Annotated in this window: 52 protein-coding genes and 1 pseudogene (1 of these 53 running past the window's edge); 21 read left to right on the top strand and 32 right to left on the bottom strand. The window is 58.2% G+C overall.

Annotated elements, in window-relative coordinates:
* The 10 genes from LOY67_RS13615 to choX form a co-directional block, all read left to right on the top strand.
* Nucleotides 1-376, top strand: the final stretch of a protein-coding gene (locus tag LOY67_RS13615) for a GlxA family transcriptional regulator (protein ID WP_265067664.1). The gene continues 809 nt to the left of window position 1, outside the view; 376 of the gene's 1185 nt are visible here — the last part of the coding sequence; its start codon lies beyond the left edge, outside the window; it ends in the stop codon at nt 374-376.
* A 160-nt stretch (nt 377-536) separates the two neighbouring features.
* The gene (locus LOY67_RS13610) at nt 537-1679 is read left to right on the top strand and encodes an aromatic ring-hydroxylating oxygenase subunit alpha (protein WP_265067663.1); all 1143 of its coding nucleotides are present in this window, start codon (nt 537-539) and stop codon (nt 1677-1679) included.
* Nucleotides 1676-2425: an SDR family NAD(P)-dependent oxidoreductase gene (locus tag LOY67_RS13605; RefSeq protein ID WP_265067662.1), complete on the top strand. Its 750-nt coding sequence runs from the start codon at nt 1676-1678 to the stop codon at nt 2423-2425. Before LOY67_RS13610 ends, LOY67_RS13605 begins: the two co-directional genes overlap by 4 nt.
* Nucleotides 2426-2434: 9 nt before the next feature.
* On the top strand, nt 2435-3364 hold the full coding sequence (locus LOY67_RS13600) for a 3-keto-5-aminohexanoate cleavage protein (RefSeq protein WP_265067661.1): 930 nt from the start codon (nt 2435-2437) through the stop codon (nt 3362-3364).
* A gap of 20 nt (nt 3365-3384) precedes the next feature.
* Nucleotides 3385-4806: an aminobutyraldehyde dehydrogenase gene (locus LOY67_RS13595; protein WP_265067660.1), complete on the top strand. Its 1422-nt coding sequence runs from the start codon at nt 3385-3387 to the stop codon at nt 4804-4806.
* Nucleotides 4807-4812: 6 nt separating this feature from the next.
* A complete protein-coding gene (locus tag LOY67_RS13590; RefSeq protein ID WP_265067659.1) occupies nt 4813-5562 on the top strand; it encodes an SDR family NAD(P)-dependent oxidoreductase in 750 nt (249 codons plus the stop codon).
* Nucleotides 5562-6494, top strand: a complete 933-nt coding sequence (locus LOY67_RS13585; protein WP_265067658.1) for a 3-hydroxyacyl-CoA dehydrogenase NAD-binding domain-containing protein — start codon at nt 5562-5564, stop codon at nt 6492-6494. The genes LOY67_RS13590 and LOY67_RS13585 overlap by 1 nt, the downstream gene beginning before the upstream one ends.
* 63 nt (nt 6495-6557) lie before the next feature.
* Nucleotides 6558-7511: a PDR/VanB family oxidoreductase gene (locus LOY67_RS13580; protein ID WP_265067657.1), complete on the top strand. Its 954-nt coding sequence runs from the start codon at nt 6558-6560 to the stop codon at nt 7509-7511.
* A gap of 32 nt (nt 7512-7543) precedes the next feature.
* Entirely contained in the window at nt 7544-8017 is a 474-nt protein-coding gene (locus tag LOY67_RS13575; protein ID WP_265067656.1) for a thioesterase family protein, read from the top strand.
* 97 nt (nt 8018-8114) lie between these two features.
* Complete coding sequence (gene choX / locus LOY67_RS13570) at nt 8115-9110, top strand: choline ABC transporter substrate-binding protein (RefSeq protein ID WP_265067655.1); 996 nt, start codon at nt 8115-8117, stop codon at nt 9108-9110.
* Here the strand turns inward: choX and LOY67_RS13565 are convergent.
* Nucleotides 9068-9393 (bottom strand): annotated as a pseudogene (locus LOY67_RS13565) (hypothetical protein); the annotation flags it as partial. The gene choX and the pseudogene LOY67_RS13565 sit on opposite strands and share 43 nt — an antisense overlap.
* A 118-nt stretch (nt 9394-9511) precedes the next feature.
* On the opposite strand from LOY67_RS13565, the gene LOY67_RS13560 reads away from it, so the two are divergent.
* Nucleotides 9512-10180: an FMN-dependent NADH-azoreductase gene (locus tag LOY67_RS13560; protein ID WP_265067654.1), complete on the top strand. Its 669-nt coding sequence runs from the start codon at nt 9512-9514 to the stop codon at nt 10178-10180.
* 41 nt (nt 10181-10221) lie between these two features.
* On the opposite strand, the gene LOY67_RS13555 is transcribed toward LOY67_RS13560, so the two are convergent.
* Together LOY67_RS13555 and LOY67_RS13550 are read right to left on the bottom strand one after the other, a co-directional pair.
* The gene (locus LOY67_RS13555; RefSeq protein WP_265067653.1) at nt 10222-11163 is read right to left on the bottom strand and encodes a LysR substrate-binding domain-containing protein; all 942 of its coding nucleotides are present in this window, start codon (nt 11161-11163) and stop codon (nt 10222-10224) included.
* A 161-nt stretch (nt 11164-11324) separates the two neighbouring features.
* On the bottom strand, nt 11325-12194 hold the full coding sequence (locus LOY67_RS13550) for an SDR family oxidoreductase (protein WP_265067652.1): 870 nt from the start codon (nt 12192-12194) through the stop codon (nt 11325-11327).
* A 167-nt stretch (nt 12195-12361) separates the two neighbouring features.
* Between LOY67_RS13550 and LOY67_RS13545 the strand changes: the two genes are divergently transcribed.
* Entirely contained in the window at nt 12362-13255 is an 894-nt protein-coding gene (locus LOY67_RS13545; protein ID WP_265067651.1) for a LysR family transcriptional regulator, read from the top strand.
* A gap of 507 nt (nt 13256-13762) precedes the next feature.
* Here LOY67_RS13545 and LOY67_RS13540 read toward each other — a convergent pair.
* The 12 genes from LOY67_RS13540 to LOY67_RS13485 all read right to left on the bottom strand — a co-directional run bounded on the left by LOY67_RS13540 (nt 13763) and on the right by LOY67_RS13485 (nt 26447).
* Entirely contained in the window at nt 13763-14800 is a 1038-nt protein-coding gene (locus LOY67_RS13540) for an ABC transporter substrate-binding protein (RefSeq protein ID WP_265067650.1), read from the bottom strand.
* 209 nt (nt 14801-15009) lie between these two features.
* Nucleotides 15010-15354 (bottom strand): cupin domain-containing protein, encoded by a 345-nt coding sequence (locus LOY67_RS13535; protein ID WP_053157960.1) that lies wholly within the window; start codon nt 15352-15354, stop codon nt 15010-15012.
* 15 nt (nt 15355-15369) lie between these two features.
* Complete coding sequence (locus LOY67_RS13530; protein ID WP_265067649.1) at nt 15370-16755, bottom strand: NAD(P)/FAD-dependent oxidoreductase; 1386 nt, start codon at nt 16753-16755, stop codon at nt 15370-15372.
* Nucleotides 16756-17051: 296 nt separating this feature from the next.
* Nucleotides 17052-17789: an SDR family NAD(P)-dependent oxidoreductase gene (locus LOY67_RS13525; protein ID WP_265067648.1), complete on the bottom strand. Its 738-nt coding sequence runs from the start codon at nt 17787-17789 to the stop codon at nt 17052-17054.
* The gene (locus tag LOY67_RS13520; protein WP_265067647.1) at nt 17789-18232 is read right to left on the bottom strand and encodes a MaoC family dehydratase; all 444 of its coding nucleotides are present in this window, start codon (nt 18230-18232) and stop codon (nt 17789-17791) included. Before LOY67_RS13520 ends, LOY67_RS13525 begins: the two co-directional genes overlap by 1 nt.
* A complete protein-coding gene (locus tag LOY67_RS13515; protein ID WP_265067646.1) occupies nt 18233-18637 on the bottom strand; it encodes a Zn-ribbon domain-containing OB-fold protein in 405 nt (134 codons plus the stop codon). It abuts the gene before it with no gap.
* Complete coding sequence (locus LOY67_RS13510) at nt 18637-19812, bottom strand: thiolase C-terminal domain-containing protein (protein WP_265067645.1); 1176 nt, start codon at nt 19810-19812, stop codon at nt 18637-18639. The genes LOY67_RS13515 and LOY67_RS13510 overlap by 1 nt, the downstream gene beginning before the upstream one ends.
* 17 nt (nt 19813-19829) lie before the next feature.
* Nucleotides 19830-21521, bottom strand: a complete 1692-nt coding sequence (locus tag LOY67_RS13505; protein WP_265067644.1) for an ABC transporter permease subunit — start codon at nt 21519-21521, stop codon at nt 19830-19832.
* Nucleotides 21522-21532: 11 nt separating this feature from the next.
* A complete protein-coding gene (locus LOY67_RS13500; RefSeq protein WP_265067643.1) occupies nt 21533-23080 on the bottom strand; it encodes an acyl-CoA carboxylase subunit beta in 1548 nt (515 codons plus the stop codon).
* A 6-nt stretch (nt 23081-23086) separates the two neighbouring features.
* Nucleotides 23087-24658, bottom strand: coding sequence for a class I adenylate-forming enzyme family protein (locus LOY67_RS13495; RefSeq protein WP_265067642.1), 1572 nt, complete (start codon nt 24656-24658; stop codon nt 23087-23089).
* Nucleotides 24659-24685: 27 nt separating this feature from the next.
* Nucleotides 24686-25336 carry a TetR/AcrR family transcriptional regulator gene (locus LOY67_RS13490; protein ID WP_265067641.1) on the bottom strand — a complete coding sequence of 217 codons (651 nt, stop codon included), beginning with the start codon at nt 25334-25336 and terminating at the stop codon, nt 24686-24688.
* A 13-nt stretch (nt 25337-25349) separates the two neighbouring features.
* Nucleotides 25350-26447: an extracellular solute-binding protein gene (locus tag LOY67_RS13485; RefSeq protein WP_265067640.1), complete on the bottom strand. Its 1098-nt coding sequence runs from the start codon at nt 26445-26447 to the stop codon at nt 25350-25352.
* A 228-nt stretch (nt 26448-26675) separates the two neighbouring features.
* Here LOY67_RS13485 and LOY67_RS13480 point away from each other — a divergent pair, with 228 nt between their 5' ends.
* The 3 genes from LOY67_RS13480 to LOY67_RS13470 are packed head-to-tail and all read left to right on the top strand — an operon-like array spanning nt 26676 to nt 30062.
* Nucleotides 26676-27836 carry an ABC transporter ATP-binding protein gene (locus tag LOY67_RS13480; RefSeq protein WP_265067639.1) on the top strand — a complete coding sequence of 387 codons (1161 nt, stop codon included), beginning with the start codon at nt 26676-26678 and terminating at the stop codon, nt 27834-27836.
* 19 nt (nt 27837-27855) lie between these two features.
* Nucleotides 27856-29532: an acetyl/propionyl/methylcrotonyl-CoA carboxylase subunit alpha gene (locus LOY67_RS13475; RefSeq protein ID WP_265067638.1), complete on the top strand. Its 1677-nt coding sequence runs from the start codon at nt 27856-27858 to the stop codon at nt 29530-29532.
* Nucleotides 29532-30062 (top strand): thioesterase family protein, encoded by a 531-nt coding sequence (locus LOY67_RS13470; protein WP_265067637.1) that lies wholly within the window; start codon nt 29532-29534, stop codon nt 30060-30062. Before LOY67_RS13475 ends, LOY67_RS13470 begins: the two co-directional genes overlap by 1 nt.
* A 131-nt stretch (nt 30063-30193) precedes the next feature.
* On the opposite strand, the gene LOY67_RS13465 is transcribed toward LOY67_RS13470, so the two are convergent.
* The 7 genes from LOY67_RS13465 to LOY67_RS13435 form a co-directional block, all read right to left on the bottom strand.
* On the bottom strand, nt 30194-30958 hold the full coding sequence (locus tag LOY67_RS13465) for an SDR family NAD(P)-dependent oxidoreductase (protein WP_265067636.1): 765 nt from the start codon (nt 30956-30958) through the stop codon (nt 30194-30196).
* A 77-nt stretch (nt 30959-31035) separates the two neighbouring features.
* Nucleotides 31036-32436 carry an APC family permease gene (locus LOY67_RS13460; protein ID WP_265067635.1) on the bottom strand — a complete coding sequence of 467 codons (1401 nt, stop codon included), beginning with the start codon at nt 32434-32436 and terminating at the stop codon, nt 31036-31038.
* A 48-nt stretch (nt 32437-32484) separates the two neighbouring features.
* Nucleotides 32485-33954: a purine-cytosine permease family protein gene (locus tag LOY67_RS13455; RefSeq protein ID WP_265067634.1), complete on the bottom strand. Its 1470-nt coding sequence runs from the start codon at nt 33952-33954 to the stop codon at nt 32485-32487.
* A 169-nt stretch (nt 33955-34123) separates the two neighbouring features.
* Complete coding sequence (locus LOY67_RS13450) at nt 34124-35578, bottom strand: aldehyde dehydrogenase family protein (protein ID WP_265067633.1); 1455 nt, start codon at nt 35576-35578, stop codon at nt 34124-34126.
* A 48-nt stretch (nt 35579-35626) separates the two neighbouring features.
* Nucleotides 35627-36874: an MFS transporter gene (locus LOY67_RS13445; RefSeq protein ID WP_265067632.1), complete on the bottom strand. Its 1248-nt coding sequence runs from the start codon at nt 36872-36874 to the stop codon at nt 35627-35629.
* 135 nt (nt 36875-37009) lie between these two features.
* Nucleotides 37010-37795 (bottom strand): acetoacetate decarboxylase family protein, encoded by a 786-nt coding sequence (locus LOY67_RS13440; protein WP_265067631.1) that lies wholly within the window; start codon nt 37793-37795, stop codon nt 37010-37012.
* A gap of 308 nt (nt 37796-38103) precedes the next feature.
* Nucleotides 38104-39657 (bottom strand): PucR family transcriptional regulator, encoded by a 1554-nt coding sequence (locus tag LOY67_RS13435; RefSeq protein WP_265067630.1) that lies wholly within the window; start codon nt 39655-39657, stop codon nt 38104-38106.
* Between the two features lie 313 nt (nt 39658-39970).
* On the opposite strand from LOY67_RS13435, the gene LOY67_RS13430 reads away from it, so the two are divergent.
* Nucleotides 39971-40645, top strand: coding sequence for a TetR/AcrR family transcriptional regulator (locus LOY67_RS13430; protein ID WP_265067629.1), 675 nt, complete (start codon nt 39971-39973; stop codon nt 40643-40645).
* A 22-nt stretch (nt 40646-40667) separates the two neighbouring features.
* Here the strand turns inward: LOY67_RS13430 and LOY67_RS13425 are convergent, their stop codons facing one another.
* On the bottom strand, nt 40668-41462 hold the full coding sequence (locus LOY67_RS13425; protein WP_265067628.1) for an acetoacetate decarboxylase family protein: 795 nt from the start codon (nt 41460-41462) through the stop codon (nt 40668-40670).
* 292 nt (nt 41463-41754) lie between these two features.
* Here LOY67_RS13425 and LOY67_RS13420 point away from each other — a divergent pair, with 292 nt between their 5' ends.
* Complete coding sequence (locus LOY67_RS13420) at nt 41755-43143, top strand: aldehyde dehydrogenase family protein (RefSeq protein ID WP_265067627.1); 1389 nt, start codon at nt 41755-41757, stop codon at nt 43141-43143.
* 36 nt (nt 43144-43179) lie between these two features.
* Here LOY67_RS13420 and LOY67_RS13415 read toward each other — a convergent pair whose 3' ends face one another.
* The 6 genes from LOY67_RS13415 to LOY67_RS13390 all read right to left on the bottom strand — a co-directional run bounded on the left by LOY67_RS13415 (nt 43180) and on the right by LOY67_RS13390 (nt 49945).
* On the bottom strand, nt 43180-44790 hold the full coding sequence (locus LOY67_RS13415) for a gamma-glutamyltransferase family protein (RefSeq protein WP_265067626.1): 1611 nt from the start codon (nt 44788-44790) through the stop codon (nt 43180-43182).
* Nucleotides 44791-44818: 28 nt separating this feature from the next.
* The gene (locus LOY67_RS13410) at nt 44819-45598 is read right to left on the bottom strand and encodes an amino acid ABC transporter ATP-binding protein (protein ID WP_265067625.1); all 780 of its coding nucleotides are present in this window, start codon (nt 45596-45598) and stop codon (nt 44819-44821) included.
* Nucleotides 45599-45600: 2 nt separating this feature from the next.
* The gene (locus LOY67_RS13405) at nt 45601-46377 is read right to left on the bottom strand and encodes an amino acid ABC transporter permease (RefSeq protein ID WP_265067624.1); all 777 of its coding nucleotides are present in this window, start codon (nt 46375-46377) and stop codon (nt 45601-45603) included.
* An 11-nt stretch (nt 46378-46388) separates the two neighbouring features.
* Nucleotides 46389-47195, bottom strand: a complete 807-nt coding sequence (locus tag LOY67_RS13400; protein WP_265067623.1) for an ABC transporter substrate-binding protein — start codon at nt 47193-47195, stop codon at nt 46389-46391.
* 74 nt (nt 47196-47269) lie between these two features.
* Entirely contained in the window at nt 47270-47938 is a 669-nt protein-coding gene (locus tag LOY67_RS13395) for a GntR family transcriptional regulator (protein WP_265067622.1), read from the bottom strand.
* Nucleotides 47939-48619: 681 nt separating this feature from the next.
* Nucleotides 48620-49945 carry a sigma-54 dependent transcriptional regulator gene (locus tag LOY67_RS13390; protein ID WP_265067621.1) on the bottom strand — a complete coding sequence of 442 codons (1326 nt, stop codon included), beginning with the start codon at nt 49943-49945 and terminating at the stop codon, nt 48620-48622.
* 341 nt (nt 49946-50286) lie between these two features.
* Between LOY67_RS13390 and LOY67_RS13385 the strand changes: the two genes are divergently transcribed.
* From LOY67_RS13385 to nhaB, 3 genes are all read left to right on the top strand, one after another.
* The gene (locus LOY67_RS13385) at nt 50287-50553 is read left to right on the top strand and encodes a hypothetical protein (protein ID WP_072391050.1); all 267 of its coding nucleotides are present in this window, start codon (nt 50287-50289) and stop codon (nt 50551-50553) included.
* A 198-nt stretch (nt 50554-50751) separates the two neighbouring features.
* A complete protein-coding gene (locus tag LOY67_RS13380; protein WP_265067620.1) occupies nt 50752-52041 on the top strand; it encodes a hypothetical protein in 1290 nt (429 codons plus the stop codon).
* Between the two features lie 102 nt (nt 52042-52143).
* Nucleotides 52144-53646, top strand: a complete 1503-nt coding sequence (gene nhaB / locus LOY67_RS13375) for a sodium/proton antiporter NhaB (protein WP_265067619.1) — start codon at nt 52144-52146, stop codon at nt 53644-53646.
* A 133-nt stretch (nt 53647-53779) separates the two neighbouring features.
* Here the strand turns inward: nhaB and LOY67_RS13370 are convergent, their stop codons facing one another.
* From LOY67_RS13370 to gnd, 3 genes are read right to left on the bottom strand one after another with little or no spacing between them, the layout of a single operon-like run.
* Nucleotides 53780-54601, bottom strand: a complete 822-nt coding sequence (locus tag LOY67_RS13370; protein ID WP_265067618.1) for an HAD family hydrolase — start codon at nt 54599-54601, stop codon at nt 53780-53782.
* On the bottom strand, nt 54598-56118 hold the full coding sequence (gene zwf, locus LOY67_RS13365; RefSeq protein WP_265067617.1) for a glucose-6-phosphate dehydrogenase: 1521 nt from the start codon (nt 56116-56118) through the stop codon (nt 54598-54600). Before zwf ends, LOY67_RS13370 begins: the two co-directional genes overlap by 4 nt.
* Complete coding sequence (gene gnd / locus LOY67_RS13360; protein WP_265067760.1) at nt 56115-57119, bottom strand: phosphogluconate dehydrogenase (NAD(+)-dependent, decarboxylating); 1005 nt, start codon at nt 57117-57119, stop codon at nt 56115-56117. The genes zwf and gnd overlap by 4 nt, the downstream gene beginning before the upstream one ends.
* A 266-nt stretch (nt 57120-57385) precedes the next feature.
* Between gnd and LOY67_RS13355 the strand changes: the two genes are divergently transcribed.
* A complete protein-coding gene (locus LOY67_RS13355) occupies nt 57386-57559 on the top strand; it encodes a DUF6026 family protein (protein WP_265067616.1) in 174 nt (57 codons plus the stop codon).
* Nucleotides 57560-57671 lie beyond the last annotated feature (112 nt).

The raw sequence follows: 57671 nt of genomic DNA, 5'->3' as shown, positions 1-57671 counted from the left end.
CACCATTCCGGTGGTGATCAAGCAAGCAATCAAGCTGATGGAGGCGCACTTGGAAGAGGTCATCAGCATTACGCAGCTCTGCGAGCAGGTAGGCATATCACAGCGGCAACTCGATCGCCTGTTCCACCAGGTGGTTCACAAGAGCCCGGCATTGTATTACCGAGATATCCGCTTGGACCGCGCACGTGGGCTTGTGACGCAGACTACCCTCGCACTGACCAAGGTCGGTGTGGCTTCCGGTTTCCCAAATCAATCGCACTTTTGTCGGATCTACCGTGAGCGCTTCGGGCTGACACCGCGCCAGGATCGTAAGGAAGGCCGCGTACCCTTTGATTATCGTGCGTGGCCCATGCACCAGATTGGCAAAAATCATTAAGCGTCGTCGTTTTGCTGCTATCGCATACCTAAAAACGACAATGGCCGATAAAGAATAAAACACGGCGTATCCTGCACATTTAAGAGATCCTTCTCAGACCACTATCAACCCCAGAGAACGGGCAGAAACCCATGCCTGTCACAATAAAAGGGCCGTTGATATGTCTGAGTCACTGCATCCTCAACAATTCGAATTCATCAAGCAGGGCTACCATCCAGACCCGCTTGTCTCCCAGTCTCTGCGTGCCGACGCGTACGTCGATCCTCAGTGGTTTCGCCTCGACCAGCAGGAAATTCTCGCCAAGAGCTGGCAGTGGGTCTGCCACGTCGAGAAGGTTCGTGAGCCCGGCACTTACACCACCGCAGATATCGCCGGCCACCCCGTCGCCGTGGTGCGGGATCACGACGGTACCCTTCGGGCTTTCTACAATGTCTGCAAACATCGCGCCCATCCGGTGCTCACCGGCGAAGGCAAGGTCAAGCGGATTGTTTGCCCCTATCACTCGTGGTGCTATGGGTTGAATGGCGACCTCGCAAGCGCCCCGCACGTGGGTGGACTGAAGGAGTTCGACAAAAGCGAGATCCACCTCAGCCCAGTTCAAGTAGAAGAGTTTTGCGGCTTTATCTACGTCAACCTTGATCCCAACGCTTCGCCGTTGCGCGAACAATCGGGTGATCTGGAACAGGAAATCCTCAAGTGGGCGCCGGATGTGGCCAACCTCACGTTCGGTCACCGGCTGACCTATGAGATCAAGTCCAACTGGAAGAACGTGGTAGACAATTTCCTCGAGTGCTACCACTGCCCAACGGCCCATAAGGACTTCTGCACGCTGGTGGACATGGACACCTACAAGGTCGATACCCACGGTATCTACTCCAGTCACATGGCAGAGGCAGGACAAGGTCAGAACACCGCCTACGACACGTCCAAAGCCAAAGTACGCACCCACGCAGTCTGGTGGCTCTGGCCCAATACCTGCCTGATGCGCTACCCAGGCCGCAGCTCGATGATTGTGCTGCACATCATTCCAGTCGGCCCTGACCGGACCCTTGAGACCTATGACTTTTTCCTTGAGACGTCCGAGCCTGACGACATGGAAAAGGAAGCGATTCGCTACCTCGATGAGGTACTCCAGGTCGAGGACATTTCGCTGGTTGAGAACGTTCAGCGTGGCATGAACACGCCTGCATTCGATCAAGGTCGCATCGTCACGGATCCGAACGGCTCCGGCAAATCCGAGCATGCACTTCACCACTTTCATGGCCTCGTCCTGGATGCCTATGCAAAAGGCGTGAAAGCGTGAACCTCGCGGGTAAAACGGCGTTTGTCACAGGTGGCCTTGGGGGAATCGGGCGAGCCATCTGTACACGGTTCCTCAAAGAGGGAGCAACCGTATTTGCCGCGGATCTGAGTGACGAGAATACGCTGGAGGGCGCGCACTTCCTGCAGTTGGACGTCACCCTCGAAGTGGGTGTGCAGCAGGCCATGGAAATTGTCCAGGCCCGCTGCGCAAAACTCGACATTCTGGTGAACGCTGCCGGAATAGAGATCGAAAAGACGATCGAGGACACGACGTTATCAGAGTGGAATCGAGTGTTTGCGGTGAACGCTACGGGAACGTTCCTTACGTCGAAATACGCCCTTCCCCTGCTCCGTAAAAGTGGCTCGGCCAGTGTCATCAATTTCGGTTCCTACGATGGCTTCATTGCGGACCCTGGGCTGGCCGCCTATTGCGCGAGCAAGGGCGCCGTTCACGCGCTGACTCGCGCCATGGCGTGCGATCACGGGCCCGAGGGGATTCGCGTAAACGCAGTCTGTCCGGGCTATATCGACACGCCCATGCTCCGCAGCTTTTTTCGTGACCAAGGCGATATCGAAAGCCTTGAAGCGGCCGTTCGTGATGTACACCCAATACGCCGGTATGGCACTCCGGATGACGTCGCCAACTTGGTGAACTGGCTCGCCTCGGACGAGGCGAGATACGCGTCCGGCCAACTCTGGATTCTAGACGGCGGGCTGACAGCCCAAGTCCAACAAATGAAATTGTGAGATATCGTCATGCCAAAATCAGTAATCATTACCTGCGCAACGACCGGTGGCGTACACACCCCGACCATGTCGGAATACCTGCCCATCACCCCGCAGGAAATTGCCGACTCATCCATTGAGGCCGCCCATGCAGGTGCCTCGATCATTCACCTGCATGCACGCAATCCGGAGACCGGCAAGCCGGACCCAAGGCCGGAATTGTTCCAGGACTTCATGGGGCAGATCCATCGCCAAAGCGATGCGGTATTGAACGTTTCCACCGGTGGTGGCCTGGGCATGAACCGTGAAGAACGCCTGCGCGCCGCCTTGGCGGTCAGCCCGGAAATGGCTTCGCTGAATGTCGGTTCGATGAATTTCGGCATCTTCCCCATGAAGGCGAAGTACTCCAACTGGAAGCATGACTGGGAACCGGCATTCCTCGACAGTACTCGCGACTTCATCTTCCGTAACACCTTTGCCGACATCGAATACATCGTCAAGGAACTGGGCGAAGGCCACGGTACCCGTTTCGAATTCGAATGTTACGACCTTGGTCATCTCTACAACCTGGCGTGGATCATTGATCAGGGTTGGGTCAAGCCGCCGTTTCTCATCCAGATTGTGTTCGGCGTGCTCGGCGGCGTCGGTGCCGACCTGGACAACCTCATGCACATGCACACCGTGGCACAGAAGCTGTTCGGCAAAGACTACGAATGGTCGGTGCTGGCAGCCGGCAAGAACCAGATGTCGTTCGCGACACAGGCGGCCATGCTCGGTGGCAACGTGCGTGTCGGCCTTGAGGACAGTCTGTTCATCGGCGCGGGTGAAAAAGCCAAAAGCAACGCCGAGCAAGTTCTGAAAATCCGCTCGATCGTTGAAAGCCTCGGGTTAACGGTTGCCACGCCCGCAGAGGCACGTGTGCGCCTGGGCCTGAAGGGACGCGACAAAATCACCTTGTGATTCTCGATCGAGGATACGCCATGCATACAAAACAATTGATCAACGGCGAGCTCGTTGACGGTGCATCTGTCTCGCTGCCGGTCATCAACCCGGCTACCGGGGAAGAGATCATCAGCATCGGCCAAGCAGATGACGCGCAGCTGGACCTGGCTGTGCGCGGCGCCCATGAGGCTTTCGAGTCTTACTCCAGAACCACACCGGCACAGCGTGCCGGGTTGTTGTTGGACATCGCCAGCGTCATCGAGACCCATGCCGAGGAACTGGCCGCGCTCGAAAGCGATAACGTCGGCAAGCCGTGGCCTTCGGCTCTCGAAGATGAAATGCCGCTGACCCTGGATACCTTTCGCTTCTTTGCAGGTGCAGCGCGGACTATGGCAGGCGTCGCGGCAGGTGAATATGTGCCGGGGCATACCAGCCTGATCCGTCGCGATCCGATTGGTCCGGTGGCCGCCATCGCTCCATGGAACTATCCGCTGATGATGGCGGCCTGGAAAATCGCGGCGCCCCTGGCGGCCGGCTGCAGCGTGGTGCTCAAACCTTCTGAGGTGACGCCACTCTCCACCTTGCGTTTGGCGCATCTGCTGGCGGACGTGGCGCCCAAGGGGGTCATCAACATCATCCACGGTGTGGGTAGCTCGACAGGCGACCGACTGATCAATGCGCCGGGCATCGAAGCGGTGAGTATTACCGGTTCACCGGCTACGGGGAGCGCAGCGATGCGTGCCGCGGCCCGTGAAATGCGCCAGGTCCACGTGGAACTCGGCGGCAAGGCACCGGTGATCGTGTATGAAGATGCCGACATCGACAAACTGGTGGCAACGTTACGCGCAACGGCATTCTTCAATGCCGGACAGGACTGCGCACAACCCTGTCGGCTGATCGTGGCCAGCAGGATTTACGACCGTGTGGTCAGCGCACTGGCTGAGGCCGCTTCGACAATCAGGCTTGGTGCTCCACGGGCTGCCGGTACAGAAATGGGCCCATTGGTGACAGAGCAGCACCGTCAGCGCGTGGCCGGTTTTGTCGACCGCGCCCGGAGCTACGCCGAAATCGTTACCGGTGGCACGGTCGAGCCCGGGGGCGGTTTCTTCTACAGGCCCACGGTGGTTGCCGATGTCGACCACCATGCGGAAATCGCTACCCAGGAGATGTTCGGCCCGGTGGTCACGGTGTCGCGACTCACCGCTGACCAAGACCCCATTGCCATTGCCAACGCCACCCGCTACGGCCTGGCCTCTTCCTTGTGGACTCGCGACAGTGGCCGCGCCATGGAGGCAAGCAGCCGGCTGCGCTTCGGCTTCACCTGGGTCAACACCCATGGTGTGGCCACTCCCGAGATGCCTTGGGCCGCCATGAAGGGCTCGGGCCATGGATGCGACATGTCGGTGTTCGCGCTGGATGCCTACACCAGCGTTCGTCACGTCATGCTCGCGCACGGGTAACCGACCATGAACAGGCCTGTAGTGATCGTGACTGGCGGCGGCCGTGGTATCGGTCGCGCAATCGTCGAGATGTTCGTTGCCCAAGGCAGCCAGGTCGTCAGCTGCGGGCGTGGCGCACGGCCCGGCGATCTGGCCACGGAAGTGGAATGGGTCCAGGCGGACGTCTCCAGGTCTGCCGATGCACGGCACATTCTGGAGCGTGCCGAACAGCGCTTCGGCACGGTCAGCGTTTTGGTCAACAACGCGGGTGTGCAGCTTGAAAAGTCGGTGCTCGATACCGATGACGCCGATTGGGATGAGGTCATGGGCATCAACGCTCGCGGCACGTTCAACATGTGCCGCGCGGTGTTGCCCGGCATGCTCCGCAACGCAGGCTCGATCATCAATCTGGGCTCTATATCAGGCCTTGCTGCCGACCCGAACATGGCCATCTACAACGCGTCGAAGGCCTTCGTGCATGGACTGACCCGCTCTATCGCCGTCGACCACGGCCCACAGGTTCGCTGCAACGCTGTATGCCCGGGTTGGATCATGACCGCCATGGCTGAAGACGCCTTCGCCATGGCACATGACCCGGTAAAAGCCAAGGCCGACGCCTTGGCTCGCCACCCCGCCGGCCGCTTTGGACAACCCGAGGACATTGCCCAAACAGTGCTCTGGTTGGCGTCGGATGCGGCGCGCTTCGTCACTGGCCAGTGCTTTGTCGTCGATGGCGGCCTGACCTGTGCTTCCCCCTTACAACCGAGGTTTTTCTGATGAGTGAATTTCAAAATGTCGCGGTGATCGGCGCCGGTGTCATCGGTGCCAGCTGGGCCGCACTGTTCCTGGCATCCGGGCGCAATGTGGCCGTCTATGATCCGTCACCGACCATGGAAGCCGATGTGCGTACCTACATCGACAATGCCTGGCCGACGCTACAGGCGCTGGGACTGACCGATGCCGAACCGGGCCAACTGAGCTTCCATAGCGAGGTTGCGAGCGCGGTTCAACACGCCGACTTCGTCCAGGAAAGCGTACCTGAACGCATTGCGATCAAGCACGAGTTGTTCGCAAAACTCGAAGCAGCCCTCAAGCCGGGTGCAATCGTGGCCTCCTCGGCGTCGGGCCTGCGCCTGGGCGAAATGCAGGCGGGCTGGAAGAATCCTTCGCACTTTATCCTGGGTCACCCGTTCAACCCTCCGCACCTGATTCCACTGGTGGAGGTCATGGGCAACGAAAATACCGCTGCCGGCGTGGTCGAGCAGGCAGAGCGATTCTACGAACTGGTGGGCAAGGTCACGATTCGAGTGAACCGTGAAGTGCGCGGTCATGTGGCCAACCGCTTACAGGCCGCGCTCTGGCGTGAGGCCATTCACTTGGTCAAGTCCGGTGTTGCCAGCGTTGAGGACGTGGACAAGGCCGTCTGGGCAGGCCCGGGGCTGCGCTGGGCGGCCATGGGTCCGACCATGTTGTTCCACCTGGGTGGCGGGTCCGAGGGCCTGACCTCCTTCTGCCAGAAATACACCGAGAGCTTCCACGGCTGGTGGGATGACCTGGGGGATCCGCGCCTTGATACCGACACCGCCGCATTGCTGGTCGAAGGCGTTCAGGAAGAAGCCGGCGACAACAGTTGGGCGTCGCTGGCTTCTCAGCGCGATGAATTGATTACTCAGATGTTGAAGGCCACGGCACCGCTTCGGCGCCGTTGAGTCCTGGCCCAAGGTGCTGCGCGCCTTGGGCCAAGCTGCCAGTGCGATTGCGTGAGGTTTGCCATGCCTGATGAAGCAATGATTCTAAAAATAACCGACCTGACTGCCGAAGCCAAAGGCGTAATGGTTGTCGAGCTGCGCTCTTCTACAGGAGAAGCGCTGCCGCCATTCAAGCCCGGTGCCCACATCGAGCTCCATTTGCCGAGCGATACGGTACGTCAGTATTCCTTGTGCAACGATGCCCGCGAGCAACACCGTTACTGTGTAGGGGTTGGCCTGTCGCCTGTCAGCCGTGGGGGCTCACGCCACGTGCACCAGTCCCTGCGGGTGGGCGACACCCTCAAGATCAGCCCGCCACGCAATAATTTCGCGATGGAAGAAGACGCGCCTGGCTTTGTGTTTTTTGCCGGAGGCATCGGCATCACCCCAATCTGGTCGATGATCCAGTGGTGTGAAGCCAACAAGCGTCCATGGCACCTGTACTACCTGACCCGTAGTCGCCAGCGGGCAGCCTTTCTCGAAGAGCTGCGCGCCTTTGGCGACAAGGTCACCTTGCACGCCGACGATGAAGCGGGCGGCCTTTTCGATATTGCTTCGACAGTCAAAGCGCAATCGCCCGACGTTCATTTCTATACCTGTGGCCCTACCCCGCTGATGCTTGCAGTCGAAGCGGCAGCCAATGGTTTCCCGGATGAGCAGGTGCATTTCGAGTGGTTCACGCCCAAGGAACCCACCTCGCCAGCCTCTGCCAGCACTTTCACCGTTCAGCTTGCCCGCAGTGGCAAAAGCTACGAGGTTCCGCCTGACAAAAGCATTCTTCAGGTGCTCGAAGCGAACGGGCTTCGGTTGGAAAGTTCATGTCGGGAAGGGACCTGCGCATCATGCGAAATCTGCGTTCTGGAAGGCACACCCGACCATCGCGACAGCGTGCTGACGGCAGCCGAGCGCAGGAAGAACGACGTGATGATGATCTGCGTTTCCCGCTCGCTGTCAGAAACACTCGTTCTCGATCTCTGAGATGTACCAATGACTTCTGGAAGGATTTACTCGTGAACAACCTGCTGCTCATCCATCAGACGAAGGTTATCGAGGACTGGATCGACTACAACGGCCATCTGCGCGACGCCTTCTATTTCTTGTTGTTTAGCCACGCCACTGATGCGCTGATGGACCGCATCGGCCTGGACGCCGAAGGTCGTGTCCTGCATGGGCACACGCTGTACACACTCGAAGCGCACATCAATTACTTGAGCGAAGCCAAGCTGCATGACCAGGTGCAGGTCTTCACTCATTTGGTTGACTACGACAGCAAGCGTCTTCACGTCGTGCACCACCTGTATCGCCCCCACGACAGTGTGCTGCTCGCGGTCAGCGAACAGATGCTCATGAACATCAACACCGAGGCAGGCCGCGCGGCAAAGTTCGCCGGCTCCGTCGAAGGGCATCTGAGCCAGATCTTTGAATCCCATCGATCACTACCGCGCCCTGGATATTGTGGTCGCGTGATCGGTATCCGCCGTTAGCAACAACGTTTTTTCAACCGATAAGAACAAGACTGTTTTACCTCTGCAATAACAAAAACTGCCGCTTGCTTAGCTGCTACAGAGAGGAACTTGCGTCATGAAAAATGTACTCCGTTTAGTATTGTGCTCCGCCCTTGCATTGTCCGTGAACAGCTATGCCGCTGAGCCGGCGCAATGTCGCCTGGTGCGTTTGTCCGATCCCGGCTGGACCGATATCCAGACCACGACCGCGATCGCGACCACGCTTATGAAAAGCCTCGGATATCAAACCAAATCAACCCTGGTCGGTGTTCCACTGACCTTCAAGGCCCTGTCCGAGGGCAAGAGCATGGATGTATTTCTCGGCACGTGGCTCCCCACCATGGAGCCGGATCTCAAGCCTTATCGCGACACCAGCAAGATCGACATAGTGCGCATCAACCTGAAGCACGCGAAGTACACCCTTGCCGTCCCGCAGACACTCTGGGACCAAGGGCTGAAGGACTTTGCTGACATCGCGCGGTTCAAGGAAGCGTTGAACGGCAAAATATATGGTCTTGAGCCTGGCGACGGTGGCAATAACGCGGTCCTCAAAGCGATCAGCGAAAACGCGTTCGGTTTGAAGGACGCGGGGTTCTCAGTGGTTGCGTCGAGCGAGTCGGGGATGCTGGCACAGGTTGAGCGGGCTCAGCGGCGCAATGAGGCCATCGTGTTCCTGGGCTGGGAACCACACCCGATGAATACTCGCTTCAAGATGAAGTTCCTCACCGGCGGCGATGCGTATTTTGGTCCGGACTTCGGTGATGCCACGGTCTATACCAGTACGCGCAAAGGTTATGTCGACGAGTGTCCCAATGTCGGTCAACTGCTGAAAAACCTGAGTTTTACCCTGGATATGGAAAACCACATCATGGGCAACATTCTTGATGACAAGATGGATCCTGAATTCGCCGCACGCGCATGGATCAAGGCTCACCCCGAGGTGCTCGACGGTTGGCTGGAAGGGGTGACTACGTGGGATGGGCAACCAGGCCTGGCACAGGTCAAGGCAGAGGTGTCTACATGGGATGGTCAAGCGGGCCTGGCACAGGTCAAGTCAGAGGCGACGCAATGAACTACGCGATGAATGCCCTTCGTTCGGGCCTCGAGCGCATGACCAGAGCATTGTGTGCTGCCACTGCGAGGGTGTCGTAACAACAGCATCACCAGTTGTCGGCCTTTTTCCGCAGACGCTTGCGCCGGGGCCGATCCCATGCGGTCATCCGGGTGACGGGCGCGGAAATCGGCCGCCTCTCGGATGCATGGACACCGTGACCGGCGGGGAACTGCTCCCGCGCCGGGTCATTGCCCCCTTCCAGATCCCACCAGTTGCACAGCTTCAAGGCAAAACCCGCCGGGCTTGAGTTTTATTTGATGTCGGTCAAATAAACATCAATAGTCGAACGGCTGAGCAGCGTGGCCAACTTATGTCCGTCGCTGAGGTAACTCCACCTCAGGCTTAACGGGGTACATGACATGACCACTCTTCTTCACATTGACGCCAGTGCACGAGCGGACCGCTCACTGAGCCGTAAACTGTCCCAGGCGTTCGTCGAGGCCTGGCTGGAGCGCGATGCCGACAGCCAGGTCATCACCCGTGACGTCGGTCGCAACCCGCCGCCCTTCATCACCGAGGCCTGGATCGCTGCGGCTTTTACGCCTGAAGAGCAGATGACGCCGCAGAAACGCGAGGAAATCCGCCTCTCGGATGAGCTGATCAATGAGATCGATCGTGCCGATGTCATCGTGCTCGGCACGCCGATGTACAACTACGGGATGCCGGCCGCGCTCAAGTCCTGGTTTGACAAGGTGATTCGAGTCGGCAAAACCTTCACCTTTGACCTGGCGCGTGGTGACCACCCGTTGGAGCCCATCATGAAGGACAAGAAACTGGTGATCTTGTCGTCCCGGGGCGAATTCGGGTTTGGTCCCGGGGGTGTTCGCGAGTCCATGAACCATCTGGACACACACATCCAGACCTGCGCGCACTATCTGGGTGTGAACGAAACCCACATGATTTCCATCGACTATCAGGAGTTTGGCGACGCTCGCCATGAAGCCGCCATCGCCAATGCATTTGGCGCCGTTCCGGTGCTGGTCCGGCAGATGATCGAGGAACGCCAACGCCAGGTGTCCGTGGCTTGAGTGGAGCACCGCCTATCCAGCCCTTGCTCTCCCAGCACGACTCAGGTGGTGAGTAACCGCTGATCTCCAGCCGGGTCATCGAGGGCATTTCCCCTGAATGACCTGGCCTCGTCCAGGAGCCATTCCCTGAACAACGCCAGGCTGCGCCGTGGGTTGCCACGGCTGTCGTCGACCAGGTAATAGGTGAACCCCGCCAAGACCGGTCCTTCTACTCGTCGGATCCGCCCAGAACGAAGCTCATCGTCAATCAGCACATCGCTGCACAACAAGGGCCCCAGGCCCCGCTCCAGTGCATGCAGCGCCAGGGTCTCCTCGCTGTACCAGGAAATGCGCAAATCCCCGGAGGCATCGTGCTTGACCCCGGCCAGCCAGGCTGACCATGCAGGGGCTTGGAGGGCCTGATTTTTCCATTTGAACGCCAGCAGCGGTCGATTATGGAAATCGTTGATCGTGGCGTTGCGTTCCACCGGACTGATGCGCTCGTCTGCGACGACGATGAACCGGTCTTCGAACAGCACCGGCCCCTGTGCCTCGGCATCGACCGGACCATACCGAATCGCCAGGTCGATGGTTTCAGCACGCAGATCCACGACTTTTTCCGAGGCGTGGATGGACACCACGATGTTCGGATAAATCTCGTTGAACTTCGCCAGGCGCGGCATGAGCCAACGCTCGGCGAATGCCCGTGTGGTGGATACATGAATGGCATCGCCCGCCTTTGCCCCGCCCAACAGGGCGAACGCCTGGGCAATCTGGTCGAAGCTCTCTCGCAGCAGCGGATAGATCGCTTTTCCGGCAGGCGTAAGGGTCACCATCCGCCCTCTTTCCAGGAGCTTTTGCCCCAAGCCTTCTTCCAACTGCCGCACTTGATGGCTGACTGCAGCGACCGTCACGGAAAGCTCGTTCGCTGCGGCGGAAAAACTCTGGTGCCGTGCTACAGCCTCAAATGCTCGCACGGAATTCAGAGGGGGTATTTTGCGCATGGTGTTCTCCGGGCGCCCGAGGGGGGCTTACGACGTGCAACGACCAAAACAACAGTGGCACAGTGGCATATTTCTTTTCAACTACACCCCGCTCAGCGAGCACACGCCTGGATCAGCGCAATCACGCACGCTCGAAGGGACGAGAACGCATGCAGGTCCGATCACACCCCATGCGCAAGCTGGGCAGCGAAGTCTCGATAAGCGTGCAGTTCACGCCCCAGGATCCGGGTCAGACGGGCCACGTCACCGGTTTCTGGAATCATTCCATCCGTGACATAACGCTCGGCCATAAGGCGCATCTCATAGGCCATCCACTTGGGCATGAAGTTCGCCACGTTCTGTTCGAAGCCGGTGGGGTCGTCGCCGCCGTAGATGACCGGACGTTGCAGCACATCCGACCAGATCGCCGCAACGCTCGAACCGGTCAGGGTGTCGGGGCCCACCAGATTGATCTTTTCGATGGGCAGGTCATTCGCAGCCTGGTCCCTGCGCACCAGCTCGATGGCGGCTACTTCAGCGATGTCCTGGGTGTGAACCATGGCGATACCCTTGCTGCCAATCGGCATCGGATACACCCCGTGATTGACGATGGCATCCTTGATCATCACTTCGTTGTCGATGAAATAGGAGGCGCGCAGAATCGTCGCACTGAAGCCCATCTGCTCGATCATCCGCTCGGCGCTTGATTTAACCGCGAAGTGCGGAACATTCACGAAGCGATCGGCGTTGAGCACCGACAGATAGACGACCCGCTCGACGCCCACCTCGCGAGCGATGTTGAGGGTAAGAAGTGCCTGGGTAAATTCGTCCGACGCCACGGCATTGAGCAGGAAGAAAGTGGAAACGCCGGTGAATGCCTGTCGAAGCGAGTCGATGTCAAGCATGTCACCCTGCACGACATCCACCTGTGCCGGGAATTGTGCCTTGGAAGGATCGCGAACGAGGACGCGCACATCGGCGTCACGCTTGAGAAGTTGCTCGACAACTTGGCGGCCGACTCGGCCTGTTGCACCGGTAACGAGGATAGTCATGATAATGCTCCGTAGGGATTTGGGTTGACGGAGACACTATCTATCGTTCCATTATCACCCGATAGTCAGCAGAATTGGACACATCGTCTTATAGATGGAACACTTGGCTTCGTTCGCCCCAATGGCTTTTTGAACCGGCAAAAGGCCCCACGCTTATGGGTAAATGCATGGATTTATTGGCGTTGGCTGATTTCAATCTTGTCGCTCGCCACGGCGGGTTTGGTCGCGCTGCCCGCGCTGCCGGTCGGCCCAAGGCGACGCTATCCCGTCGGGTGGCGGATCTGGAACAGAGCCTTGAACTGCGGTTGTTCGAGCGCGGCACAAGGTCCCTTAAGCTTACGGAGGAAGGCCGCGCGCTTTTCGAACGAACGGGCGCGTTGCTTGCCGAACTCGATGAGACCGTGACCGCCATTGCATCCGGTGGAGAACGGCCCCGGGGCCCACTGCGAATCAGCGCGCCGCTGTATTTCGCCCAGGCGGGGATGGGCAAACTTGCAGCCGGTTTCGCGCTCAAGTATCCGCAAGTCCGCCTTGAAATCACCACGGAAGACCGGGTCGTCGACATGATCGAGGAAGGTTACGACCTGATCATTCGAGTCAACCCGAGCAGCGATGAAAACCTCATCGGACGTATCGTCTTGCGCGACCGTCTGGTGGTCGTCGCAAACCCAAGGCTCGCTCGCCCTACGGACAATGTGCCTGTTGCGGCTGTCATACGCAGGGCCGGCGACCGGGGGCCCGTGTGGAGTGTCCGTTCAGCAGCCGGCCGATCAGGTATCGCGGTGGATCCTGTGCTGAGCTTGTCTTCGCTCTTCATGGTTCGGGATGCAGTCCGCGCCGGGGTCGGGGTCGGACGCCTGCCCATTTCACTGGTAGAGCGTGATATTCGTGATGGAACGCTGGTTCATTGGGGCGATATCGACGGTCCGGAGGTTGAACTCTGGGCGCTCTATCCATCGAGACGGCTATTGAGCGCTCGTGTGTCTGCATTTCTCGACTATCTGAAAGAAGCCTTCCCTACGGGCACGTCCCAGGACCTGTCAGCATTTGTCGCGACATGACATGCAGCAAGGGAGCAAGCGCTCCCTCACTACCTTGCCTGGCGACTACCCAGGCAAATTGTCTAATTCCAGAGTTGGGGCCGCACCCGTTCTCTACTAAAAGAAGGGTGGCAGCTGTACGCAGGTTAGTAGACCGGAGGAATTAGCAAGGCCGGCGCGCCCGAGAGCGCCCTGCGCACAACCGCCATCAAGTGCAGGAATGGATACCCTGACTGAATGGTGCTCATGCACCTCTAAAACCATCCGGGCTACTAAACCCGACCACTGATGGGCAGTGGCAGGGAAACGATAGAGGCCGGGGGCAAGGCGCACAAGCCGGCGGATTCTGACGCATGCGTAAGGAACGACGCAAGGTGTCGTAGCCCTTTGGGCGTAACGCCGGTTGTCTTTAAACGTGCGAGCCAGACGTGTGTTTATGCAAGTAAACATCAGGGCCGCCGCAGCCGCGCGGCCCCCTCCTCCATCGATACACAAAACAGCCCCAGTCCGGGACTGGAGCGGCCCTTGTTACTTGGCAGCCCAGGCGTTGAAACGCTGTTCCAACTGATCGCCATGGTCAGCCCAGAACGCCGCATTCATTGCCACTTGCCTGGCCAGGTTGGTCTCGTCGGTGGGCATGTTGCTACGGCGCGAGGCATCCACCAGCGGCACGGCGGCGCGGTTCACCGGTCCGTAGGCAATCTGTTGGGCGTAGGCTTTCTGAGCGTCGGTTTGCAAGATGAACTGGATAAAGCGCAGGCCCTCCTGGGCGTTGGTCGCGCCTTTGGGAATGGCAAAGGCATCCATGTCGTAGATACCGCCATTCCAGACCACGCGCAGGCTGCTCTCGTTCTGCACCGCGGCGATGCGACCGTTGTAGGCCGAGCTCATCACGACGTCACCGGAAGCCAGGTATTGCGGCGGCTGTGCGCCTGCTTCCCACCACTGGATGTTCGGTTTCAATTGGTCGAGTTTGTGAAAAGCGCGATCCTGCCCTTCGCGGGTGCCGAGCACTTTGTAGACATCCTGGGGTGCGACACCGTCAGCCATCAAGGCGAACTCCAGGGTGTACATGGCGCCCTTGCGCAAGCCACGCTTGCCGGGAAATTTTTCGGTATCCCAGAAATCCACCCAGCCGGCCGGTGCTGTCTTGAGTTTTTCAGCGTTGTAGGCGAGCACTGTCGACCACACGAAGAAGCCCACTCCACACGGCTGCACAGCACCTTCCAGAAGGTCGGGGGCAAGTTTGGCGATCTCCGGCTGAGTGCCGATTTCCTCCAGCATGCCTTGGTCACACGCGCGGGCCAGCTCGGGCATTTCCATCTCGACAACATCCCAGGAGACGCTGCCGGTATCGACCTGCACCTTGATTTTCGCCATTTCACCGTTGAATTCATCGGCAACGATACGACTGCCGGTCTTCTGCATGTAAGGCTCGTAGAAGGCCTTGACCTGCGCGACCTTGTTGGCACCACCGTGGGACACAACGGTCAGGTCGGCATGCGCTTGCATGGCGGCGGCACAGCCCAGGGCCAGTGTGAGTGTGGTACTCAGGATTTTCTGCATTGTTATTGTCTCCGATGAGCCTGGAAAGCCTCCCACGCGGGGAGGCAGCGCCGGGTGCGAGCTTGGTCGCTGACCCGGTACGCCGACGTCCAGTTTTGAAGACCAGGGCAGTGCCCGACAATTAGGCTGAACAATGATTTGAACGCCAGCGCTCATACGTCCGTACAAGAGCCTCCACCAAACGGATGAAGGCATCCCGGTTGCCGGACTCACGGCATGATCACGAAACTCTTGCGCACGGTTTCGCGGATGTCCCAGACGCCGTGACAGTTCGCCGGGAACAACACCGCATCGCCGGCCCGCAGCTCGATGGGCTCGCCTTCGTCCGGAATGAAAACACAGTGACCGGCAACGAAATGACTGAACTCACGCGCCAGCACCTGGCGACGCCAGCGTCCCGGTGAACACTCCCAGACACCGGTCAGCAGGCCGTCCGGTCCCTCCACGGCATGGGTAGCGGTGCTCGCCACGGGACTGTCGATGGGTTCGCGTACCGGGACAGCGGCAGGCAGGGCAAGATCGGCGGTACTCGCCAACACAATCGGTTGCGGCATAACGGTCTCCTTGGTTTATAGGTTCTTGTCTTCCAATCCCGCCGGCGCCAGGCCAGCGAGTGCACGGTCCAGCCAGGCAGGGCTGCGATTGTCCGCTTCGGCCGCTTCCTTACGCTGCACCGCACTGCGCACCATCAACCCGCCGACATATCGAAACGGCTCCGGGGGAAACAGCTTCGGCTTGCGCCCGACCAACCCACAGTGGCTCCATTCGTCATCCAGCCCCAGCGCCAGGCTGGCGAGAATGCGGCCGCCCAGACGGCTCGGCCCCACGCCATTGCCGCTCCAGCCAATGCCGTACACGATGTTCGGAGCGCCCTCCAAATGACCAAACACCGGAAGGCTATCGAACGTCCGGTCGATGGGACCGCACCAAGCATGCGTAACCGGTACGTCACTGAGATGCGGATAAGTGCGTCGGAAATCCTGCTCGGTGTCCTGGCTGAGTTGCGGGTTATCGTCGTAGCTGGCATCCACCCGGCTGCCGTAGCTGATCATCCCGGTGCCCTTGCCGAACGCGATTCGCCCGTCCTGGGTGGTGCGGTAGTAGTCGACCATCAATTGCGAATCGGTAATGGCCTCGCCGCCTGTCCAGCCAATCGACTCCAGGCGATCGGGAATCGGCGCGGTCGCGACAATCGTGCTGGTCACCGGCAGGATCGTGCGGCGCAGCTCCGGGATCGCCGCCGCCCACGCGTTGTTGGCCAGCACGACACTCTGCGCAACAATCCGCCCCTTCGGCACCTGCAACACCGCAGGCTTGCCACGTTCCAGGCCAATCATGGGGGTGTTCTCGAAGATCTTGATGCCCTTCTCTAACGCCACACGCCGCAGGCCGCGCACCAAGCGTGCCGGTTGCACGGTGGCGTTGCTGATCTCCAGCACGCCTTCCAGATGCATCGGCGAGCCGGTTCGACGGGCGACTTCGCGATTGGACAACGGCATGTACACCGCTTCGCCAAGTCGCTGGCAGGTCTGCAGGACATCGTTCCACGCACCCCGCTGAGCATCGCTGGTGGCCGTCCACAGCCAGCCGGCGCGACGAAAATGAGCGTCGATCCCGTGGGCCGCGCAGAACGCCTCGATCTCACCGATGGCCGCCGCCGAGGCGCGCGCCAGGCGCACCGCCTCGTCCTTGCCGCATTGGGCCGACAGCGAACTGATCTTCGGCCACCAGGACATGACGAAGCCCCCATTGCGACCGGAGGCGCCGCCACCACAGATATCCTGGTCGATGATCGCAATCCGGCAAGCCGGATCTTTTTCCAGCAACTGCAAGGCTGTCCAAAGCCCAACGAAGCCACCGCCGACGATGGCGACATCCACGGACAGATTGCCTTCCAAGGCAGGCAGCGGAGTCAGCTCGGAGGCAATTTCCTCCAACCATAAGGAACGTTTCATTTACGAATTCCATTAACAGCGATTGATAGAGCTACATTCAGCCCATGAGCCGGAGTAAACAATTGTCTATTCAATGCAAATGCACGGGGGGCTTCGTACAAAGATATGAATCGCTTTGTTGCTCATCGCCGCCCCTTTGATAACGTTGATTTCGCCCACAGTCGATCGCGGCGAAAAGTATCCGCGTTTCGATTTTTCACTTAATTAAGAACCTGCAAGCCTCGATCAAAGCTCACCCAATAGTCAGCTTAAATCGTTACTAAATACAGCGTATCCGGACTTGCCTCGAACAGGCGTTAAAGCGCCGACCCGCCGTTTACCCCAAGGACTTGTCCGGTAATGTAACTCGCATCATCAGATAGCAAAAACACAATGGACGACGCAATTTCCGAAGGATCAGCCTCTCGGCGAAGCGGAATACCAGGCAACCAGTCCTTTCTCACATTTTCCGGAACGGCTTCGATCATTGGGGTCATCGTGGTGCCGGGGGCAACGGCGTTCGCTCGGATACCATAGCGAGCAAGTTCAAGTGCCAATGTTCTGGTCAGCCCCACCAAACCAGATTTGGCTGCCGAGTAATTAGACTGGCCAAACGCACCCCAGCGCGACTCAGAAGAAAGATTCACTATGGCACCACCTTTCTCCTTGAGATGAGGCACTGCCACCTGGCAACCTAACCAGGCACCCCGCAGGTTGACATCAATGACCAGTTCCCAATCCTCGTCAGTCATCTTCAGCAATGAGCTATCGCGAGTAATACCGGCATTATTCACCAACCCGTCGATATGCCCATAGGTCGCCACGATAGCGCCAACTGCGCTTTCCCAGCTCTGGCGACTTCCCACATCCAAGTCAACCGCGAAAGCCTCCCCACCTTGTCCAGCGATTTCGGATACAACCGAGTCCGCTCCAGCTTTATTGCGATCGGCGACTACGACTTTAGCGCCTTCCTCATGCAACCGTAACGCAGTAGCACGGCCGATACCTTGAGCGGCTCCGGTGACAACGATAATTTTCCCATTAAGTCCGCGCATCACTCACCGCCTCCAATCAAGTACTTGTTGTAACCTTCCTGCACCGGCTCTCCTTTCTGGTTAAGAATGACAACGTCCACCTGAACGACACCTCGAGCCGGGTCTTTGGAGCTTGGCGTTTTTAACTTAACCGTGTAGTGCTGGCAGATACGATCGCCAGGAGTGACTGGCCGAATCATTCGACGTTGAGTTTCCAGAAAGGCAAGAATTTTCCAGGAACCCAGTTCCTGACAAGCCAAGCCTTCGCCCACCGAATGAATGAGCAACCCGTGGGCAATGCGCGAAGGAAAGTTGGTATTCTCTCGCACCCACTCTTCATCCATATGAAGAGGATTGAAATCCCCGCTAAGCCCCGCAAAGTTTACGATATCTGCTTCTGTAATCGTTCGACCCGCTGACTGATAGACGGAACCAACTTCAATAGCGTCAAAAGTGATTTCCATTTAAGCCTCGGTGAAACATGGCAGTTTCAGGTCTTTGTGAATGTCACGAAAGACGACTTTTACATCCATATCACAGCGCAACCGTTCGACCGGAACATCGACGATCCATGTGGTAACACGCACACCCTCTTCCAGATCCACCAAAGCAATGACAAATGGTGTCATACCGGTAAATTGAGGATGTATGGAGCGATGCACGACTGAATACGAATACAGCGTCCCCCTGCCTGAAGCTTCGAACCATTCAGGTGTCCGCTCGGGCGCGCCCATGACGTGTGCACGAGGATAAAATTGGCTCTTACCCGTCAGTGGGTCGCGCTGAAGCAGGAGTTTTTCGTTGCTCGCAGCCTCAAACCAGACTGAAGAGTTTGCATCTTGAACCGGCATGACATCAGTGAGGTTCATTATCGATTACTCCCAAGAATCAGTGTCGCAGCGGCAGATAGCCAGCCGCCCGTACCGTTAACAAGGCAGAACTCCGGGGCGTCAATCTGCACGCCTGGGCTCTCTCCACGAAGTTGGCGAACAGCTTCGATAACTGCGTACATGCCGCGACGGCCGGAGTGGTTGGACGAGAGTCCACCACCATCGGTGTTGATCGGGAGACGTCCGGTTGGGCTGATACCACCTTCTGCGATGAAAGCGCCCGCTTCTCCTCGGCCTACAAAGCCAAGCGCCTCCAGGGTAAGCGCCACCGTGATGGTGAAGGAATCGTAAAGCTGGGCGACTCGAATATCCTCCGGACGCAAACCTGCGCTGGCGAAAGCCCGTCGTCCGGAGTGCTCTGCGCAGGTGGTTGTCAGATCGGCCATTTGATTCATTTGACCGTGACTGATGGCCTCGCCGAATCCCAGGACGGTGGGCCCGCCATTGCGTGTGTCTTGTGCTCTTTGGCGTGAGGTAACGACAATCGCGCCGCCGGAGTCCGACACGACACAGCAATCAAGTTTGCGCAAAGGAGTGGAAATCATGGCCGACGACATCACATCGTCAACGGTGATCGGATCCCGATACATGGCGTGCGGGTTGAGACTCGCATTCGCACGGGCCTGCACCGCAACCTGGGCAAGTTGTTCCGGACGAACGCCATAAGCATGCATATACCGTGTGGCTGCCAATGCGTAGGCCGAAATGGTGGACATGCCGTAGGGCACTTCGAATTGTCCCGGTCCAGTCTGTCCGGTATTGAAGTCCGTCGCAGGAAGCGGCCACGATCTTCCTGACGAGGCATAGCTGATGACTACCACCTCACAAAGTCCTGCCTGGATTGCAGCCACAGCATTGCCTACATGACTCAACGGGGCAGCCCCACCAATATCGGTGCTGCAGACCCAGGAGGGCTTGATGCCCACGTACTCGGCAATCTCCACCGCACTGAGCTGCCAGCCCGCCTCTGCGGGAAAGGTTGCTGCGGTGGCGAAGCCATCGACGTCGTCCAGGGTCAACCCTGCGTCATCCAGGGCGCCCGCAATGACCTCGGCATGAATCTGATAGGGATGTATCCCTGGCGCCTTGCGCCGAGGCGACTCAAAAGCGCCTACGATACTGGAAGTACCGCTGGGAAATTTTTCAATCGGCATCTTCTTTCTCCAACTCATTAAATACGGCGGGCACCTGTAACTGCCTTGATTGCGATGTAGGCCGCGATGAGAAGAACAGGCAATGTCACAATGGTTGCTACCGCAGACACGGCGGGTGTAATGCCGCTCTTCAGGTAGGAATAAATTGTTACAGGCAACGTTTTATCAATATCTGTCTGAAACATTGCCAATACGGCTTCGTCCCAAGACGTCACAAACGAAATAATGAGAGAGCCCAGAATCGCGGTGAATACGCCCGGAATAACGATCGAGAAAAAAGCGCGTGCATTACCGGCCCCCATTGTCCAGGCTGCCTGTTCAAGCGATATATCCACTCTCGAAATTGCATTCCCTAGAACCAGGAAGGTCAGCGGCATGCAAAGAATCGTATGGGCAATCACCAGCCCCATGTCCGTACCGATCAAACCTGTTCTGCTTTGAACGTCATAAATACCGATACCCAATAGTATGACGGGCACAATGAGCGGAGCTATCGCTACCACTTGTATGGTTGTTTGAAGCATGCGAGAAGCCGTTTGCGTTCCCACCCGTGCCAACGCCAAACCGCAGACAGTCGCACAGAGAGCGGTCATGAACGCAACGCGCACACTCTTGAAAAACGACTCCATCCAGATATCGGAAGTAAACACCTCTTCAAACCATTTAAGGCTGAAGCCGACAGGTGGAAAGTGGATCTGCGTAGTTTCCGTTACAGACGTCGGTATCACGACCAGTAATGGCAAAATTAACAGGATGACGTCCATACATAGGACAAACAGGCACATCATGGTTACCGGGGTAAGCTGCAACGGATCCCTTGCAGTAGCGCCTCTGGAACCCTGCTGTACAGGTGAAAGCATACCCTTGCCGCCGATTCGCAATGCAACCATGTAGCCGATAACTGAAGCGATCAGAAGAACAATTCCCATGGAGGCAGCTTTCCCCCACTGATAAACCTGAACCTGCTGCTGGATGAATACCGGAATGGTAATGTCTTGGGGGCCGCCCAAAATGGAAGGCGTCAAGAAAAACCCAAGGGAAAGCACAAATACGATAACGCCGCCGCCTAACAATGCCGGCTTGACTTGCGGAAAGTAAATATCGGCGAACACCCGTCGTTCCGACGCACCCATGGTGCGCGCGGCGGTCAACAGCGAGGTGTCTATAGAACTCATCGCAGAAATCAAGATCAGGATCATATAGGGCAAAAGATAAGCCACCATCCCGGTCACAGTCGCAAATGTATTATAAAGAAGTGGAAATGGCCCTACCCCCATTGCCCCGGCAATGGAGTTGACTATCCCCTCATTACCCAGAATTGTTGTAAAAGCGAACAACCTGACGATGATTGAAACCCAGAAAGGCATCAATATCAGCACCATCATCAAGGAAGACAATCGCTTGGACAATCTTGAAATAATGTACGCCGCTGGAAAGGCCAGCAGAATGGTGATCGTGGTGGACAGAATCGCCAGGTTCAAGCTTTGCATAACCACCTGGCGCAACAGTTCATCCTGAACGAGCGCGAGATAATTCCCCAGATACAACGTTCCTTCAAAGGCCGCCTTGCCCTTCTCGTTGAAACTTCGAAGAAGAACGTTTGCAAGCGGCCATGCCAGCGAGAAGAACATGATCAATAAAGGTGGCGCCAGCAATGCCAACCTCGTCAGTGCCCCGCGGGGCGTCGCTAATGCAGATATCGTCGCCATCACGGACTCCGTCAAACTTGAGACGAGTTGAGCGGGACTCGATAGGCCAGGCTAACCAACCGCGCAAGATAGTTACGGGTGTCCCGGGGATCAATCATCTCCTCGACGCCGAAGTTTTCTACCGTTCGCCAGATGGAGGTCTGCGCTTCGAAACGTTTGGTGAGCGCTTCTTTAAGCTCTGCGCGCTCTTCGGGCTTGACGGCGTCCAGCTCTGCTCGGAACGCCGCCTCGACACCCCCTTCGATCGGCATGTCGCCCCAAGCCGCGCTCGGCCAGGCGAGCCTGACACTCATAGGGTTGCGGCTGCCTGTCGCCACACCGCCCAAACCGAATGAGCGACGAACCTGGATGGTGTAGACAGGGACCTTCGCCTGCTGGATGGCTCGCAGCGCCAAGGCGCCAAATTTGAGCACCCCGGCCTCTTCCGATTTAGGCCCGACCAAGAAGCCGGGGACGTCGACGAAATACGTGATGGGTACATGGAATCGATCACACAATTCGACAAACTTCTGCTGTTTCAATGATGAAGGAACGTCCAGCGAACCGGCCATGAAGCGGCAGTCCGACGCGAGGATTCCCACCGTGTGCCCCTCGATTCGCGCAAAGCCTGTACGCAGTGAACGGCCATAGTTCGGCGCAACTTCAAAAAAGCTGCCTTCATCGACGATACAATTGATCATTGCGTGCGCATCAAAGGCACGCCTGAGACTTGGCGAGACGATGCTCAGGAGGCGCTCCTGATCACCTGCCGCCCAGTCACGCTTGATGGCGGGATAACTCGAAACGTTATCAGGCAAGAATTCCAGCATCCGCTTGATTGCAAGCAACGCCTCATCTTCGTTTGCCACCTCGTTATCGATCAGGCCGGAACTGCGTGTGTGAACATCGGCACCCCCCAGCGCAAATTTGTCGATTTCCAGGCCGATGGCTTGTTTCACCATAGGAGGACCACCCGCAAACAGACAGCCGTTATCCTTGGTCATGACCGAGAAATGGGAGATATGCGCCCGTGCAGCGGAGCTGCCGGCCGTTGGCCCCAGCACGGCGGCAAGGACCGGTACCTTATGAAGCAAATCGAACATGGGAAACGTCGGGTTGGCGGATTGCAGTTCGGGGTAACCGATTGCATCCTGGAGAATCACCGAACCACCCACCCCATTGATAAGCATGATCAGGGGGATCTGGTAGCCAAAGGCAAACTCCTCTATGAATCCCCCCCAACCCCCCTTGTATCGCGCAAGGTGTACCCCTGTCCCTCCACCTTCGACGCTGTAATCCTCCGCGCCGACCGCGACTGGACGGCCATCGATTTCGCAAATCCCACATACGAAGGTTGACGCCAGTGGTGAGCCATCGCTGGTTGGGGTGACAACGAAAGTGCCAAACTCCACGAACGTTTCAGCGTCTGCCAATTTCAGAATGCGCTCTCGGGCAGTAGATCGCCCATAGCGATGTTCCCGAGCGATTCTCTCTGGGCCGCTGCCGGCAAGTGCTATCTCGCGACGGCGATTAAACTCTTCGAGGAGCGATTCCCATTCAGGATGCGGAGTAAGTGACATTTTGTTTTACCTTACTTGAGCAAAAAGTTGATCAGCACAGATTTTCGACAATTCTTTTTTATCAACTTTAGTTGAGTTCTTAATTGGAAAATCGGCCATGAAAACAATGTGTCTTGGCTTCTTGTAAGATGCCAGCCTGGACAAGACAAAGTTCATGATTTCTTCTTTGCCGGCATCAGTATTTTCCCGCAGGACAATCGCGGCACAGACGCTCTCGCCAAACTCTTCATCAGGAAGCCCAACAACGGCAACGTCCAGAACCGCTGGAAACTGGCGGATAACATTTTCAATTTCAGCGGGGTAAATATTCTGGCCTTTGGAAATGATCAGATCCTTGCTGCGACCCACGATGTAAATCCACCCCTCTTCGTCCATGCGCGCGAGGTCGCCAATTTTTAACCAGCCATCCTTGATTGTTTCGGCATCCAGTTCAGGAGCTTTCCAGTAATTGGTCATAACGGCTGGTCCTGAAGTCCAGACGTCACCCACGCCACCGGTTGGTACTTCGTTCCCATCCAGATCCAACAAACGGATCGATTGACCGGGTACGCAACGACCTACTGAACCTGGGTGCAGGTCTATATCGTCCCCCTCAATCAAGGTGGGCATTCCTGACTCGGTAGACCCGTAAATAATGGACATCTGAACATGCGGCCAGCGACGACGAGCCTCCGCGATCAACGCGGGCGGACAGTTCTCGCCACCGGTGTACCACCACTTCATGGATCCCAGTGCAAGTGCACTTTTATCATCAGCTTCGATCATTGTTCGAAACATGGAGGGAAATACCAAAGCGTGCGTCACCTGCCATTTATCAATGCACTCGGCAAATCGTTCCGCCGTCCAGCCTCGACTGGGAAGTATTGCGACTGTTCCGCCAACCAGAAAGGTGGGGATTGAACTTTCATTCATCGCTGCAGTGTTGTACATGGGCGCGTTCAACAGCATGACCGCACGGTCATCCAGGCCTCGTATCTGGGTGACCTGTTGCATTGCAGCCCACATCACGGCTACCGAGCGCATCACCACGCCCTTGGGTTTTCCGGTGGTGCCAGACGTATACAAAATCATCTGGATATCAGTTGCGAATGGCACCTTGATTTGTGCCGCATCGTTTACAAGCCGTTCGTACCGCTCCCCCCCTTCGGTAGCACTCAGCGCGATGACCTTCGGGCGGTAACTCAACTGTTCAATCGCATCACCAAGGACACCACTGAGCTCGGTTTCAGTAAAAATCACCTTCGCCTCACAATCGCCGGCGATGGACGCGATTTCCGTCGCCGTGAGTCGAAAACCAATGGGTACCAAGGTCAAGCCGGCATAGGCGCATGCAAAATACAGTTCGAATATCTCGCCCCGATTGAACATCAATGTGCCCACTCGATCCCCCGTTTCCAAACCGAGTTCGCGCAGCGCATTAGCTAACCGAAGCGCACGGCTTCTCAATTCGCCATATGTCCTGGAGCCATGTTCCCAAACCATGGCCAATTTGTCTGGACGGTGTAATGCCTGTGGGCCGAAATCCCCCAGGATAGACGAAACGGTCCAGCCAGAAATCGAGGTGTTTGCAAGCGTCATCTTACTGCTCTCACGCAAATATTTTAATTACGGGGCCATCGCTAATTTGGAAGTTTGATTATCCTTGCCAACTTCGCTTGCCACGGAATGATCTATTAAACGACGAATCCAGAATCTAACCGGTGATTGCTCGCGTAGACGCAACATGACTCGACTGTCTAACAGGGCATGCATGCTCAACCCATCGGCTAATCCCACTAGATCAGCACAAATTTGTTTTGGATCAAGTTCTGCTGGTAAATCACCTATGTCCTGTGCCTGGTGGATGGCGCGGGCTACGGACTTTCTCCAGCCAAACAAGTAGCTTTCCACTTCCTGACGGAGCACTTCATCATTCATCGCCTCGATGTAGAAGAAGAAAAAAATTCGACTTAACGCCAATCGGCGGCCATCCAGCGGAATACTACCCTCCAGTATTTGTTCCAGTGCCTGGATTCCCTGAAGGGAGGACAGGATACGGGTGTTATGCTCAGCCAGTATTTCGGCCGCACGCCGGAGCCCTCCCAGCAACAAATCATGACGATTTGCAAAATAGTGACCGATTACACCTACAGACCATGCTGAACGCGCCGCCACACCTCGGATAGTTGCATCAGCTATGCCGACCTCGGCAACAACGTCAAGTAACACATCGCAGATTTGGCGGCGTCTTTCTTCGTGATCCACAATTCTAGGCATAATCGGTAACTCTCTATTTTAAAGATATCCAGCGGTTGAAACGCTCAACCAGGCTTGCAATATTTTTTGCGTAAAATTCGGCATTTTCATGGATTGCAGTTTTTTGATTCTCTCCTTCGACAATCCACGATGTCATGTCCTCACCGTAGGCATTCTTATCTAACGCCTTGACGTCGGTTGTGTAGGTGGCTTTCTTGACAAAGGCTTTCTGACCTTCGACATCGAGAATCCAATGGCCAATCATGGCTTGGCCAGCATCAGCATTTGGGGCGCCTTTAGGCACCGCATAAACGGCTTCCGCATAGAGAGAGTCCTGCCATTTGATAGCAAGCGGCGCTTTATCCTGCTTTACAGCACCGTAGACGCGCCCGCTCCAGGCGATGCCCATTGAACATTCTCCACTCGACATCAACCGAATTGCGTCGTCCCCGTTGGACCACCAAACAATATCGGACTTAATGCTATCAAGCTTCTTGAAAGCCCGGTCAGCGTCAATGGGGTACAACTGAGCTGGAGTGACACCATCGGCGATCAGCGCCGACTCGAGGACGCCACCAAACTGGGGATATTTAAAGAGGCAACGCTTGCCAGGGAAACGCTTGGTATCAAACAGATCGCGAACACCCGTCGGAGCTTCTGCGCCCTTGAACTTGTCGGTGTTGTAGGTAAACACGATCCCATAGCGCATCACATCCACGCCATATTCGTCGTACGAACCTTCTCGCAGCTTCGACGTATCGACAAAGCGCGGGTCAAGCTTTTGCAGATACCCGGCATCACGCGCCTTCAGGAAATCGCCCTTGGTCGGGAACTCGATCATGCTCCACGGCACTCGGCCGCCGCCGTCCATTGCTGCGAAAAATTTCGTCATATCGGAGTTGAAGTCACCTCTTACCTTCAATCCTGTCTCCGTCACGAAGTCTTTGATGAGGGTCTCTTCACGAGCACGGGTGGTGCCACCACCTGACCCGTCATGCCAGGTGAGAGTGCCGGAAAGGCTTGAGCGGACGCTCTCTGGCAGCACACCGCTGGAAGCGGCAAACGCCATGACAGGCGACAGTGCAAGCGTCGAAAGCACAAGCGTTTGAATCGACTTGGGAAACCGTTGCATGGAGCGACCCTCTTGGTTTTGTTGGTGAGCGCTTTTCTATTACAGGTGTACCAAATAAAAAACGGACCAGCAAGCAAATCCTTAACTTTTTATGACGACTGTCTTGAATAAAAGGTGAATGCAGGTTAAAAAATGCACTGAGAGGCAACTCAAAAGTGGAAAAATCCTCGTTTTGGCATGACGAGCGTCCAAAAATAAATAGAAATCCAACCTGAGTGGAGATGTTCAATGGCACTCTCGCAGACAGCGCTCCCGCGCACTCTCGCTTCCAGTACGGAGGCCAGGCCTAGACATGAAAACGATGCCACTCGCGCCAACAGCATCACGGTGGAAGGTGTTGGCCTGACCTTTCTCAATGGTCATGTCGGCTTGAAGGCGACGAGCCTCGAAATTCCCGGGGGGGCCTTTTGCACCCTTCTGGGGCCGTCAGGCTCAGGAAAAACCACCTTGCTACGGACAATTGCCGGGCTTATCTCACCCACCTCGGGTCGTATTTTCATTGACGGCAAGGACGTTACGAACCTGCCTGTTCAGGCTCGCAACATTGGATTTGTGTTCCAGAACTACGCGCTTTTCCCGCATATGAGCGTCGCAGAGAACATTGAATACCCACTCAGGGTGCATAAGTGGCAGATCAATGACCGAAGGACTCGCGTCAAGGAAATACTCGATCTCATCGAGTTGTCCCATGCAGCGGATCGCGCTGTCGGCGAACTCAGCGGCGGACAACAGCAACGTGTTGCTATCGGCCGTGCCCTGGCTTATCGCCCATCGTTGTTGCTGCTCGATGAACCGATGGGGGCACTGGACAGACGTCTTCGCCAGCAACTTGGGGAGGATCTTCGTGAAGTCCAGCAGCGCACCGGTATCACTGCGGTCTACGTCACCCATGACCAGGAAGAAGCGTTCATCCTTTCGGACAAGGTCGCCATCATGGATCAGGGCTCGATCCTTCAATACGCGAGCCCAACGGAGCTTTACTTCCGCCCACGATCTCGTTTTGTCGCCAAGTTCCTCGGAGAAGCAAATGTCATCGAAGTCGGCGCGCTGAATCGCCGGGACGACGGTACGGTTTTGGCCAGCACCGAGTTAGGTGCGATCCCCGTGGTTGCCGTCGTCGAACACGGTCCCGAAGGCCGGCTCGCTGTTGTGATCCGCCCCGAGGAAATCCAGCTCTCGACCCGATCCGATACCAGCCCGGAGTTTGCTACGCCTGTCAGCGTGACGATCAAACGCCAGCTGTTCCTTGGGAGCCGTAGCCTCATCACGGTGAGCTGCCCGAACCACCGTGAGCTTCTTGTCGAGTGCGTCCAATCCCAGATCCCACCACCGGGTCAGCCTTGTTGGATCACGTGGAGAAATTCTGCAGCGGTGCTTGTAGACAACTGATTGAGTGACGGAGAACCTTGTGAAGAAAATTCTTATAGCCAACCGCGGTGAGATCGCCCTGCGGATCATCAGGGCTTGTTGCGACGCCGGCTATGTCTCAGTGGCTATTGCCTCAGAAGCAGACGCCGCCGGCCTCCATGCGCGAGCGGCCGATGAAGTACACATCCTCAAGGGCACCTCGCCCCTGGACACTTACCTGAATCAGCAGGCAGTTCTGGATATCGCCATGAAGTCCGGGGCAGATGCCATTCACCCCGGATATGGTTTCCTTTCCGAGAATGAATTGTTCGCCGCTGCGGTAGAGGCAGCAGGTCTTATCTGGATCGGCCCATCGGCCCAAGCCATTTCGATGCTGGGCGATAAAGTCGCAGCTCGCAGGATCGCTAAGAAAGTCGGTGCCCCGCTCCTCCCTTCAATCGACGACGGCTCCCTGACCGTGGAAAATGCCAGGTCCTTTGTCGTGGAACATGGCCTACCAGCCATCATCAAAGCCCAGAACGGCGGCGGCGGACGCGGGATGCGGATTGTTCGCGACGTCCTGGAAGTAGAAACCCAACTGGCAGCGGCCCAGCGCGAGGCGACCCTTGCATTCGGACGTCCCGAATGTTTCATCGAGCGGTATGCCGAACATGCACGGCACGTCGAGACCCAGTGCCTGGCCGATAGCCACGGCAACGTGATTGTACTTTCTACCCGTGACTGCACGCTGCAACGTCGCCAGCAGAAACTGGTAGAGGAAGCCCCCGCCCCGTTCTTGAGTGAAGCGCAAGTTTCCCAACTTACCGTGGCCTCGATCGGCATTCTCAAGGAAGCTGGTTATTGCGGCGCCGCGACCGTGGAGTTTCTGGTCACTCCAGACGGGAACATCTACTTCCTGGAAGTGAACACCCGCGTCCAGGTAGAACATCCGGTTACCGAGGAGATCACCGGCGTCGATATCATTCGCCAAATGTTCAAAATTGCCGAAGGTGAACGGCTGGACCTGAACCCCCCCGCGATTTGCAGACACTCCATTGAGTTTCGCATCAATGCCGAGGATCCATGGTCTGGCTTTTGCCCCGTCCCTGGCAAAATCAGAGCACTGCATCTCCCGGCCGGACCTGGTGTGCGCGTCGACTTTGGATACGCGGAAAACGATACGATCCCGCCCTATTACGACTCCCTGATTGGCAAGTTGATTATTACGGGTAGCGACCGATCCGAGGCAATTGCACGGGCCAGACGGGCATTGGCCGAGTTCCACGCCGAGGGCATCAAGACTATCGTCCCCCTTCATCGTGCAATCCTTGAACGAGGAGAATTCATTGCTGCCACGGCTGAAGAATTCAAGGTCTATACACGATGGATCGATTCCGAACTGGCTGGACTGTCTGAAAGTGCCCGGCAGATACAAGATGCAAACGACTCACCAGGATTGGTGTCCGCAGAGGCAGCAATGAATGTCGACGCCATTGAAGAAGACGCCCTGGAAACGCCGACCTATCGCGCAGGCATCCGGGCGCCCCTTTCAGGAATGATCATGGATCTTTGCGTGAGCGAAGGTGAATGGGTCAAGGCAGGCGATGTAGTCGCAATCATGGAGTCCATGAAGATGGAGCAATCCATTCTCTCTGACGTTTCTGGCGTTATCAGCAAAATAAACGTTGAGAAAGGCGCTTTTATTGAAATGGATGCCGACATCATGGGGGTTGACTGATGCCTCGCCAAAATTTCCTGGCGACTGCCGAGGACGACCTTCCTCAAGGCAGCGCGCTAAAAACCCTGGAGGTCACCGTTCTTGAGAGCTGGATCGACTACAACGGCCATATGACGGAGTGGCAGTACTACAGGTTGTTGGCGGATGCAGGGGAAGTTCTCTTGCGAGCGATTGGTTTCAGCGAAGAATACCGACTCAAAGGCTACAGTTTTTTCAACGTGCAAGGGCAGCAGAGGAACCTGAGGGAATGCCGAAAAGACACTCCGCTCGTGGTGTTCTCGGAAATCATCGGGTTTGATCATACAAGGCTGCATTTGTATCAATACATCATCGACACCAATCGAAATATAACCGTAGCGACCGGTGAACATATGATGCTGCATGTGGACACCACTCGACGGTGCGTAACGCCTATGGAACCGTCCATGTATGATTCCCTTGTGCAAGCCTTTGAACGTTTGCATCCGGCATTGCAACCTAAAGGGCTCGGTGTTCCGTTCATCAACATAGACGCCAACATCATGAACTGAACTGGATGGGGTGGTTCGACGCTTCCGTGCCTAAACGGGGTTGCTACTGCTCTCCTTCATTGGGCCTGCACCCGATACCATTGATGGTACCGGGTGCAAGGCATCTCAGCGTTTCCCTGCTGTAACCTGAATCAACCGAAATGCCCCGCTGTCGCGCCACCATCAATGGAGTAAAGCGCACCATTGGTGTACGACGCCTCGTCCGAAGCCAGGTGGAAAATTGCCTTTGCCACTTCCGACGGCAGCGCAAAGCGGCCCAGCGGCACCTCTTTCGCATAAGCCTGCATCTCGGCCACCGGGTCTTCAGCCTCAGCAAACAAACTGTCCATCATAGGTGTCTGGACGAACCCCGGGCACACCAGGTTCGAGCGAATACCGTATGAGCCGTAGTCCAGGGCCAGACAGCGCACCAGGCCCAGCACGCCATGTTTGGAGGCGCAGTAAGCTGCATACCCGGAAGCCCCCCGCACCGAAGCATCCGAGCCGACCGCAACAAAGGCGCCCTTGCGCTGTTCAAGGAAAATCGGCATCGCGTACTTCGCCGTCAGCCAGACTCCGGTGAGATTGATGCCAAGGGTGAAGTCCCATTCTTCCTGCTCCAGGTCATGCACCAACCCCGTGCGCGCAACACCTGCGCAGGCGGCGACGGCATGCAAAGGAATGCCCTGCTTTGCGACGAGTTCGAACGCGCTGCGTACCTGTGCTTCATCGCGTACATCCACAACCTGACCCTGGAATTTTTCAGCCCCTATCAGCGTTGCCGTGCCAGCCAGACCTGCCTCGGAAACATCACAACCCACCACGTAATAACCCTGGCGCGCGAACTCGGCAGCGGTGGCTTGGCCGATTCCTGAACCAGCGCCGGTGACCAGAACCGCTGCAATAAAATGGCTCATCGTCATCTCCTCGAAACCAACGGCGGCTCCAGGCGTTACGTGAGAGACCTCACCGGCGCTGGAGCCTATGGGCAGACCTACTTTCTGACGGCGTCCACCACGGTGAAGCCGACAAAGGCCATGACGGTCAACAGCACCATGATGTAAGGCAGTGCGCCAAACACTCCGCCGGGATTGGCCGCGAAGTTGTAGATCAGCAATGCGATGAACACCGCGACACCCAGCCCGATGGCGAGGACCGTACCCGGCCTGGATTGACCGTCGATCCTGATTTCCCTGATGGCGCCAAAGCCGAGCAGCACGTAAGGCGCAATCCAGAACAGCGAATAGAGAGTCGACAAATAGGCGGTCGATTGCAGCGGCGGCGTTGCAGCCAGAAGCTGCAAGGCGACAGGAATGCAGGCAGCCGCCAGCGTCATCAGCACCGTTGAACCGGTAGGTGAACCGAACCGGGGATGGATCCTGGAGAAAATCTGCGGGATGAAGCGGTCGACCGATGCCGTCGCAAACACCCGGCTGCCGTAGTTCATGAAGGCTACGAGGCTTGCGAACGTAGCGGCGCCCAACAGGAAGTCGATGGGCAGTTGCAGGAACTCCATGCCGGCGGCCGTGGCCAGGATTTGCGTGGGTGACTCGCCGTTACCCAGCGCTTCAAGGTTTTGCCCCATCAAGGGCGCACTCAAAACCAGGATGGCGACGAATGCCAGCCCGGTGATCAGCAACACGTTGCGCAGCAACAGCGGTACATTCTTTTTCGGGTCGTCCGTTTCGGCCGCGAGCGCTGCCAGGGCATCGCAGCCCACGAAATAGGCCAACGCGACAATAGTTCCCTCGGCCAGGCTCGACAGGGATGTTCCCTGCAAAGTCAGCTGCGCTTGCAGGTCTATTCCGGTTTTCGACGCGGCCATGACGGTCACGATGGCGAGCAACGGCACCGGGAGAAACGACAACCAGGCCGTGATCGAAATCGAAGCGTCCAGCCCCCGCCAGGTCAAGACGCCGGCCAGGATCGAGATGAGGATGGCCGTCGCGGCCTGGAACCAGCCTGACAGCGCAAACGTCACGCCGACGCTGTGCAGGAAGCTGCTGCTGAACGTCACGAAGCAAGCGGACAGCGCCGCGCAGACCACCAGGAACCCCACCAGATAGGAGGCCGCAACCACGCGTTGAGGTACCCGTCCCAGGGAGATCCCCACATAGGACAACAGCGAGCCGGTCACCACGTATTTGCGGGCGAACACGTTTACCGCTGCCGTCATGCAAAGTGCGGCCAGCAACGCGAGCGCCATCGCCAGCCATGAGGCATTGCCTGCATACAGGGGCATCGAGCCTGCCGCGATTGCGGCGCTAGGTCCCAGCTGCTGTCCGGAGAGTCCCAGAAGGGTTACGCGGGTTAACGATACCTTCTGTTCAGTGCCGGGCAGGCTCTCCCCGATCACGGGGTCGCCAGTGCCAAAAGAAGTATTTGCCTGAGTCATTATTATTATCCCGTTAGGTAAACGCCTGGGCTGACGCCCGTTGTGTGGCTAAACGATCGGAGCGGCATCGCGGTCAAGGTTGTCGTCGGCGTTGCTGATCACTTCAAACTCTGTCTTCAGGTCCAGGTTCAAACAGAACAGCCAATAGAGCATCGCGCCAACAGGGATGCCGACGAAAAAGGCGTAGTCGACGCCGCCGAAATAGCGGGCGATGGGGCCTTGGTAGAACGACAGGTACATGAACGGAATCATCGCCAGGAAAGACAGGACATAAGCGGCGATACCCCGCCAGTTCCACTTCCCATAGATGCCCCGCACGTTGAAGATTTCCCTGACCGAGTACCGGCCTTTTCGGACGATGAAATAGTCCACCAGGTTGATCGCCGTCCAAGGCGCCATCAGATAGGCCAACACCGCCAGGACCGTATAGAAGGTGGTATTCAGGAAGTCTGCGGGCAACAGAACGCCGACTACTGTCGCAGTCACCCCGATCAGCGCAATGGCCTTGATTCTCAGCGCTCTGCTGGGAGACGTCGGCAGCACACTGTCCAGCGCAGTGATCAACGTCAGCGCCCCGCCGTAGGCGCACATGCCATTGAAGATCAGCAGTGCAATACCACCGACCGTCAGCACGACGGCACCAAAGCCGGGATAGACCAGATCGCCCGATAGCTGCAAACCCAGGGTAATGGCTTCTTTCGGGTACAGCGCGGCGCTCATGGCGCCGACCGCTTCCATGCCGAACACGCCCAGCCCGGCACCCAGGCCGGTGTAGGCAATAATGGATCGGTGGCTGGTGGTGGGCGGCATGTAGCGCGAATAGTCAGAGACAAAGAACGCCCATGACAGTTGATAGGCCAACGCGGCGGAGGTGACCATCAGAAAGGGGGTGAACTGGAAACTGCCGGCCAGGCTGAACAGGCCATCCGGAAGATGGCCGCCGTACAAAAGGCCCGCAACGTAGATCAGCAACACCACGACCAGGACAAAGGTCGTGTAGCGTTGCCCCACGTGCAACAGGTTGTAGCCGAAGATCGCCACGGCAATCGATATCAAACCCAATACCACGCCGCCGGTTGTCGCTGAACTCAGTTGCAATTGTTCAGCCGTGGCGCCCATCAGGTTCACGTTCAAGACGATGTAGCCCCAATAGACCAACACCGCCACGAGCCAGATGAATAGTGCGCCATAGCGACCGAATTGAGGTCGGGTCTGCACCATCTGCGGCAGTCCCAGGTGCGGGCCCTGGCTCGCGTGCGCAGCGACAGGCAGCGTGCCAAGAAAGGTACCCAGGGCCAGGCCGATCAAGGTCCAGGCCAGGTTGAGTCCAAGGGCAATCCCGATGGCACCGGTTGCCAGGCTGAGCAGTTGGGCACTGCCGGCGAACCAGATGGTGGCTTGGTCGCCGAGACGACCATGCCGCTCACTCAGGGGCACATAATCGATGGATCTTGACTCCACCAGCGGCGCGCGGCTTTCAAGGCCGGTCGCACGCTCAGTCCCGATATTCTTGTTCATGATGCCAACGCTCCGCGATTTGCTTGCGCATAAATTCTTGTTGTCAGTGTCAGTTCACGCGGGAAAGGAGTTACGCCAGACGCCAGGAACAGCGCAGCTCCCGTGCGCAGGAAAGGAAGGCTTTGATGCCCTCCTCCCACCGCACAGCACCTAATGAAACGTGGCTGACTCAGATGTCCGGGCGGGTGTACGGAAACCACCAGCCCTGCACGCTTGGCTTGAACTGCATGTGCACGTGTTTCACGTCCGTGAAGGCATTGATGCCGTCCAGGCCAAGCTCTCGGCCCAGCCCCGACATTTTCTTGCCGCCGAATGGCGCGGCAACGTTGTCCTTCAACGGGTCGTTGATCCATACGTGGCCGCTGTCGATTTCGGTGGCGGCACGCATCGCCGATTCCAGGCTGGACGTGAAGATGCTCGAGCCCAGACCGAAATCACTGTTGTTGGCGTGATCGATGGCCTCATCCAGCGAACGGATCCTGCAGAACGTCGCCTGCGGCCCGAACAGTTCATGGCGCGGCTGCTGCTTGTTCGGGTCGGTGATTTCAACAATCGTTGGCTGGAAGAAATGACCCCGTGGGAAATCAACGCGCTTGCCGCCATGACGGATTCTTGCGCCCAGGCTCTGCAGGTGAGCCAGACCGCCTTCGACGCCAGTGAGCGCGGCCTTGTTGATCAGCGGACCAATGTCCACATCGCCCATCGGATCACCAATGCGCAGCCTGGAAACCGACTGGACGAGCGCCTCCATGAAGTCATCGTAGATTTTTTCATGGATGAAGAAGCGCTCGGAGCCGGTGCACACCTGGCCGCAGTTCAAGAACGCCGCAAACGTGGCGGCCTGCACGGCCATATCGAAATCGGCATCATCCAGGACAATGAACGGATCGGAGCTGCCCAGTTCCAGCAGCAACGGCTTCATCCGCTCGGTCGCGCCCTGCATGATTTTCTGACCGGTAGGCACCGAACCGGTGAATGCGATCATGTGCGTGTCAGGATGTGAAACCAGGTAGGCAGAGCCCTTGGCGCCACAGGTCACGACGTTGAAAATGCCGGGCGGCAAATGGTCGAAAATCTTCGCCAACAGCAGCGCGGTCATCGGCGTGACTTCGGAAGGCTTGATGATGCAGGTGTTGCCTGCCGCCAACGCCGCCGCCACCTGCCACGTCATCAGCAGAACCGGGAAGTTGAATGGCAGGATGCTGACGATGACGCCCAGGGGCTCACGCAACACCAGGTTCATCTGGCCCGCCATGTTTGGCTGGACAACCTGCCCGCCCTGGGTACGCGCGACCTCGGCCAGATGGCGGTAGGCATCGACGCTCCACTCGACCTCATCGAGGCTTTCGCGCAAGGGCTTGCCACTTTCCTGGGTGAGCAGGCGCGCCAGTTCCGGTGCATGTTCCCTGAGACGAACCGCGCAGGTGTGCAACAGTTCGGCGCGCTCGCCCGCTCCTACGCGAGCCCATTTGCGTTGTGCAGACTTGGCAGAAGCAACGACGGCATCCAGTTCGCGGGTGGTTGCCTCGGCGACTTCGGCAAATATCTCCTCCGTCGCCGGGTTCTCTACTTGAATGGCGGCGCCTTGGCTTTGTACAAACTTGCCATCGTAATAAATGTTCATCTTCAACTCCTGCTTCTTTTCTAAGTTTTATTGCACTTGAATATCGATTTACGAATATGCGGGGCGCGCAGTGGCCACATGTTCACGGGCAAACAAAATGGCCACGATGTTCAACACGACCAGCGACACGGATGCGGCGATGAAACCGTCGGTGTATTGCCCAGTTACGTCCTTGATCACACCCAGGACCATCGGGTACACGACGCCACCGAGCAAAAAGCCCAGACTCATGATGATGCCGTTCGCGGTGGCAGCCAGCTTGATGCCCACCGAGTCGGCTGCCAGGCAGTAGGCCAGCGGGATACCGCCATAAGCGAACAGGCCAGAGATGGGCAGCATGGCGGCGAGCAAAGGGTAATTTTTCATCGACAGCGCCGCGGCACAGCCGAAGAACGCTACCGTCATGCCCACGCCGGAAATCAGCATCAGGGGTTTGCGTCGGCCCAGCCGGTCGGACATCAAGCCGAACGTCACCGCGCAAATCATGCCCACCAGTGGGTACAGGGCACCGATCAGGCCGGCATCGCTCTCGCTCCAGCCGTTTTCTTCCATGAGGATGGTCGGGACCCAATAGATGGCCACCGCGTAGGAACCCCAGACGCCCACCAGAAATACCGCGGCAACCAGCACGTTGCGGTGAGTCAGGGCCGCCATGAAGTCCCGGATGACAGATGACTTGCCGACCTCGGCCTGAGTCGCAGGTGTCGCGAAATGCTTGGGTTCCTTCAGGAAGAACAGGCTGATGAGCATCGTCACCACCAACGCGATGGCCCCCAGGGCCGAACCGTCACGCCATCCATAGGCATTCAGCACATGGGAATAGGCATAGAGGGCGAGCAATGTGCCTATCCCGTCCGTTGCCAGCATGGCGCCCATGGCCACGCCGGTTTTGCCGGACTGCTCGAACCAGCGCAGCGCGAGGGTGTAAGGCCCAATGAACAACAGCGGAATGCCGGCACCGAGAAAGATGCGAGACATCAACATCGCTTCGAATGAAGGAACGTAGGCGAAGGCGACCTGCCCGATTGCGGAAATGAGCAGACCCAGGACGGTGATCTTCTTGGCACCCCAGCGGTCCACCAGAATGCCGGCAAATGGAAGGATGATCCCGCCGGCCACTGCAGAAGCCGAAGCCAGCGTACCCACCATCGTATAAGTCATGTTCAGATCGGTCATCATAGTGACGATCTGGGTGGAATAACCGACATAAGGTATGAAAATGGCGACGGTGGCGAGGAAGCACAGGAACAGTGCCAGCCATTTTCCCTGGTCATTGACGGGACTGTAGCGAGACATGGTTTTCTCCTTTATCTGAAGGGGTTGGGAGACACTCAAGGTCGAACGCCAATCCTTTGGGGCACGGCCCCAAAGGATCCACTTGAGCGTCTTGCTGTCCTTCGCTTTTTATTATGAGAAGTGCTGAATAAAGTCTTACTCGGCGAACCGTTTTGGTTTTGCAAAGAAACGGAAATCGTCGTACTTCTGGCCGTAGATGTACGGCACATACGCATCGCGGTTTGGCAATTCATCAAACCAGGGCACGGTCCAGGAAGAGGCGCCTTCGGCATAGAACGCTTCGCCGACGGACACCACCGGGATAGTGTCCAGCGGATCCATGGTGGAGCCGGTCAGCTTGAGGGTGCCTTTGCCCACGCGCGTTACGCGATAGGACTCTTCGGTCTTCATGCAGTTGAGAACGACGTCGTTCTGCAAGCCGATACCGGTAACGTGAGGTTGGGCCTTGATTTCAAAGTCGTAGTTGCTGGTATCGAGTGGCCCCAGGTCCGGGCCGAACTCAGCGTTGATTTCGATCAGGCGTACACCGTTGCGCTCGGTGTAGCCGTAGGCATCGTTACCATCGAAATACAATTGCGACGAGGCCAGCTTTTTACCCTCGCCCCACATCTCGCGCCCGATCGTGACCGGCATGTCACCGCTGACGAAGAGGGTCAGCATGGTCGTGCCGGTGAATTCCTTGTAACGGCAATTCAGGTAGATAACGCCACAATCGAACTCGCCGCACAGGGCGCTCTGCCAGCGAGAGACGTTGGCGATTGCAATCGGTTTTTCAGGGAGTTCGAAGCATGGCGGCAGCACTGAGCGCAAGAATTCAAACGTGGTTTCGAATTCGATGGAAACGGATTCTACTGTAAAGCGCCCCTTGGACAGCAAAGCCTGGATTTCTTTTACTTCTTCAGGAGTTTTAACAAAGCCCATGATTATTATCCTTGTGCGGTGGTCTAGTTATAGCGTCCGGGACTCACGACCCAAGCCCGAACCCTGTAACTAGAGTTGCTCACCGACCCGTGCACCAACAATGGTGCGAACATAATAAAATGCAAAAAGCAGCTGTATGATCGTATAGGCTTCAAAGTTGGCACGGACGCGTCCATGTCATTTATTACGAACAGCGATACATCCGCCGATTAAAGCGCAGGCATTATTATTCAGGGGCTGGAACTACAACAAATACGCGACAGCCTACCCACTGCTGGCATAAAGATATCTGCAAGACAAACACTCACTCATCTTGAGTCAGGCACCTCCGAGGGCAACTTGCGGATATGGGGTTCCTTCTCGGTACTCGCGGCGCATAGATTTGAAATGCCAGCGATATCCGCCGACTTGAGCGCAAACCATAATATGGCGACGTCATCCGTCGAATCCAAAGACCTGGCGGTAATCTCCTCGATCCTGCGCACTCGATAGACCAATGTCTGTTTATGTATATGCAGCTTGTTAGCGGTATTTATCCAGGATCGGTTGTTTTCCAGAAACGTACGCAGGGTGTGCAACAGTTGGGCGCCTTGAGCAGCGTCATAATCCGTCAGCGGTCCCAGGACCCGGCGAAACGCCTCGGTTGCATCATGCAGGCTTTGTGGCAGCCAGGGAGAATTCACCCCAGTGTCCGAGTAGAAACTGAGCGGGCCATTCTCGGTGGCATGGGCCAGCGCCAGGCGTGCTTCGCGCAGCGCATTGGCACAATCGTCCACATGTTCAAGGAAATCGCTCACGCCCACTTTGATCAACAGATTGGACTGAAAGTCGCGGACAGTTTCATCCGCCCAGAACAGCGCAAAGACCTCCTCGCCCTGCACCCTTAATATGAGGTCGATGCCATGCCGCACCAGCGCCTCGTCAATCTCCTCGATCGACAGCGCGCCCAAACGGGCGACTGCGAGCCTCAAGCGTGAAACATCCGCACCACATGCCTCTAGCCGTTCTTCTGCCTGCCGAGGCAGCACACGCTTGTGCAGGAGGTCGTCGATCAGTTCGCTCCCTTGGCGCAACTTGGTTTCCCGGTCGACCCTGAGTCGTTCGAGTTCAATACCGATAACGGCAACGACGTGATGCAGCAGACCGTAGTCCAGTGCTTGCGCACTGTGGGCAGCCAACAGGCAACCGCGGTGAGAGGGCACGGACACCAGCACGGTTTCACCGTCCGCCACCGCACACCGCTGGACAATGGGAGTGCCGTGGGCGGCTCTCGGGCGTTGAAGTATGGCCTCGCGATGGAGCGCAGGAAGCTCAGCCAATCCAGCCATCCACGGGTCCAAGGAGCGTGGGTCGACCAGATGCAGCACCGCTCCTACGTCGACCTCCAGGCGTTTGAGCAGCCCCGGCAGCCCCAAGCCCTGGATGCTGATGCGGGCGGTCTCATACACGTGGGTGATGGCGTTGCGCCGATTGTTCTCCAACTGCTTGTAGGCATTCACCACCGCCTTGGTAACGGCTGAAAACGGAACACCATACTCGGTCATCAACACCGGGAAACCCAACGCCTTGGCCGCCGCGAACAGTTCGTCAATATCCGCAGGGGCCTGCATGTTGTCACCAATCATCAGCCCTGCCAGCCCACCGACGTGCAGGCGCTCGACATACAGCCGCTGCTCGCCTGGATCCGCCGGAATGCCAATGCCCGTGGTCATCAGCAAATCCCCCTTCCCCAGCCATTCGGATGGGTCAGCGAGCTCGCAGACGTGTGCCCAGCTCACTGTTTCGTCGCACCGCTGCGCACCGCATATGACACGGGTGCGCAGTTCAGGCGTCAGGATCAGATCGTTCAAGGTCAGGGGCATGGTCAGTACATCGAGTGAATGATAGGGCTGGCCCGGCGGGCCGGGTCCGGTGAAAGTCTTCCAACGCAATAACCTTGCCATGAATAACGATGGCGCTGATGGGCGCACGGCCAGCGGCAATCGTGAGCCGCAGAGGCTGGCGAGCTCTTCCTTGATGAGTCAGATGTACCCAGATCATAGCCCATTACTGTGTAGAAAAGCACCAACATAGGTCGTATGACCTAATTTTAGATTCATGACATGAATGTGCTTGCCTCACCCCGTGGGCGAGGTAGGCTAGCGGGGATAAATGGATGACTGGATAGGATCAGATATGCCCTCGCCTGCTGCCACCGAAGACCAAGAGATAGAGAGCCAGGTCAAATATGGCCGCACTCAGAAAAGGTCGAGAAAGATCGAAGAGATAAATGATGCGGCGGCGCAAGTGTTCATCCGTGACGGCTACGCGGAGTTTTCCGCCCGCAAGGTGGCGAAGGAAATGGGCATCAGCCTGAGCACCCTGCAGCATTACTGCGGGAATACCGAAAATCTTTGCTTGCAGATGATCAAGGCCAAACTTGAGTCTTTTGTGTTCCGCTTCCAGGAGATCTACACCGACAGCCATACGCCGCCTATGGAAAAGCTGGCCCTGGCGATTCGGGAAAATGTGGCGGCGACCCTGGATCATTACACGGGCAGGTTGTTTTTCCAGATGGGCGCACTGGCGACCCAGGATGAACGCATCAAAGAGGTCATGATCGAGCAGTACGAGTATTTTCTGACCGGCCTGAGGTACCTCGTCCGTGAGATCAATCCCCAACTGAATCCGGACGCTGTCGATACCTACAGCGGGCTCATCGCAACGATGATTGAAGGTAACTTCTTTTACCAATGGCAACCCAGCCTCACCCCTGAGATCCGGGCACAGATGCTCGATACCTCGATAGCGCTCTGGAGCAACACGCTGATGAATCCACCTCGCCCCATGTTACTCACGGACGAGGTGTAGACGCCGGGTGTTATCGCTGCCCTTATCGACGGACATCCGGCCAGTCGTCGTACAGTCGCCCCATCAGATAGGGCGCGTAATCAACGCCATCCTTCGACAGATCCACCACCTGCTCGACAATGTAGGATGTCTCCCCGCCGAGATGGCCACCCTCTATAAAGTCTCCGACCGGCACCGTACCTACGCCGGTGTCGAATGGCGAGCCGGTGAGCTGCAGTTGCGAGTGAGTGATCGGACGGAAGCGCTTGATCAATGTGGAATTCTTGAAAATCACCAGTTCGGGGTTGCGGATTGAGCGTGCATTCACTTCATAACCGCAGCGCAGGTCGAAATAATACTCGGGCATTTCACTCATGCCGCCCTGTTCTTCCCCCAAGCAAGCATTGAGCTGGATCAGGTCATGATTCTTCCTGCCGGCGATGCCATGAAAGTTGTCGCCGTCTTCGAAGTAATCAATCGTCCCCTGCTTTTTTGGCATCCCCCAGAACTCACGCCCGGTGACGATGTTGACTTCCTCCGTTTCGAGAACGGTCAAATAGTAACTGCCTTCAACGCCTTTATATTCGGCATTGACGCCAATAATGGCGGCACGGTCGCGTCCCATACGATTCGGTACGCCATTCACCCACTCCATGAACGACAGGAATCCGACCGAGACTATCGGTTTCTCGCAAACATTCAGGCACGGCGGAAGCACGCTCCGCACGAACTCAGCGGTGGTGGAATAATTGACATAACTGTAACTGTGGTGCGTGCGGATATTATCGTAATAGCTCCGGTATTCGTCCAACTGCTGTCGAGTCCAAACATAACTCATCATATTCCCCTTGTTTTTATCGTACGGTGAGCCGTAATGCATATATCAGGCTGCTCCGAGAATGACCTGCATGCTGTACAGGCAGCAATTGTACGATCGAAAACAATGCCAATAGGCTTTTGTACGATGCGACACGCACCGACGCCATTCATAACTTCGAACAAGCCCTTCTTATAGATCCGTACATGGGTCTGATTGAAAACAACCTGAATCCATCGATACTGGCGACTGCCATAAGCGAGCCTGCTTGTGCCCTGCGCCCTTCTCCACAATTTCTTCCCGAGACCTCACGATGACCTTCGATAGCTCTGACGCTGCCCTCTCCATCAACCCGGCCAACGGCGAACAGATCGGTCGTTATCCCTATGAGTCTGTCAGCGAAATGGAGGCGACCCTGGTTCGCGTACAAGCTGGCTTTGAGCAATGGCGGGACGTTGAGGTAGAAGTCAGGGCCGGAGTCTTGCTCAACCTCGCCTCCCAGCTCCGCGCCCAGGCTGAAGGGATGGCTCAGCTGGCTGCGAACGAAATGGGCAAACCTGTCGTTCAGGGGCGTGCCGAGGTGGAAAAATGCGCCGCGTTATGTGAATGGTACGCCCAGCATGGGCCACGCATGTTGGAACCTGAGCCTACATCGGTTGAGGACAATAAAGCCTATGTCGCTTACCGGCCGCTCGGGGCCGTCCTAGCGGTCATGCCCTGGAATTTCCCGTTCTGGCAGGTGATGAGGGGCGCGGTGCCGATCATCCTGTCCGGCAACCCGTATGTCCTCAAGCATGCGCCCAACGTCATGGGCTGCGCTTATAGGCTTCAACAAGCCTGGCGGGATGCCGGGCTGCCCGACGGCGTTTTTGAGGTCATCAACGTGACGCCGTCGACGGTGTCCAGGGCCATCGAAGACCCACGCATCGCTACGGTGGCTGTCACTGGCAGTGTCCGTGCAGGCTCAGCCATTGCCGCGCAGGCCGGTGCGGCGCTGAAAAAATGTGTTTTGGAACTGGGTGGGTCCGACCCGTTCGTGGTCCTGGCTGATGCGGATATTGATGAGGCCGTGAAAGCCGCCGTTGTCGGACGTTTTCAAAACAGCGGCCAGGTATGCATTGCCGCCAAACGCATCATCGTCGAACAAAGCGTGGCCAGAGAGTTCGAGAGCAAGTTCGTTGATGCAGTCGCTGCGCTCAAGCTGGGAGATCCGCTTGAAAGCGCCACTTACATTGGCCCTATGGCGCGCCCCGATCTGCGGGACGAGCTGGACGGACAAGTCAAGGCAACCGTCGCCCAAGGCGCGAAGCTGCTGTTGGGCGGTCACAAAATAGAAGGGATCGGCAATTACTACGAGCCGACGATTCTGGCAGGCGTCCGCCCCGGGATGACCTCGTTCGTGGAGGAACTGTTCGGACCGGTCGCCTCGCTGATCGTTGCCAGGGACGCGGAACACGCACTTGAACTGGCAAACGACAGCGAGTTCGGCCTAGCGGGCAGCCTCTGGACTGCTGACGTTGAAAAGGCCAGGCATCTGGCCGCGCGCATGATCACGGGCGGTGTGTTTATCAACGGCTATGTCGCCACCGATCCCCGCGTTCCCATCGGCGGTGTCAAGAAAAGCGGCTTTGGGCGGGAGCTCTCTCACTTTGGGCTCAGAGAGTTCTGCAACGCCCAAACGGTCTGGCTGGATCGCCGCTGATACGCTTCCAAAGCCGCTTTCAGGGAATGGAGGCGGTCACCAAACCGCAATATGCGAATCCGCCCGAGGCTCAGTGCCTCCGCACAACACACCACTGACCGGGTCGCGGAGGATAATCTGCCCGCGCCCGTAGTCGGTCAGGTCACTGCTGACCTGCACCTCATGGCCGCGTCGCGCCAGGGCGTTGACCAGATGCGCTGAAGCGCCGTGCTCGATGCCGACCTTCATCCCGCCCAGCCACTGCCAGCGCGGCGCGTCCAGGGCCGCCTGTGGGTTCAAACCGAAGTCCACCAGGTTCATGACCATCTGCACGTGCCCCTGGGGCTGCATGTAGCCGCCCATGACACCGAAGGGGCCAAGGGCCTGGCCGTTCTGGGTGAGGAAGCCGGGGATGATGGTGTGGAAGGTCTTCTTGCCCGGCGCGAGGCAGTTGGCGTGCGTCGGATCGAGGCTGAATTCCTGCCCGCGGTTTTGCAGGGCGATCCCGCTGTGGGGCAACACCACGCCGGAGCCAAAGCCGTGGTAGTTGCTCTGGATGAACGAAACCATATTGCCTTCTTCGTCGGCGGTCGCCAGGTACACCGTGCCGCTGGCGTGGGGATCGCCAGGTTTGGGTGGCTGGGCCTGCTCGCCGATCTGCCCGCGGCGACGGGCGCTGTAATCGTCACTCAGCAAGTCGGCCACCGCCACGCGCATATGCCGTGGATCGGTGATGTAGTGCAGACCGTCGCTGTAGGCCAGCTTCATTGCTTCCAGTTGGCGGTGCCAGGTCTGTTGGCTGTCGCGGTGATCGAAGCTGAAACCTTCGAGTATTTTCAGCGCCATCAACGCCACCAGGCCCTGCCCGCTCGGTGGGATCTCCCAGACGTCGATGCCTCGGTAGTTGACGCGGATAGGCTCCACCCACTGGGCGCGATAATCCCTGAGGTCGGTACTGCGCAGGTAGCCGCCGGTGGCCCGGGAATGGCTATCCAGGCGTTCGGCCAAGGCGCCGCGATAGAGGCTTTCGCAGCGGCTGGTGGCAAGTTCTTCGAGGGTACGGGCCTGGGCCGGGTTGCGGAAAATCTCCCCCGCCCGCGGCACTCGCCCCTCGATCAGGAAGGTGTCGAACCAAGCACTCAGCACTTGGTCACGATGAGGTGTGAACTCGTTCAAGGCGATCTGCCATTGATGGGCAACCACCGGCGACACCGCAAAGCCCTCCCGCGCCAGGCTGATCGCCGGTTGCAGCAGCTCGGCAAAGGGCAGCTTACCGAAGCGTTGCGACAGCTCGGCCCAGGCCGATGGACAACCGGGCACCGTCACCGGTGTCCAGCCGTAGAGCGGCATCCGTTCATGGCCAGCGGCCTTGACCGCTTCGACACTCAGGGACGCCGGTGCGTGCCCGTTGCCGTTGAGGCCGTGCAACTGGCCCTTGCACCAGACCAGGGCGAAGGCGTCACCGCCGATGCCGCACCCGGTGGGCTCGACCACCGTCAGCGCCGCCGCCGTGGCGATGGCGGCGTCGATGGCATTGCCGCCCTTTTGCATGATCTCGATCCCCGCTTGTGCGGCCAGGGGCTGGGAGGCGGCGACCATGCCGCGACGGGCAAAGACACTCTGGCGTTGCGACGGATACGGGTACTCATGAGCAGAAAATTTCAACATGACAAAATCTCTTCACAAACGAAACAGGTCAGAGCACGCGACTGAGGAAAGCCCGGGTACGCGGATGGCTGGGGTGGCTGAAAATCTGCTCCGGCGGTCCTTGCTCGATCAGCTCGCCCTGGTCCAGGACCACCACACGGTCAGCCACTTCGCGGGCAAAACCCATTTCGTGGGTCACCACCACCATGGTCATGCCCTCTTCCGCCAGTTCCTTCATCACTTGCAAAACCTCGCCCACGGTTTCCGGGTCGAGGGCGCTGGTGGGCTCGTCGAACAGCATCGCCTGGGGTTTCATCGCCAATGCCCGGGCTATCGCCACACGCTGCTGCTGTCCGCCGGAGAGCATGGCGGGATAGTGGCTGGCCTTGTCCGCCAGGCCGACCCGTGCGAGCAGGCTGCGGGCCTGTTCCAGCGCGGCGGCGCGCGGCATCCCGAGCACCTGGATCGGCGCCTCGATGATGTTCTCCAGGGCGGTCATGTGGGGGAACAGGTTGAAGCGTTGAAACACCATGCCGATGTCCCGGCGCTGGCGGGCGATGTTGCGCTCTGAATCGCGCACCAGGCTGCCATCGGCCCGTTCCCGGTAACCCATGGCCTGGCCGTTGACACGGATGCGTCCGCCCTGGATGTCCTCCAGCAGATTGATGCAGCGGATGAAGGTGGTCTTGCCGGACCCGGAGGCGCCGATCAGCACCACCACCTCGCCACGGCGTACTTGCAGGGAAATGCCCTTGAGGATCTCCAGGTCGCCGAAGGACTTGTGGACATCCAGCGCCTCAATGATCAGTTCTTCACTTTTGTGCGCCATGGTTAACGTTCCCTCAGCAATTTCAGGGTGCTACGGCCGAACATCCGCGTCGCGGCCGGCGGCGGCGACGAGGGCCGGTCCGATTGACCGAAGCGCGCCTCCAGCCAGCGCTGGAAGAAGCCCCAGAGGGTCGTCAGCAACAGGAAGTAGATCGCCACCACCAGGTACAGCTCGAACACCCGGAACGTCGCCGACGTGACCATCTGGGTACTGAGCAGCAGTTCCTGTACGCCGATCACGCTGACCAGCGTGGTGTTCTTGAGCATCACGTTGAACTCGTTGCCCAGCGGCGGCACGATCACCCGGAACGCCTGGGGCAGAATGATGCGGCGCATCAGCCTGGCGAAAGTCATGCCCAGGGAACGCCCGGCCTCATACTGGCCCTTGTCGACCGCGCCGATGCCGGCGCGGATGATCTCGGCCATGTAGGCGCCTTCGTTTAGACCCAGGGCAATGATCGCCGCCTGGATATTGCCGGGAATCACCAGGCCGAACAGGTCGACGTCCTCGAAGCGGAAGATCCCGCCGGCGGCCAGTGCGGTGTAGAGAAAGACAATCTGCACCAGCAACGGCGTGCCGCGCATCAGCCACACATAAAAGCGCACCGGCATGTGCAGCAACGGGTTCTTCGACAAGCGCAACAGCGCCGCCGCCAGGCCCAGGACACAGCCCAGCAACATCGCCAGCACGCTGATCAGGCAGGTCAGCCAGAGCCCGGTGAGGTAGACCCCACTGGGCTGCAACAGGTACTGCCAGAACACATCCCAATTGAAGTTCATCAACGCTTACCTCAATCGAGAGTGTCGCCGGCGACGTGCCATTTGTTGAGCAACTGGCTGTAGCTGCCATCGCTGCGCATGTCGCTGATCACCTGCTGCACCGCGGCGCTCAGTTGCGGATCGTCCTTGCGAATGCCGATGCCGGTGAGAATCCGGCTGAAGGCCGGAACCCCTTCTTCAAACAGGTCGGGGGCCATGGCAGCGTAATAGCCGGCGGTTTCCACGGTGGTGCCATAGGCATCGACCTGGTTGATCCGCAGTGCCTGGAACGCATCGGTGTCGGTGTTGTAGACCACCAGCTTCATCGCAGGCTTGCCGGCCTTGGTCAGTTTTTCATTCTCGGCGTCGAGCAGGGTCTTGATGGTGGAGCCGTTGAGCACTGCAATCTTGCGCGTGGAAAGGTCTGTAAGCGTCTTGATTGCCTTCGGGTTGCCTTTGGGCACTACCACCGCCTGGCTGGAGTACATGTAGTTGACGATGTCGATCACTTCCCGGCGTTCGGGCTTGTCGAACAGCTGGTCGACGATCATGTCGCACTGTTTGGCCAACAACGCGGGGAGCAATCCGGAAAACGGCACGACCCGCCATTCCACCTTCTTGTTGTCCAGGCGCTTGGCGATTTCCAGGCCCAGGTCGACGGTCAGTCCCTTGGGTTTCTGGGCCTCATCGAAGGACACCAGCGGCGGCGAATCCATGCCCGAGCAGTAGACGAGTTTGTCAGCCTTGATCAGGCGCTCCGGCACCACGGGGGCAGCAGACGCCCACTGTGCAAAGAGTCCCAGGGATATTGCGGCAATCAACACGTGAGGCTTATGCATGACCAGACACTCCAGTTCGTGGGTAACGGGCAGTACTCAGAGTCAGAACACCGGCAGGCTTGTGCCTGCTCTGATTATTTTTTCGATTGCAGGAACTCGATCAACTCAGGGATGGTGCCTTCGATGTGCGCCCGGACTACCGCCTCGGCCTTGTCGGCGTCACCGGCGCGTATCGCCTCGAGAATCACCTCATGCTCCTGGCGCGCGCTCATGGGTTTCTCCACGTGCTGCAACCACAGGCGCATGGGCGCCTCGACCAGGGAATAAAGGGCACTGATCTGCTTCAGCAACCTCGGGCGACCGCTGAGGCTGCACAGGTATTCGTGAAACGCCCGATGGCGGCTGACCCACTCGGCGCTTTCGTCGCGGTAGTCGTCCATCTCGTCCAGCAAGCGCTCCAGGGCCGCCAACTGGCGATCGCCAATGCGCCCTACCGCCACCCGGATCGCCAGGCCTTCGAGGGCGCTGCGCATCTCGAACACTTCCTGCAGTTCGTCGATGTCCAGGCCGCTGACAACGGCGCCGCGATTGGGCCGAAGCGTGACCAGGCCCTGGGCATCCAGGCGACGGAACGCCTCGCGCACCGGCATCCGACTCATACCGATCTCACTGGCGATGTCCTCGGCGATCAGCCGATCGCCCTTATGAAAGCGGCCACCACAAATGGCCTCCAGCAGGAAGTTGTAGGCCTCTTCCTCGGCGGTTATCGGGGGACGTTCAGCGTAAGACGGAGCAAATTGCATGGTTTGCACCCTTTGAATTTTTGTATCCAATTATCCATGGATTCAAAATAGCAGGATGCATGCCAATACACGCGATTCATGTGCAAGTGATTGATTTGACGGAATTGGAGATAGCCAGGCAGGCCGGCAGACTACTCCATTGTCACGGTTAAACCGTGCAGGTTTGCTACTTTTTCGCTCAGCTCCGCACATTAATGGGCAAAGCGGTAGCTCGGTAACGTCACATTGGAAATCCGACAAAAAAAGCTCCAGGCGCTCCTGCGGCGCGTCGTGCCGCCGATTCGGATAGCTGGGTGCCGCCGAAAAATAATCGAAACGAGCTACCGCACCAGGGGTCTAGACCATTAAGCCCATCCGATGAGAGTTCTCCCATGTTGAAGTTTCTTGGCAGTACCGTTGGCATCATTTTTCTGATCGGCCTTGTCGTGGTGATCGCGCTACTCAAATTCATCTTCTGACCAATAGCTGCACTCCCACAGGGTTTGGTGGCGTACACAAATGCTGCGTACAACCGGGTCCCATGTGGGAGCGAGCCTGCTCGCGATAGCGGTGGGTCAGTTGCAGACATGTGGCTGGGCTGCCGTCATCGCGAGCAGGCTCGCTCCCACAGGTTTTGCGGACGACCACAGGTTGTCAGTTCAACTCAGAACCCTGTGGGAGCGGGCTTATACCGGGAATGGCTCAGCGGATCTGATGCTTGTGCAGCAAGCGATAGAACGTCGGCCGTGACACGCCCAGCACCCGGGCCGCGACGCTCAGGTTGTCGCTGTGACGGTTGAGCACATCGCTCAGTGCCTGGCGTTCGGCACGGGTCTTGTAGTCTTCGAGGGTGCCCATCGGTGCCACGATCCCCTGATGACTGGCCAGGCCAAGGTCCCGGGCTTCGATCTGCCGCCCCTCGGCCAGCACCAGGCCACGCCGGACCCGGTTGGCCAGTTCCCGGACATTGCCCGGCCAGTCATGCATGCCCATCGCCACCAGGGCGTCCTCGCTGAAGCTGCGCGGCCGGCGACCGGTTTCCTGGCTGTAGAGATGGGAAAAGTGACTGGCGAGCATCGACAAGTCGCCATGGCGCTCACGCAGGGGCGCCATCACCACTTGCAGCACGTTCAGGCGATAGTACAAGTCTTCGCGAAACAGCCGGTGTTCGATGGCCGCTTCCAGATCCACGTGGGTAGCCGCCAATACCCGGACATCGACGGCAATCGGCTGGCTGCCACCGACCCGTTCTATGTGTTTTTCCTGCAGAAATCGCAGCAGATTGGCCTGCAACTCCAGGGGTAGGTCGCCAATCTCATCCAGGAACAGTGTCCCGCCATGGGCCGCTTCGATGCGCCCGATCTTGCGCTGGTGAGCGCCGGTAAACGCCCCTTTCTCGTGGCCGAACAATTCGGACTGGATCAGATGTTCCGGGATGGCGCCACAGTTGATGGCAATGAACGGCTTGTTGCGACGCAGGGACTGCGAATGCAGTGTACGTGCCACCAGCTCCTTGCCGGTCCCGCTCTCGCCACGAATCAATACCGGTGATTCGGTAGGCGCCAGCTTGCTCAACAGTTTGCGCAATTCGCGAATCGGCTTGCTGTCGCCCAGCAACTCGTGCTCGGGCAAATGGATATGAACCGAGCCCTGCCCGCGCAGGCGCGCCATGCCAAACGCCCGGCCCAGCGTCACCTGGACCCGTGATACATCGAAGGGCAGCGTATGGAAATCGAAGAACCATTCGCAGACGAAATCGCCGACATTCTTCAGGCGCAGCACTTCCTGGTTGAGCACGGCGATCCACTCGGTACCACTGCGGCTGATCAACTCCTTGACCGCTTCCGGGCGTTCCAGATGAAAAGGCTGCAATCTCAGGAGCCCCACATCGCACGTTCGATCACCGGCATGGTCAAGGGAACAACTCTCGACCTCCCAGCCGATGGTGCGCAGACCCGGCAACAGGCGATGGCAATCATCGCAGGGATCAACCACGAGCAGACGACGTGACGTACTGGCTTCGACCATGACTGATCCTTGGCGCCAAAATTAAGAAATATGAATAGAAACAGTCGATTGGCGAACCTGCATGTAACAGTAGCAAGAAGTTGACGCATCCTTGTATCAATTGATTATTGAAACTGCCCCAAAGCGGTTATAAGCGAGCGTTTCGTTAGTTACAGTCTTCGCAAATCTTTCATGGAGCTTTCAAACAAAAGGCTATTTTCCGGGTCTGAAAGAAAATCGAAATTTATTCAAGGATTGTGTGACCTGACCCACGGTTCGGAACATCAGTACAAGTAACCCGCCGCACGGTCCGCCCACCCGACGGCACATCATCTGATTGGGCACTTTTATGAGAGAACGCCATGAACGCCCCGCTCCGTATCAACGAAGCTCTTTTGATTGCCGACCGCGCATTTAAACCTTTCCAGTGCGTGGCCTGGGCCCCACAGGATGGCAACGGCGAATTGAGCCTGACCGTCGTCGACCGCACCAATACCCATATTGGCCGCACTCAGATTCCAAGCAGTGCCTATACCGATCCAGCCCAACTGGCCGACCTGTTGAAACAGGCTCGCGCCGAATTGAGCCAGGAAGGTTACAAGTTGCAGTCCTGGTCCATGCCGGAATAAACACCGGCTTTTTTGTATAAAGTCCGAGCCTGTATTGATAGCAGGCTTGGCACTGAGCCAAAAAGTCATTGCTCTGGCACGATTCGCCGCTATATGTGCAAGGTCTGACAGTTGTGCACTGTCACGTTCAGGGATTGAATGTTGCCCTCATGCAGTCATCGCCCCTCCGGGCCGGTCGACGCGCAAGGAGAGGCATGCATGCTCAATCAATTCGCGCCTGAGCTTCCGATGGCGACGGTTCACGTCGGCCAACTGGATGCAGGCTTTGCCAATACCGGCAAGGCATCGGTTCATTTTCCCGGCAGCACGTCCAGCCTGACCACCGGGCTGAGCCTCGACCGCACTGGAAGAATTCTGGTGGCGGCCAGGATCGAGACACCCCACGGCAGCCGGTTCGGGCTCGCCCGGCTCAATCACGACGGCTCGGCCGATCCAGGCTTTGGTACCGGTGGCTGTGTGATCGGCTCTTTTGAGCATGGTTTCGAAGCGACCGCAGGCAAAGTGACCGAGTTGCCCGACGGAAAGATTCTGTTATCCGGCCTGCATTACCAAAGCGCCGATTGCACCCTACCTGGCCTGGCGCTGTTCGATGCGCAAGGCCGCCCCGCCCCCGGTTTCGGCAACACCGGACGACAAGTGATCCGGATCGAAGGCAACCTCTCCCAAGGCCTGCGCGACCCTTGGCTGCCGCCTGGCATACCGGGCCTCGAAGCCTGCGATATGCGCGTGCAGCCTGATGGCCGGATACTCCTGTTGGCCAACCATCATTATCAATTTTCCGACCATGTCGGCGTCCTGATCAGGTTGCTGCCGGACGGTGCGTTGGACACCTCGTTCAACAGGGGTGGTTTTGTAATGGTTCGGCGCCTGCTCAAGAACACCTGGCTGAGCTGTCTCGCGCTCCAGGCCGATGGCAATATCGTGGTGGGTGGCGCCATTGATCTGCCCCAGCAAGGCTTGATGGTTCGTTATGACCCCAGCGGCAAACTCGATGACAGCTTCGGCGAGAACGGCTTCCTGTCCATCACCGCCGAGGAGCGCAGCGTGATGGTCAACCAGATCGTCCAACATCAGAACGGTGACCTGCAGGCGTTCGGCAGCAGTCGCGATCCCATGCATTGCCTGTCCCTGAAGGTGCGCAAGGACGGTAAACCGGATCGTCACTGCAACCAGGGGCACTGCCGGCTCCTGGAGATCGGACACAACGCCAGCCAGTGGACCGCCGCCCAGGTTCAATCCGATGGAAAACTGGTGACCGCCGGAGCCACCATCGGCGGTATCGAGGCCGACTTCATACTGGCCCGACACCTGCCAGACGCCAACCTCGACCCGGTTTTCGGCCACGGCAAAGGCTGGGTTCGCACGCGACTCGGCTACAGCCTGGACACCGCCACCTCACTCGCGGTGCAAACCGACGGAAAAATCCTGGTGGGTGGCCACTCCCTCCACGGTACCTACCGAGCCGTGGTGACCCGGCACTGGGCCTGACCCGGAAAGCACCGACTGCTGATGGGGCGGTGCGAATTCCTACGCTTGATATTCCTTATTGCTTACGGCAAGTTGCGCGCTTCTAAATAAAAGGAGCAGCCGATGTCCGGTTCCATGGCCCAGGCTTTCGCCCACAACTTCCTTGGGCACTCACCCCGCTGGTACAAGGCGTGCATCGTCACCTTCCTGATCGTCAATGCCCTGGTGTTATGGAACCTCGGTCCGGTGGTGGCAGGCTGGATGCTGGTGGTGGAATTCATCTTCACCCTCGCCATGGCCCTCAAGTGCTATCCTTTGATGCCCGGCGGCCTGTTGTTGATCGAAGCCCTGGCGTTGGGCATGACCACGCCCAAGGCGCTGTACGACGAACTGTTGCACAACTTTCCGGTGATCCTGCTGTTGATGTTCATGGTGGCCGGGATCTACTTCATGAAGGACCTGCTGCTCTTTCTGTTTTCCCGTCTGCTGCTGGGCGTCCGCTCCAAGGCGTTGCTGGCCCTGATGTTCTGCTTCCTCTCGGCGTTCCTGTCGGCCTTTCTCGATGCGTTGACCGTCACGGCGGTGATCATCAGCGCCGCGATAGGTTTCTATTCGGTTTATCACCGCGTGGCCTCGGGCAACGACCCGCGCCAGGACAGCAGCGTCGATGAAGACCACGACCTGCCCTCCTTGCACCATGGCGACCTGGATCAGTTCCGGGCCTTTTTGCGCAGCCTCTTGATGCATGGCGTCGTCGGCACCGCGCTGGGTGGCGTGTGCACCTTGGTGGGCGAGCCACAGAACCTGCTGATCGGCCATGAAATGGGCTGGCATTTCGCGGACTTTTTCGTGAAGGTCGCACCCGTGTCGCTGCCGGTCCTGGTGGCTGGGCTGCTGACCTGCCTGGCCTTGGAAAAGCTGCGCTGGTTCGGTTACGGCACGCTGCTGCCGGATAACGTTCGCGCCGTGTTGGCCGACTACGCGGAACAGGACAACCGCGAGCGCACCTCACGCCAACGCGCGGCCCTGATCGTCCAGGGAATCGCCGCGCTGATCCTGATCGTGGCCCTGGCCCTGCATATTGCCGAAGTTGGCCTGATCGGCCTGACCGTCATCGTGTTGATCACCGCGTTCACCGGCATCACCGATGAACATCGACTGGGCAACGCCTTCAAGGACGCGATGCCGTTCACCTCGCTGCTGGTGGTGTTCTTCGCAGTGGTGGCGGTGATTCACGATCAACAGCTGTTCACGCCGTTGATCCAATGGGTACTGGCCCTGCCCGCCGATCAGCAGCCAGGCATGCTGTTCATCGCCAACGGCCTGCTGTCGGCCATCAGCGACAACGTGTTCGTGGCAACCATCTACATCACTGAGGTGAAGCAGGCCTTCGTCTCCGGGCACATGAGCCGCGAACAGTTCGAGACTCTGGCAGTGGCCATCAATACCGGCACCAACCTGCCCAGCGTTGCCACGCCCAACGGCCAGGCCGCCTTCCTGTTCCTGCTGACGTCGGCCATTGCCCCGCTGATTCGCCTGTCCTATGGGCGGATGGTGTGGATGGCCTTGCCTTATACCGTGGTGATGGGTGGCTTGGGGTGGTTTGCGGTGACGTATTGGTTGTAGGGCTCGGTTGTAGATAGAGATGAAGCCACTGTGGGAGCGAGCCTGCTCGCGATGGCGGCGTATCAGTCGACATCCAGGCTGACTGACTCACCGCCATCGCGAGCAGGCTCGCTCCCACAGGGTTCTATGTAAATTATCGGGAGAGGATGTACCGCTCGATCGCCAGCGCCGCGCCATCCTCGATGACGGATGCGGTAATCACATCGGCCTGGCGCTTGATCGCCTCATCCGCCTGCCCCATGGCAATCGACAGGCCCGCTCGGTGGAACATCGCCGGGTCATTGCCGCCGTCCCCCATGGCCGCCGTCTGCTCCAGTGGCACGCCGAGGAAGGTCGCCAGGGTCGACAGCGCTTCCCCCTTGTTGGCTTGCATCGCCGTAACGTCCAGATAGATCGGCTGCGAACGCGACACCTGGGCCTGGCCCTTGAGCAGCGGATGCAAGCGCGCCTCCAGTTCAACCAGCAGATCCGTGTTGGCGCTGGTGGCGACGATCTTGTCGATGCGCTCCAGGTAGGGCTCGAAACTCTCGACTTCAACGGGCGGATAGCCCAGGCCGCGGGTTTCCACCGGCACCATCGGCCCGTTGGCGTCACGCACCAGCCAATGGTCATCGGCAAACACCCAGACCTCGATGCCGGGCTGATCGGCGTACAACGCCAGGGTCGTCAACGCCGCCTCGGGTGGCAGGTAGTGCACGGCGAGGAAACTGCCGTCCGGATGCACCAGGGTACCGCCGTTGAACGCCGCCGTGGGCAAGTCGACACCCAGGGCTTCGATCTGCTGCAACATTGCCCGGGGCGGCCGTCCGGTGGCGAGGCTGAACAACACGCCGGCCTCGCGCAGGGAGCGAACAGCTTCGATGGTGCGCTGGTTGAGGCTGTGGTCGGGCAGGAGCAGTGTCCCGTCCATGTCGCTGAGCAGAAAACGGATGGAGTGTTTCACCTGATCACTCATCCGAGGTCATGCCAGGCGCGACCGTCGCGTGTCAGCAGATCATCGGCGGCCGCCGGGCCATTCTCTCCAGCCTTGTAAGGCTGGACGGTCACGTCCGGCTGCCAGGCATCGAGAAACGGCTGCACGGCACGCCAGCCGTTCTCGATGTTGTCGGCACGCTGGAACAATGTCTGATCGCCGGTCAGGCAATCGTAGATCAGGGTTTCGTAACCCGTGGATGGTTGCATCTCGAAGAAATCCTTGTAGGCAAAGCCCAATTCGATATTCGCCATGTCGAGGGCCGGCCCCGGCCGCTTGGCCAGTAGATCGAACCACATGCCTTCATTGGGCTGGATCTGTATCTTCAGGTAGGTAGGTTGCAATTCCTCGACTTCAGTGTCGCGAAACTGCGCGTAGGGTGCTGGCTTGAAACAGATGACGATTTCCGTGTCCCGCACACTCATGCGCTTGCCGGTACGCAGGTAAAACGGCACCCCGACCCAACGCCAGTTGTCGATCATGACTTTCAGGGCGACGTAGGTTTCAGTGCCGCTGTCGGCTGCCACGTTGGCTTCCTGGCGGTAACCGTTCACCGCCTGGCCGCCGATTGCGCCGGCGCTGTACTGGCCGCGCACCGAGTTGGCCCGGGCCTGCTCCAGCGACCAGGGGCGAATGGCCCCGATCACCTTGGCCTTCTCCCCTCGTACCGCGTCGGCACCGAAGGCCGCCGGCGGCTCCATGGCCACCATCGCCAGCAACTGGAACAGGTGGTTGGGCACCATGTCCCGCAGGGCTCCGGTGTGTTCATAAAAACTGCCACGGGTTTCCACCCCGACCGTTTCAGCGGCGGTGATTTGCACGTGGTCGATGTAATGATTGTTCCAGAACGCTTCGAAAAAACTGTTGGAGAAACGGCTGACCAGGATGTTCTGTACGGTTTCCTTGCCCAGATAATGGTCGATCCGATAGATCTGCTTCTCGCTCATGACCTTGAGCAGGCAGGCATTGAGCGCTTCGGCGGTGTGCAGATCGGAGCCGAACGGTTTTTCGATCACCACCCGCCGAAAGGCATCCGCCTGTTCCTCGAGCAACCCGGCCGCACCGAGGCGGCGCACCACCTCGCTGAAAAAGCGCGGCGCGGTCGCCAGGTAGAACACCGCATTGCCGGTCCCGCTGGCGGCGATCTTCGCCGCCAGCTCGGCATAGGTGCTGTCGTCGAGGAAGTCACCCTGCACGTAGCTGATGCCTTTGGCCAACCGGGCCCACAGCACCGGGTCGAGCGCCCGGCCGGCATCGCCGCCCTTGCTCGCCGCTTCGTGACGGATGAAATCCTCGAGTTTCCTGGCGAAGTCCAGGTCGCTGATGGCGTTGTGATCAACACCAATGATCTGCAGTCCATCCCCCAGCAACCCGTCACGGTTGAGATGGTACAGTGCCGGCATCAGCAGGCGCTTTACCAGATCACCATGGGCACCGAACAGGAACAACGTGGTCGACGGCGCGGGTTCTGCCTTGGATTTCCTGCCGATCGAGGTCATTTTTTCGGCGTCTCCACGTGGCCGCCGAAGCCGAAGCGCATGGCGGACAGCATCTTGTCGCCGTAGGTGCTCTGCTGGCGGGAACGGAAACGGGCGAACAGCGAACTGGACAGCACCGGCACCGGCACCGCTTGTTCGATGGCCGCCTCGATGGTCCAGCGCCCTTCGCCGCTGTCGGCCACTTCACCGGAAAAGCCGTCCAGCTTTGGATCGCTGGCCAAGGCATCGGCTGTCAGGTCCAGCAACCAGGACGAAACCACGCTGCCGCGGCGCCAGACTTCGGCGATATCGGCCAGGTTCAGGTCGAAACGCTGCTCCGGCGGCAGGCTTTCGCTGGACTTGGTCTTGAGGATGTCGAAGCCTTCGGCGAAGGCCTGCATCATGCCGTACTCGATGCCGTTGTGGATCATCTTCACGAAATGTCCCGACCCGGCCGGGCCAGCGTGGATATAGCCGCGTTCGGCGCGGTCGTCGTCGGACTTGCGGTCACGGGTACGGGGAATGTCGCCCATGCCCGGCGCCAGGCTGTCGAACAGCGGGTCCAGGCGCTTCACCACGTCGGCATCGCCGCCGATCATCATGCAATAACCGCGCTCCAGGCCCCAGACACCGCCGGACGTGCCCACGTCCATGTAGTTCAAGCCTTTTTCCGACAGGGCCGCGGCACGACGGATGTCGTCCTTGTAGTACGTGTTACCGCCATCGATGATCACATCGCCGGGCTCCAGCAGCTCGCTGAGCGCATTGATGGTGTCTTCGGTGGGCGCGCCGGCCGGCAGCATGACCCAGACCGCCCGCGGCTTTTCCAGGCCGGCCACCAGCGCCGGCAGGTCAGCCACGCCCGTGGCACCTTCCTGGGCCAGGTTTTCGACGAACGCGGTGTTGCGGTCATAGACCACTGTGGTGTGCCCATTGAGCATCAGGCGCCGCGCAATATTGCCGCCCATGCGGCCCAGTCCAATAATCCCGAGTTGCATGTGCTGATGCTCCCTACTACAAATAAAGGTATGTCAAAGGTTTAGCTTCGAAACGGTTTGGCTGCGACCAAAGGAGGTTAGTCCAGAGCCTTGCTGCATAGTTTCCGGTTAATTCGTGCGATCACAAGGAGGATAACGCTTCAAATCCGGTCGAAGGCACGGCGACCATGAAAAATAAAAAAGTTCCATTCACGAGCAAAAGAAATCAGAATCGGCGCCGATAGTAGAGGTGTCGACCAAAAAAGCTGGCGGCATCTCTATAGTTGATGTAGCCATTTGCGAGGTGAGCAATGGACCCAGTCGTTACCGCACGTCCTCCCCAAACCCTTTACGTGACCATTCGTCGCGACGAATTGCGCCTTCTCAAGGAAGAACGCGATCTGCTGTTCGATGAAGTGACCCAGTTGCGCATGCAATTGCAGCACGCCCAACTCTCCCATCAGGGCCAGGCCCTGGTTCGATAATTGTCTGTAGGAACTGGCGCAGCTGCGATCATTTGATCTTGATCTCGCTTGAGATTCGAATGCTCGGTGGAAAGATCGCAGCCTCGCTCCGCTCGACAGCTCCTACGACAAT

Origin of the sequence: Pseudomonas sp. B21-056 (assembly GCF_026016325.1) — a bacterium.
Taxonomy (GTDB): Bacteria; Pseudomonadota; Gammaproteobacteria; order Pseudomonadales; family Pseudomonadaceae; genus Aquipseudomonas.
The sequence above is the reverse complement of the archived record's forward strand: the minus strand, read 5'-3'. Positions and strand labels throughout refer to the sequence as shown.

Coding starts and splice junctions, on each gene's coding strand:
- LOY67_RS13520 (WP_265067647.1), bottom strand. CDS start 18,232: ATGGAAATCACTTTTGACGCTATTGAAGTTGGTTCCGTCTATCAGTCA.
- LOY67_RS13495 (WP_265067642.1), bottom strand. CDS start 24,658: ATGACGCTTGCAAACACCTCGATTTCTGGCTGGACCGTTTCGTCTATC.
- LOY67_RS13470 (WP_265067637.1), top strand. CDS start 29,532: ATGCCTCGCCAAAATTTCCTGGCGACTGCCGAGGACGACCTTCCTCAA.
- LOY67_RS13400 (WP_265067623.1), bottom strand. CDS start 47,195: ATGCATAAGCCTCACGTGTTGATTGCCGCAATATCCCTGGGACTCTTT.
- LOY67_RS13535 (WP_053157960.1), bottom strand. CDS start 15,354: ATGCCGCAACCGATTGTGTTGGCGAGTACCGCCGATCTTGCCCTGCCT.
- zwf (WP_265067617.1), bottom strand. CDS start 56,118: ATGACCTCGATCGGCAGGAAATCCAAGGCAGAACCCGCGCCGTCGACC.
- nhaB (WP_265067619.1), top strand. CDS start 52,144: ATGTCCGGTTCCATGGCCCAGGCTTTCGCCCACAACTTCCTTGGGCAC.
- LOY67_RS13590 (WP_265067659.1), top strand. CDS start 4,813: ATGAACAGGCCTGTAGTGATCGTGACTGGCGGCGGCCGTGGTATCGGT.
- LOY67_RS13460 (WP_265067635.1), bottom strand. CDS start 32,436: ATGACTCAGGCAAATACTTCTTTTGGCACTGGCGACCCCGTGATCGGG.
- LOY67_RS13560 (WP_265067654.1), top strand. CDS start 9,512: ATGACCACTCTTCTTCACATTGACGCCAGTGCACGAGCGGACCGCTCA.
- LOY67_RS13425 (WP_265067628.1), bottom strand. CDS start 41,462: ATGAGTTATGTTTGGACTCGACAGCAGTTGGACGAATACCGGAGCTAT.
- LOY67_RS13385 (WP_072391050.1), top strand. CDS start 50,287: ATGAACGCCCCGCTCCGTATCAACGAAGCTCTTTTGATTGCCGACCGC.
- LOY67_RS13500 (WP_265067643.1), bottom strand. CDS start 23,080: ATGTCACTTACTCCGCATCCTGAATGGGAATCGCTCCTCGAAGAGTTT.
- LOY67_RS13380 (WP_265067620.1), top strand. CDS start 50,752: ATGCTCAATCAATTCGCGCCTGAGCTTCCGATGGCGACGGTTCACGTC.
- LOY67_RS13610 (WP_265067663.1), top strand. CDS start 537: ATGTCTGAGTCACTGCATCCTCAACAATTCGAATTCATCAAGCAGGGC.
- LOY67_RS13490 (WP_265067641.1), bottom strand. CDS start 25,336: ATGCCTAGAATTGTGGATCACGAAGAAAGACGCCGCCAAATCTGCGAT.
- LOY67_RS13515 (WP_265067646.1), bottom strand. CDS start 18,637: ATGAACCTCACTGATGTCATGCCGGTTCAAGATGCAAACTCTTCAGTC.
- LOY67_RS13440 (WP_265067631.1), bottom strand. CDS start 37,795: ATGGGCTTTGTTAAAACTCCTGAAGAAGTAAAAGAAATCCAGGCTTTG.
- LOY67_RS13445 (WP_265067632.1), bottom strand. CDS start 36,874: ATGTCTCGCTACAGTCCCGTCAATGACCAGGGAAAATGGCTGGCACTG.
- choX (WP_265067655.1), top strand. CDS start 8,115: ATGAAAAATGTACTCCGTTTAGTATTGTGCTCCGCCCTTGCATTGTCC.
- LOY67_RS13480 (WP_265067639.1), top strand. CDS start 26,676: ATGGCACTCTCGCAGACAGCGCTCCCGCGCACTCTCGCTTCCAGTACG.
- LOY67_RS13525 (WP_265067648.1), bottom strand. CDS start 17,789: ATGCGCGGACTTAATGGGAAAATTATCGTTGTCACCGGAGCCGCTCAA.
- LOY67_RS13410 (WP_265067625.1), bottom strand. CDS start 45,598: ATGGCGCACAAAAGTGAAGAACTGATCATTGAGGCGCTGGATGTCCAC.
- LOY67_RS13455 (WP_265067634.1), bottom strand. CDS start 33,954: ATGAACAAGAATATCGGGACTGAGCGTGCGACCGGCCTTGAAAGCCGC.
- LOY67_RS13405 (WP_265067624.1), bottom strand. CDS start 46,377: ATGAACTTCAATTGGGATGTGTTCTGGCAGTACCTGTTGCAGCCCAGT.
- LOY67_RS13435 (WP_265067630.1), bottom strand. CDS start 39,657: ATGCCCCTGACCTTGAACGATCTGATCCTGACGCCTGAACTGCGCACC.
- LOY67_RS13585 (WP_265067658.1), top strand. CDS start 5,562: ATGAGTGAATTTCAAAATGTCGCGGTGATCGGCGCCGGTGTCATCGGT.
- LOY67_RS13505 (WP_265067644.1), bottom strand. CDS start 21,521: ATGGCGACGATATCTGCATTAGCGACGCCCCGCGGGGCACTGACGAGG.
- LOY67_RS13430 (WP_265067629.1), top strand. CDS start 39,971: ATGCCCTCGCCTGCTGCCACCGAAGACCAAGAGATAGAGAGCCAGGTC.
- LOY67_RS13545 (WP_265067651.1), top strand. CDS start 12,362: ATGGATTTATTGGCGTTGGCTGATTTCAATCTTGTCGCTCGCCACGGC.
- LOY67_RS13390 (WP_265067621.1), bottom strand. CDS start 49,945: ATGGTCGAAGCCAGTACGTCACGTCGTCTGCTCGTGGTTGATCCCTGC.
- LOY67_RS13485 (WP_265067640.1), bottom strand. CDS start 26,447: ATGCAACGGTTTCCCAAGTCGATTCAAACGCTTGTGCTTTCGACGCTT.
- LOY67_RS13450 (WP_265067633.1), bottom strand. CDS start 35,578: ATGAACATTTATTACGATGGCAAGTTTGTACAAAGCCAAGGCGCCGCC.
- LOY67_RS13555 (WP_265067653.1), bottom strand. CDS start 11,163: ATGCGCAAAATACCCCCTCTGAATTCCGTGCGAGCATTTGAGGCTGTA.
- LOY67_RS13595 (WP_265067660.1), top strand. CDS start 3,385: ATGCATACAAAACAATTGATCAACGGCGAGCTCGTTGACGGTGCATCT.
- LOY67_RS13600 (WP_265067661.1), top strand. CDS start 2,435: ATGCCAAAATCAGTAATCATTACCTGCGCAACGACCGGTGGCGTACAC.
- LOY67_RS13415 (WP_265067626.1), bottom strand. CDS start 44,790: ATGTTGAAATTTTCTGCTCATGAGTACCCGTATCCGTCGCAACGCCAG.
- LOY67_RS13530 (WP_265067649.1), bottom strand. CDS start 16,755: ATGAAACGTTCCTTATGGTTGGAGGAAATTGCCTCCGAGCTGACTCCG.
- LOY67_RS13580 (WP_265067657.1), top strand. CDS start 6,558: ATGCCTGATGAAGCAATGATTCTAAAAATAACCGACCTGACTGCCGAA.
- LOY67_RS13355 (WP_265067616.1), top strand. CDS start 57,386: ATGGACCCAGTCGTTACCGCACGTCCTCCCCAAACCCTTTACGTGACC.
- LOY67_RS13420 (WP_265067627.1), top strand. CDS start 41,755: ATGACCTTCGATAGCTCTGACGCTGCCCTCTCCATCAACCCGGCCAAC.
- LOY67_RS13510 (WP_265067645.1), bottom strand. CDS start 19,812: ATGCCGATTGAAAAATTTCCCAGCGGTACTTCCAGTATCGTAGGCGCT.
- LOY67_RS13395 (WP_265067622.1), bottom strand. CDS start 47,938: ATGCAATTTGCTCCGTCTTACGCTGAACGTCCCCCGATAACCGCCGAG.
- LOY67_RS13550 (WP_265067652.1), bottom strand. CDS start 12,194: ATGACTATCCTCGTTACCGGTGCAACAGGCCGAGTCGGCCGCCAAGTT.
- LOY67_RS13370 (WP_265067618.1), bottom strand. CDS start 54,601: ATGAGTGATCAGGTGAAACACTCCATCCGTTTTCTGCTCAGCGACATG.
- LOY67_RS13540 (WP_265067650.1), bottom strand. CDS start 14,800: ATGCAGAAAATCCTGAGTACCACACTCACACTGGCCCTGGGCTGTGCC.
- LOY67_RS13465 (WP_265067636.1), bottom strand. CDS start 30,958: ATGAGCCATTTTATTGCAGCGGTTCTGGTCACCGGCGCTGGTTCAGGA.